The sequence below is a fragment of the Leptospira broomii serovar Hurstbridge str. 5399 genome (assembly GCF_000243715.2).
In the GTDB taxonomy this organism is placed as follows: domain Bacteria; phylum Spirochaetota; class Leptospiria; order Leptospirales; family Leptospiraceae; genus Leptospira_B; species Leptospira_B broomii.
The window spans coordinates 343,136-400,806 of record NZ_AHMO02000007.1 but is presented as its reverse complement, the minus strand read 5'-3'; the positions used below and the strand labels follow the sequence as shown (position 1 = coordinate 400,806).

The following is a 57,671-nucleotide window of genomic DNA, read 5'->3' as shown; positions in this document are numbered from 1 at the left end:
TCATGGATTACATAGGTTGCGTTCCCATAAAGAGACCGTTTCGAGACAATACGAGGGAGCTTTTGAAAAAAGGGGAACTTCGGGATATGGTAGAGCAGGAATGGAGCTATCTCTCCGAAAAAATCGCCCAAGGACGAACCTTGTTCCTGTTTCCCGAAGGTACATTTAATCATGACGGTTATATGAATCAAATCAAGAAGGGCGTTTATTTCCTTCGCTCCAAGTTCAAAGGATTACATTTCAATTCCTTCACGTTCACTTACGATTATTTCTCGTCCAAAAAAGCGGAACTTCACATCGGTTACGGACAACCTTTCCCGATTCCCGAGGAAGCCAGCGCGGACGAGGTGGCAGGTATAGTGAAGGAAAAATTAGGAAACGGTTATACGGTTACGGCCGGAAATTTAGCCTCCTACCTTCTTCTAAAATGCGAAGGAAAAGCTAGGGAAAGCAAAACCAAATTATTTTCGGCGCTAAAGGCTCTGGCGGAAACGATTCGGTCCAAGCATCCGGAAATTTATATTTCGCAGAAATTTTCGGGCGAGCATCTGATGAGCGCCTTCGAGTCTTTTTTAGGAAAAGCCAAGGAAAAAGGTTATTTAAAACTGGACGGCGAAGATATAGTTTTCGATGAAAAACTGTTTCAAGCGCCTAAAGATGCGCATAATTTAAGAAAGAAAAATTTAGTCTTATATCATAAAAACCAGCTAACCTCACATTTACCGAAATTGGAAGCAGCTTGGTCTAGTTTGCAAACCGCATAAGGAGAATCGTTTGGCGTTTCGAATTGTTTTTTTTCGATCGCGAAAGTCCAGAGTTTACGACTGGCTTACGCAACCCGGGCGACTCGAAGAGTCCTTTCGCCGAAGTTTGCATTTTTTATTCGATTCCAGCCTGGAAGAACTCTTACCGGAAAACATTCGGCTTTCTCCGTCATTAGTCGGTCTTGTACGACTACCCGAAGAAAAAATCCAGATTTTGTCGGAAGAGTTTCCGATTGAAAAAGCATTCCCTCACACTTCATTCGATGAATTTTTGTCGGAGGAAACTCGAGAAGCCCTAGTTGAGTTGATTGCAGGCACTCAGGCGGCGCCGTCCAAAAATCTGATCCTAGGAATCCTTAATCTACCGGAAGTTCAGGATATCCTTTCCCAAGGATTGGAGAAAGTCTTAACCGAGTTCCATAAAAAAATCAACCCGTTGCACGGAGTCTTTCAAGCCGCCGGTTTGGAAAAACAAGTTTCTCAATTCTTATCCTCATTATTGCCGGCCTTTACCGAACGCATCGCGGACTTTGTTTCCATCGGCTCCGGTGCTGCCGAAGTCCAATCCGCGCTTAGAAATACTCTGAGACTTCTTTTTAAAACCGGATTTGCCGAAATGGGAAGAGTAGACGGCGGGCAAATCGGACCTCGAGTGGATCGCCTTAGACGCGCCGTCGCTTCCGATCTGAAAGTTCAATCTGCATTAGAGAATTTGTATGCGACCGCCCGCGACACCTTGTTGAATCATTACAGAAAAGAAACGATCAGGGAATTTTTGGGTCTTTCCACTACCGAACTGGAACTTTGGATCGGTAAGGTTGCCGAGGACGCCGCGCATAACTTGAGAGAAGTAAATAAAAAGCGGAATCTTTCTCCTTTGATTTTAGAAATATTGAAGGATATACTAGGTTGAAAAAAGTCATATCCACAATTCAAAATGCTCTAGAATATCTAGATAAACTAGGTCCGCAGAAATCGTTTCAGTTATTTCGAAATTTGGGATACGAAGCGCTATTTTCCATTTCGGAAAAAGTGGATCACAAAAAGCTACTTTATTTAAGCCAGCATCTCGGCGAAAAGGAAATCGTATCACTCATCCAATCCATACCTGAAACGATTTTAGTTCCCTTGATTCGGGAATCCGATCCGGCAGACCTTGTTTTTTTCGTAAAACATTTGGGACTGCCGGATTTGACGATCTTAGCTCAGGCTCTACCGGCGGAAGATGTCCGAAAGATTAATCACGTCCTCGGTCCTAAGTCAATCGTTGAAATTTTACACGGATTGGGATCCGATAGATCTTTAGAATATCTGAAAGCTGTGGGTTTGGAATCGTTTTTAGAATTAGCTAAGTCGCTTCCGGTCAAAGACTTTGTTCCCCTAGCGAATGCGTTGACTCCGCAGGAATGCGCCGAATGGATACGGAAAAGAGGTGTCGCCGAAATTCCCCGACTCCTAAAGGGATTCGGAACGAAGAACGCCTTGGTTTTGCTAAAACAGGTCGGATTTGTGAAAATTCTGCACTTGCTGGAGCTTTTAGGATTAGAACCTTTATTTGCACTTACAGCTCTTCTTGCCGATATGAATTTACCGATCGCAAAAAAGACTGTTGGGAAAAAGAAGCTTATTACAAAAAAGAAAAAAGGGAAGCACAGGCGTTAGACGTAACCGTTAATTTTCATTACTTTTTTTTGAAGCAAGAACTTCTTCTCTGCTCTTTTCGATATTCTCGATTCTCTCTCTAACTATTTTTCCGTATTCGCCGTTTGGCGATCCATCGGACTTTGAAGATTTTTCAAAGTTCTCAATGCTGTACTTGAGAATTTCCAGCATATCGTCCGACCTTTTTAATTTTGTATCTAAAAAGAAATTCATATCCTCTTTGGAAACTTCTTTCCTATCCAGAAGATCGCTCTGAATACGATAATAATGATCCTCCTCTTCTTTGCGTTTGGCAGCTTCTTCCGAAGAGATTTTACGCGGTATTAACCGATTGTCCGGGAAACGATCCGCAAGAGGTTTGAACCTTTCATACATCTGCTCGTACAATTTTGCTCTATCTTCATCGCTCAACTTATCTAAGTAAGATTTTTTTTCGTCCGGAATCTTCGGTTCATTGGGATCCGTGGATCTTTCTTCCGTAGTTCCGGAGAAATCCACAAACCCCGAAGAGGAATCAAACAAGGAATGTTCCTGCCGGGAGACCGTTTCTTGAGAGAGTCCGCCCTGAAGAAGTTCCGACTTCCTTTTATTATCCGTTGGAGACCAAAAAGAAATCAGTAATCCCGATAAAAGTAGAACCGCAAAAATCGAATAAAAGAAAAGTCGGGGCTTCATGCGGTGAATAAGGGTAATACGACTCGAAAAATACTTCCACCTTTTTGGTTGGGTTCTACGAAGACTTCGCCACCCATTTTATTTACGAGAGTACGGCTGATCGATAAACCTAGGCCGGTTCCACCCACGGTGCGATTCCGTTGGTCCGGTACGCGAAAAAATCGTTCAAAAATCATTTCTTTATATTTAGGATCGATTCCGATACCCATGTCGATAACGCTTAGCTCTAATTTGGAAGGGGAAATTTTCTTTAAGGTAACGTCCACGGTTCCTCTTTCCGTATACTTAATTGCATTTACAAACAAGTTGGTTATGATTTGGGAAAACTCGAATCTTACTCCCTTAATCCGCAATCCTTTGGCAAGATTGGACACTACTTCCAATCCTTTCTCGACAGCCGGCGGAGAATTGATGTATAAGACTTCCTCGATAACTACCGCAGGGTCGAAAATTTCCTCCATTTCTTCGGAGTTTTGGGAATCCTTTTTTTCCAGCTGGAGAAGATTTTCTATAAGAAAATTCAGTCTTCTTACGTTCTTACGAATCACGTCCGCCATTTCCTTTTGCTCTTCGTTTAGCGTCAGGACTGGGTCGGATAAAAGTAGGTCGAAATATCCCTGAATGTTCGTCATCGGGGATCGTAATTCGTGAGAAATATTCGAGATAAATTCGTGTTTGATTCTTTCGGATTCCAGAACGAGCGCATTATCGCTGACTTGGATTTGATAAAATCGCTTCGTTTCGGCGCTAAACCCGGTAACGCTTAAGCCTACCGAAAAACGAGTCCCGTCCTTTAAAATCAAGGTCGCCTCGGGAAGAAATGCCATATTCTGATCCTTTCCTCCCGGAGATTTCAATTCGTTTTGGTCCAGGATATCCGGCAGAATTCTTGCTAATCTGATATTTTTAATTTCAGAGCCTTGGTATCCGGAAACTTCCCTGAAACGTCGGTTGGCGTCCACGATCATCCTCGTATCCGCGTTGACGATGATCATCGCGTCCGTGGCAAATTCGAACATATAGCGATAGCGTTCTTCGGTAGTTTGTCTCTTTAAATCGCTTATATCAAGGCGGGTCTCCAGGAGATAATTATCCTCCATGAGACGCTTGTTCTTTTCTTCTAAATCACGTATTTCTTGATTTAGATAATCTAATATACTATTGATTGTAGAGCGAATGAAAAGATACGGGCTTGTCGGGATCTGCTTATCTAAAGACACCTCGCGACGACCCGAAAATAGGCCCAGCGCAAGTTCTTTCATTTCGCTGACTAAGTTACGAAGAGGAGATTTAGTGAGTTCTTTTTTGTTCAGACTCCGATTCGGATGTAAGGTCGAATAATACTCCGCGTGTAATTTCGTTTTTTTGAAATCTAATGCACCCGGAAATTTCGGAAAAGGGTTATCCGCTACTCGTTGCGATGCCAAATCCAATAATTGAGCCGTTTGTCCGTCTCCAGGATATGTTTTTCTATACATATCCACGACAAATCGGACGTCTTCTAAAGACGGCATGCTTGAAAGGATTCTTCCCAATTCCGAAACGGGACGTCTGTAAAACCCGTCTAAGTCCATCGGCTTCCAAGGACAAGGACCTACCCAATCTGCAACGTACGAATCTCCTTCGTAAGCGACATGATTAGCAAGGTCCTCCATTGCCTTTTTCAAGGCCCTCGAAACCCGATTCGCTTCCTCCGGAAATTTAGACGCAAATCTTCCCGTAAACGCTAACATGTTTGTCGGGAGATAGTACGGCGGAATTTCATTGTCTACGGTGAGACAGTATCCCTTTTCTCCGAAAAAAGGATACTCCTGCAGCGATGCAGCGACGCCCATACATTCCGCTCTAATGAATTCGTGCACTAAGAGAGTCGGACGAGTAACTAAATAAGGCACCGGCTTTCTTCGATGATAGTTTTCCGATCTGAAAAATTCTTCCGCAACGAATCGATCCAGAGACAACGGATGAAGAATCGGTAAAAAGCTGTGATAGGAGTCCCGTATCGCCTCGGCTTCCATATACGAGGCGGAATAAAATCCCTGAACCAAACAGGAGAGAATAATGCCGCGGAATAGAGTCCAATTCGGAGAGGTCCTACGCAATTGTTGGTCCAGCCAAGCGGTAAACGGAACCTCTCCTGCTTCGGCCCTTCCTTCCCTCAAATGAGCAAAAACTGCTTCGTAACTCTTCAGGACGCGGACACGCACTTTTACGCCTTCTTCTTCGAAATATCCTCGGCTGAATGCCAGGAATACAGGGAAAGCGGTAAGCCTAGGTGTAGTGACTATCTCTATTTCAATCACCGGCCTATCCTTCAATATCCTGATCTTTTTTCAACCAACCCTTTTCCCAAACTGTGAAAAGACCCAAAAAACGCTTCAGAGGCCTTTAAAAATAGCCGAGAGACATAATAGGTCATTTTACACTAAACGGACTAGAATTCGACTCAAGGAACCGATGAAGCTGACGGATTTACCTGCCTTTCAAAGTATACTAAGCCGGATGGAAGAGATTCGAGGAATCCCCGATAAATTCATTCACAAGACGGATGAAAATCGTACGGACGTAGTTCCTCCTACAAGTACACAAGAATCCTTTTCCGATATCCTAAATTCAAAGTTATCCGACATCGAACCCGCTCGAAACGTAAGAGGGGATTTAGATACGTTAGGCCTTTCCGGTTTTATTCAGCAGGAATCGGCCCGAAACGGACTAGACCCGAATTTAGTAAAATCAGTAATTAAGGCGGAGTCGGATTTTAAACCCAACGCTATCTCCCGGAAAGGCGCAATCGGGTTGATGCAATTAATGCCAGGAACGGCAGAAATGTTGGGAGTCGAAGATCCATTCGATCCTGCAGAAAACATATCGGGCGGCACAAAGTTTTTGGGTGATCTAGTAAAAAGATTCGGCGATACCGACCTAGCTATCGCCGCCTATAATGCCGGGCCAGGTGCGGTAGAAAAGCATAAGGGAATTCCACCGTTTAAGGAGACCAAGGATTACGTTAAAAAAGTAAACCGATTCTGGAAGGGATAATTCTCCAGAATCGGTTCCCATACCAAAAAGTTATTTCTAATAGTACTTCTTCATTTCCTGAAATAGACAGGACGTTAAATGGGTGCAGGAAGACATCTTTTCAGGAATCAAGCAGACCTGCATTTTATCGAAATGTTTTCTGCAACCTCTCAAGCAAGAATTCTCCATCTTATACAATTGGTCTTCCGAAGCTTGAGGTATCGATTCTTTCGTACACTTAGTTAGGGAATCGCAATATTCGATGCAGATTTCCTTGCCTTCCCAATCTCCTTTGGTGATAGAACCCGGCAGTTTTGCATATTTTACGGCTACGAATCCCCCTACAGCAATTCCAAGCAGTAGAATGGGAAGATAGCGGAAGACTTTTACAAGCCAGGGAGAAGTCATCTTGCCTCCGAATTTTTTAATATATTAATAGGTTCATAATAAAAGATTAATTCTTGGCCGTGACTGTTTTCGAGAAATTCGGACCAAGTGAGATCCCTTTTACGAATCGACCAAGATTGAACGAGTTTATAATCGTCTCTCGGTTTCCAATGTGTAACGTAGTCGATTACGGCTCGATCGCCGTCGATACAGTTTCGTTCGGAACCGGGAACGGAATGAGCCACATCCGAGCCGACCAACGCATTTTTATACGAAAGCGCGGTCCAAGGATTCTCAGCAATTACGCAAACTTTCTTTGCCTGTAGGACAGGCCCCGACTCCGGAAAATCCGAAAGACTTAAAGCCGGAATTAAAGAGAATTGAACGTAAGCCATCAAGATACCTGCGACAACCACATTACAAATAGCGTATATAGATATATTATTCGCGAATTTAGGCGTAAGAATGAATACAATGAACGCGGAGATAGCAAGAATCGCGAATAATATATCCAGAATTACGGCAGTTCCGAGAATCCATTCGTAGCAGACTTTTCCGATCGTAAGCAGGGCTCCAAAACCGATTAAAAAACCCATATTATAGGAAAGAGGTTTCTTCAAGATTTCCGGATTCATCCGGGAAAAGAAGGCTCCGGCTCCGAGAAATGCCAGAGGCAATATCGGCAGAGCATAGTAAAAATCCTTACGATTCGGAGTAAGATGAATCATAAGAATCGCGAGAGAGGCCCATACGAACGTCTTCCCTAAAACTTGTGCGTAATTTTTCGCTTTCGCAGCGATTGCATAAATATTTGCAAAAAGTAGTAAGAACGAAAAAGGTAGACTATACAGTAACCAACCGGCAAGAAGAATCCATTCCCCCTGATTCGTAGTAGCGCTTGAAAATTTACCCAAATTTTCCGTTAGGAAAAAGAAAGCCAAGAATTCTCGTCCCGCTTCGGAATACGACAGCAAACTCAAAATCCATATTGTAGGCACAACAAGCGCCGAAAGATGAAATATTACGTTATCTTGAACTTCCTTTCCGATTCGTTTGGACCCGGTCCATTTTCCGGAAGAGTTCGTAATAAACACCCTTACACTTGAAAACGATACCAATACGATTCCGGCGTAAACCTGAAATAGCGGACCTTTTACTAAAAATGCCATCCCTGTAAGAATTCCGGCGGCTACCAGCCATCGACGTTCTCTTGAAACTTGGTATTTAAGAACTAAAACCGATACGGCAGCCATGAAAAAAGCAAGAAACGCTTCCATCATTACCAAACGGGAAAATTTAAAGGTTCCCAAGGTAAATAAGAAGGATGCTGAAAATGAAAAAGCGAAGAATGGCTGAGAACCTAGTATTCGCAGACCGGAATATATGCAAAGTGCAGTAGATAAAAAAAGAAGAAAGGACGGGAATCTTTCTGCGAAGACGCTGGTCCCAAAAATAGAATCCGCGGCAATACCTGACCAAAAGAGCGCTGGTGGTTTGTAAAGATTCATCACTCCTTCAAATTTAGGAAATAGAAAGGAGGAACTAGAAAGACTTTCACGAATCGTCGCAATGTGCATCTCTTCGTCGCCTTGGGTAAGAATTTGATAACTACCCAGGCCAGGCAATAATACGCCTAGTCCGAGTAATAAGAGAAGAGCTATATACATTGTGTCCCCTTTCCTAATCCAGGACGCCAAAAAAGCATTATTTTCGGCGTTCTGACGAGACGGTTTATTTTCTTTAGAATATTGAGCAGATTTCGTTTGTAATTCAAGCGTGTTCATTATCTACTATGTAATTACTTACTTACATTTTACATTCTTCCGAAGGATCGGAATGCCGAGCAAGCGCGAAAAGTTTAGCAAAACGAAAAATCCGCTTGGCTGATTAGTCAACGGTCGGGATACATTTCCTGTGGACGGTTAAATGACAAAACCTGTAAAAAAGAAGATCAAAAAAGATACTCGAAAATCCTCTTCTTCGTCCTTAGCAAAATCGTTCCCTAAGAAAAGGGACCGTATCGGAACGGAGAAAGCGTTGATGAAAGCTGCGATTCAGGTTTTCGCTCAAAAAGGGTACGATGCGGCCACGACGAAAGATATTGCCGGATTAGCAGGTGCAAATGAAGCCCTCATAATGCGTTACTTCGGCGGGAAGCAGGGTCTTTTAGAAGCGATTCTCACGAGAGCGGAAGAACTGGACGAAAATGGAGACGCTTTTCTCAAAAAGGCTCCCGCTGCCAAGGACTATACTCATTTAGAGGAAGCCTTGCTCGATTCGATTTTGGAGCGATGTTCCGAATTTAAAAATTATTCCGACTTCATGAAAGTGGCAGTAAGCAGAATCATCTTAGATGCCAACGTAAGTAAAATTATACAGACGAAGATTTATGAAAAAGCCATTCCTGAAATGGTTCGAGAATTAGAGAAATTTAAAAAAGCCGGCGAAATCGATTCTAAAGTGGATCTAAAGTCCGTTGCATTTGGGATTTCCTCACTTACGTTTGCTTTAGGCTTTATGGGGCAAATCGTGTACAAAGTTCCCGAACCCGAAATCAAAGCTACAATCCGAGAGATGGTTCGGTTATTGCATAAAGGATTAAAATCGGATTAGATTTTTTCGCGGCCCACCCTTCCTGGGTGGGGGATGGCGGCGGTTTTTCTGAACGAAAAATTTTTAGCACAGTTTATCCGAACTGTCAACTATACTTACTATTAAACTTAATGTAGGACCTCCTACATAGAATCACCAATAAAAAGTACTTTCCAAAAACAAGAAGAAGTGATATTCGCGAAATCGCAAGCCCTACGTGGGTACCACCGCACCGGCCCCCACCCAGTACGGGTGGGGCCTTCAAAAACTGACAGCAACCCTTAATCATTACTCCCTTCGGACTAAAGTCGCATATAGCAAACGGCCGGATTTGCCATTTACGTAATAATTTTATCGGAAAATATAAATTAGTGAAACGGAATATTTAAGATCGGTGTAGAATAAATCGTCTAAAAATTCGCTACTATAAAATGAGAGGTGATGTGTGAACACGAAAAGAGAATCCGAAGTAATCCTTTCCAATACCGAACAATCCGAGTTGTATCTTCCCAAAACGCAGGATCATCCATTCGTCTATTCTAATGAATCTTTTTACGATTCGGAATGCCTCGGAGAAATTTTAGAAAGTAACTTCGATAGTTCTTATTAGGAACCAGAATCGATAGATAAGATTCGCAGCGACTTTACCCGCTCACTCTACCAAAATTCAATAAATTTGAGACCTCTCGAGCGCAACGCTCAAACTCCCTTTACGAATTCTAATGTGACCGGCGTTAGAATCCTAATTAATCTTCCTTTTCCAAAAATAGCATTATAATATCAGTACGGTCGAAGCAAATTTCTCCGTCAAAACTCACAACTTCAGTTAAAAACTAGCTATATGCGACCGAAGTCCGCAATTAATAAGAGACCTTTTACCGAACCTTTGAACGGACCGAAGTCTCAATTAACACTTAAAAAATCGGAAAAAAGGAAACGCTTTATAGGCAAGATTATAAGTTCAAATAAACGGTTGAACGAATCTATCCGAATCTTGAATGACTACGAATTCAAAATGAGTGACGAAAACGGGAAAGCCGCTAACCTTCGTTTATGAATCGAATCTTACTAACTTCCCTGTTTCTCATTTCTTTTCCATCGTTCGTCTTTGCGGATAAAAAACCGACATTTGATGTTCGAAAAACTGCCGTGTTAATTATGGATTATCAAAATGCGATTATCAGCGGTGGATATCTGAAGACTTCAGAAGGGGTCCTACTGAAGGCCGACAAGGTCCTTTCCGAAGCCAGAAAATTCGGGCTCCCGGTTATTTATATCGTTGTCGGCTTTCGTTCCGGATTTCCCGAAATCAGTCCGAATAATCTGATGTTTAACTCCATCAAAAAATCCGGCGGATTTGGGCAGGATCCGAAATTGCTGGGAATTCATCCTTCGGTTTCGCCAAAACCTGAAGATATCGTAATTACGAAACACCGGGTGGGCGCTTTTTTAGGTACAGACTTGGATATGATCTTACGGGCAAACGAAATCAATACTATCGTTATGTTCGGCGTGGCTACTAGCGGAGTCGTTCTCTCCACGTTACGCCATGCTTCGGACGCGGATTATAAGAGTATCGTACTGAAAGACCTCTGTGCGGACAAAGATCCCGAGACTCACCAAGTGCTGATGGAAAAAGTTTTCCCCAGACAAGCCGAAATTATATCGTCTGACGATTTTCTGGAGGCTCTTACTAAATCGGCAAAGTAATTCGCGACGACGGGTCCAAAATTTTATTCGAGTAAAAATTTCTTGATGAGCTTTTGGACGATATCGCCTCCCCTTTGATTTAAGTGAATATTATCCGTTAAGAAGTGCAGATTACGCATATCCGAAATGGAATTCCAGTCCTGAAACATTGCATAATGCAGAAAAATGGCAACGTACATCGCTGGCAAATCCATCCTATATTCCGGAATATTACTTTGCCCCTTACTTCTTAAAACTGCATCCATTTCTTCGTGTAAAGGAAGATAGAGGATTCGTTCTGCTTCCGCAATTTTTCGAATTTCATCACTATATTCCGTGGAACGAAGATAAGGTTTACTCAGCAAAACTTCTCCCAACGGAGGAAGAGAGACCAAAGCTATCTTCGCATTCGTCTCGCTTCGTAATCTCATAATAAGCTTACGCAAGCTGTTAACGAAGAGTTTCTTAGAAGGCGATTCGGATAACCGCCAAAGCTTAATGTAGCGTTCGGATTCCTCTGCACTAAGCGAAGCCTTTACGTCGTTAGTGCCGATTAAGATCGTAATAAAATCCGGCTTAAGCGCGATAACTTCGTCGGCTTTCTGCAACAAATTATACGCAAGACGACTATTGATTCCGGCGTTAACGAATGAAAATTTTTCGAGATCCGTATCGGAAGCAAGTCCGTTTACATAATCGTAGCTAACTCTTCCATGCGTAATGCTATCACCCATGCATACGACGATTCGCTTCCCGGGATCTTTAGGGACTTCTAAGGTAGCCACCGGACTATTACCGGGAACCCCTGTTGCCTGTTTATAAACATAACCTACCTGACAGAGGAGTATCAGAAAAACTGCAAGGGTCGAAATCAGTATTTTCTTAATCATATCGATTTTTCGAGTTCCGTAGGCACAAGAATAGATAAAGAATCAGGTTTTAAAGAACTCGACATCACCTTTCAAGCTTGCGGCTTGATGCGCAAGCTTTTCCGCAAGATTGTCTATGTCGCTCACCACTCTATTTAGCAGTTCCGTTGTTTCGGATATCGACACGATGGTTTTGGAAAATTCCGCCGATGTCTGAGATTGCTCCTGCGTGTGATTTCTAATTTCTTCCGCAGATCGAGATAAATCGGTAAACGCCGATCTAACATTAGCGCTTGCCGAAAGTTGGGAATCCGATAAATCTGCCACTTCAGATATTCTATCTAAAGTGATTCCGACGGTTTGTCCTATCTTTTGAAAGACAGTTTGAGTCGATTCAATAACTCCACGACCGCTTTTTGTCGCAGTTAAAGCTTCTTGAATTGCGGCGCGAATTCTCTTTGCATTTTCTTGGGTCTGTTCTCCTAATTTAGAGATTTCTTGAGCGACGACAGCAAACCCTTTTCCTGCCTCGCCTGCCCTTGCCGCCTCGATCGCGGCGTTTAGAGAGAGTAATCCGATCCGATCGGTAATCTCGTGAATAACATTTACCGTAGCGCCCATTTTAGAAGTACTCTCTTCTATATCGGCCATGGCCTTTTTCGTTCCGAGCAACGCCTCTTCACCTTTCGCAGTCTCGAACTTCATTTTATCCGCATCACTTTTCGTTTCCGAAAGCGCCAAGTGAACTTGTCGAATCCTACCGTCCAACTCCGCCAATGAGTCCGTCGCTTTTTGCGCAATTGCAGCCTGCCCGTCCGCACGAGACGCTGTCGAACTTACGGACGCGGCAATCTCCTCGACTCCGGCGCTCATTTGCTCGGTGGCCGCGGCCTGTTCCTGCATCTTTCTCGATAGTTCCTTGGTATTCTCTTCTAAAACCTTCGAACTACCGGAAAGTTTTTCGGCTTCTCGAATTACGCTCTTAACGATGATTCGAAGTCGCTTTACAAAGTCGTTTAATGATTTACTGCTATTGCCCAGTTCGTCCGTTGAGAGCATGGGCAATTCTATCGTTAAGTCGCCCTTTGACATCTCTTCGAATGCTTTTACCATATTTCCGGAATTCTTCCGAATACTTACCGCGAGTAAATAGGAGGCAACCGCAACCGTGATCAGCATAAAAAATATGGTAAGAACAAGAGGAGTCGTCACATCCCCTAGCTTAATCCAACCTTTAGTTTCCTCGAAAAGTAAATATCCGAAGATCACGACTGGCAATAGCGAAATTGACACGATAGTCGCAAATATCCGGGAGAAAATCGAAACTTTCCGGACGGAAGAAGGTTGTGTCTGTATGCCGCTCAACGTGTCGGATTCAAGGACCGATGAAAGAATCGATTCGGTTAAAAAGAAATGGGACACACCTAGAATAGGATAAATGATAGCCGGAAGGAAGGCAAACGGTAAGGATTCGAAAAAGGTCGGCTGAAAGGAGAGATGCATAATCCGCCAAGCAGAGGTTATTCCGTAACTCCATTGAATTACGTAAAAAAGCGTATTCAAAAGCGGAAAGTTGAGGATTCGTGCTTTAGTCCGGGACTTACCAGCCGAGTTTAACTTACTCCATTGTTCAGGCTCAAGGACTCCGAGAATTCTGCCAAGATAGAAAAATCGAATCGCGGGCACGACAAAAGAAGTCAGGAGCGAAATACAGGAACTGATGATTAACGCGAGGGATTTATGAAAGTCGTAGCCGCCCGCCGCAATAATAAACAAGACTGCAAGAGGAACTGCTAAAATGGAAGTTAACACTTCCATACCTATCGTAATTTTCCAACGTAGTTTGCGGGATTCCCTCTGATTCATAGTCTAACTTTCCGTTTTTATATATGTAGAAACAATAAATTTCTTTAGTTTCAAGATATATGACGAAACCCCTAAAGTCTTGCACACAACTTTCTTAAGTATTGCGTTAAGACGCGAAACAATCCGCAACAATCAACCAAAAAGACGGAATTCCGACACATCTGCGCCTCTTTCGAATCACGACTTCTAATGTTTTCGAACGCAAGCTTGGCCGCCCCCTCCCTACGTTCGGGCCGGGCTCCTTCGGGTTCGTCGCATAGCGACTCATCCCTCGCAAAATAGATATATTAAAGCAAATATTCCCGACACCTTGCTCGGGACTATCGCCCTACGTATCCCTGGCGGTTCGAAACCTAAAATTCGGCCGGTTAACGAATGCTATCGGCAAAAGCGGTCTTTCAAGTTTTTCCACTCGAATCGAAAGTATCGTATAATAAATTTAGTATATAACAATCGGATAAAGATAGGTCGTCAATCTCTCTCGGAAAATTTTTTCTCCAATAAGGTCCTCATGGTATGAAGATCTTTCAAAACCCAGTCCTGATCCTCTTTAAATTTTTCCGGTGTCATATCTGCGAGACGAAACAAAGTTAAAATAAGCTCGCACCCGGATCCGTTCGAAATCAAACGCATCGGAATATATATTTCATTTCCCGATTCAAGAATCACATAATGATCGAGTACACCGTGAATATTTCTATCCGTAAATCGAGCCCGCAAATTCCCCTCGGGTGCTTCGATCAGCCATTCTCCCTCACCTCCCGGAGAAATAGACTTGCATAGGCCCGATGCCCATTCCGGGAAATTACGGGGCTCGGATAAGAAATCATACACGATTTGTTTGGGTAAATTTACGGAAATACTTAAATGCCGGACTTCGGAAATATCACTCATACTTAAAAATCCTTGGATTTTCGGTCTTTAGCATTCGATAAAACCGTAGGAGAATTCCCTTAATACCATCGACCGCTAAAACCGAGATTGAAAGGAATTTACGATCTTCTTTTTGAAATCAAGAGATCTGCCCGTCCAACACCAGTCTTACTCTTTCGAGTATTTCCACTGCTTTGTACGGTTTCTGTATTACTTCCTTTACGCCATCCTTGAGTAATTTCGACTTCTTATCAAATTCTATATACCCGCTCGCTAAAATAACCCGAACCGACGAATCGATTTTCTGTATCTCGTAAAACATTCGGTCTCCGGATATTTCAGGGATATCCCTATCGGACAGAATCAAGGATACATCGTTCTTCCGATCATTATACAATTCGATGGCTTCCTTTCCGTTTCCAGTAACAAGAACTGCATAACCTTTTCCCTCAAAGAGAATCTCGACCATTTCTCTTAACATTTTCTTATCTTCTATAACTAAAATCGTTTCTTTTCCATCGTGTGAGGGTCCCTTCCCGCAAGATCCTTGTGCTCTTCTTTCGGAGAATCGCCGCGCAATTGCGTCGGTAAATAAATTCTAAAGTTCGTACCTTTCCCCACCGAGGATTCCACGCTGATAAAACCACGATGCTGTCTGATAATTCCATAAGCGGTTGCAAGACCTAATCCCGTTCCCTTTCCGTCCTTTTTCGTCGTAAAGAAAGGCTCAAAGATACGAGCCCGAGTAGCTTCATCCATTCCAGAGCCGGTATCTGCTACGGTAATTTCAACATACTCATTTGCATCCGCGTTGGTAAAAGAAGTTCGAACGAAATCGCCGGTAACGGCACGGGCATGAATCGAAAGCGTACCTCCATCGGGCATTGCATCGCGACTATTTACGCAAAGATTTAGCAATACTTGATGGATTTGGTTATGATCCGCGATTACTGGAGGGATCTTCGAATCGATTTGAGTTTCCACTGAAACGAGTTTCGGGAATGTACCGTTCATCAACGTGAGAATCTCATTGGTGATCGAATCCACTTTAAGCGGAAGAAATGTCGGGTCGGATTTACGGGCAAACGTTAATAATTGACGGACTAACGCCGCCCCTCTATCGACCGCTTTAGTAATCGCCTCTATGCTTTGAATCCGCTTACCAGGATCTGCGGCGAACTTTGTCAGCAGCGAAAGATGTCCGAGCATGATGCTAAGAATATTATTAAAATCGTGAGCGATTCCTCCCGCTAAAGTTCCTAGACTTTCCATTTTCTGAGACTGAAGTAGTTGCTGCTCCAACTGCATACGCTTCGTAATATCCGTCGAAACACCGGCAACTCCGACGATCTTTTCGTTCCGAACCAAAGGACGAGTAGATACCAGCACCCAAAGATGGTTTCCCTTGGTCGCTTTGATTCTGACTTCTGACACTTCGCGATTGCCCAAAAGAGCCGACCGAAATAAGCGGTTTGCATATTCTTGATCTTCGGATACGACTAGTTCCGCGAAGTGACGTCCTATCAATTCTTCAGGACTGTATCCGGTAAAAAATCTGACTACGGGGCTGATATAAGTGAGAATACCTTCGGTATCGACCGAAAAAATGACGTCGTTAATATTCTCAACAAGCTCACGATACATTTGTCGGGACTCTCGTAACGCCTCCTCGGCAAGTTTGCGCTCGGTAATAACTATCCCCGACGGAATTAAATATGTGACGGCGCCAGTTTCATCCGGTAGAGGCTGGATCGAAAAATCTATGACAATGAATTTATTTTCCGCAGTTCGGACTTGAACATCCTTGCGATATGATTCTCCCCGCGCTGCTCGATCGATGGCCATTCGCAGTTCCCTTTTACTTTCCTCGGAATACGACCACCAATATGTTTCTTCAAAAAGTTTTCCGATTACATCTTCGGGTTTTAAAGCTGCGGCAGAAAGAGCGGTCATATTGGCTTCGATCACGGTTCCGTCCGGCCTCATCAATCCGACAAACATATAAGGACCAAGGCCGTCGATGATGTTTCGGAGACGTTGCTCGCTCTTTTGTATGAGCTCCTCGGATTGCTTCTGCAGAGTAATATCTCTAGCGACTCCTACAATTCTGTAAATTTGATTCGAGGCGTTTCTGACGGGTATTAGAAGAGTCTGGAAATATTTAGGACCGAATGCAAAGTCCAATTTTTCCTCATAGCCGATCAATTTGCCTCGTTCCACGCACATCTTATAATTCCTAATCACCTCTTCTGATAGATCGGGAGGAAGTATTTCCTCGACGAATTTTCCGGATACCTCTGCATTTTTTAAGCCTGTAGCCTGCTCTTCAGCGGCATTGAGCTCTATAATTTTAAAACGACCATCCGAAGTGACGTCCAACAAAAAAAGACAGTCGGATGTATTATCGAAAATCTCCCTATATCTACGCTCGCTTTCACGCAATGCGATATCTGTTTGTATGCGATCGGTAATATTCTGGGTCATAACCATCCCGAACAAAACTTTCCCCTGGTCGTCCTTGATCGGTACATGATAGACTTTGAATATATTATTTCGGAAAGGAATTTCGGCGACGGTAGATTCTCCGTTTAGAGTGGCCCTATAATGCGGCTCGATCTGATTACAAGTTTCCGGCGGAAATAATTCCCAAATCGTTTTACCTTCCATCTCTTCGGAAGACAGTCCTATATCCGCCAGTCCGGTTCCGTCGATCAATACATATCGAAGATCCCGGTCGAAGATGGCGACTACTCCGTTCGGGAAATTTTTTGCCATCGCTCGGTATAGAAATTCACTCTGCTTAATCGAATCCAAATTCGTAGGGAAATTTACTTTTTTCTCGGTCATATTTGTACCCCCTTCGGATTGATCCCTATCCATTTACTATCGAAAGAGTAAAACCTTACTGTTTCTTCGTGGTCGAGCCTAATTAAACGATATAAAACCTATCGATAATCGCCTAAACGTCTCCGAACTTTATCGATGAATATCCGCAATTAAGTTCGCCGTAACTATTATCATCCTGCTTCATTTTGCAATCTCTTACTAGTGTGAGACGGGCCATCGACGACTGGAATGATTTCAAAGCGTGTAAAAACGTATGAGAAGCCTAGCTTCTAAAAAAGGGAAGTGCGCCATCTTTCCTTCTTAAATCGGTTACAAAATGAGAGCAAAAAAATGTTTTCAATAGCACCGAGTCGAATATGGATCATAAATATCCTTGACTGAACAAATTCGCCTATCTTGCGGGTTCATGCCTTATTCTAGTCGAAACTATTCGACGTAATCCTTAAATGCGAGGAATTTCATAAAAAACGACTTTCCTTTCGGAAGCTTCCGTTCTTAGTTGAATCTTCCTGCAATTTTTAGCAGAAGCAAAGCAGTTCGAAACGAAATCCCCAGTAAGGAAATCGACGGGTAAGACGCGCATTACCCTATCACTATGAAAGCAATTACAAAATCTATTTGGGTTCTCTCGTTCATCAGTTTATTCACGGATATCGCCAGCGAAATGCTGTATCCGATACTGCCTTTATATTTAAAGAGCATAGGATTTTCAGTTTTATTGATCGGAATCTTAGAAGGTTTCGCCGAAGCGACGGCGGGATTGAGCAAGGGATATTTCGGAAATCTTTCGGATGCTAGCGGTAGAAGGGTCCCATTCGTACAATGGGGATATTTTTTAAGCGCGCTTTCCAAACCGATGATGGCGCTACTAACGTTCCCTGTATGGATCTTCTCCGCGAGAACATTGGATCGATTCGGAAAAGGATTACGGACCGGCGCTCGAGATGCTTTATTATCCGATGAGGCGACTCCCGAGACGAAAGGAACCGTTTTCGGATTTCATCGTTCTATGGATACTCTTGGCGCCGTGATAGGTCCTATCTGCGCCATTATCTATCTGCATTTTTTCCCTGAAGATTATTCATCGCTTTTCTACTGGGCGATTATTCCCGGTTTTATCGCCGTAATTATTTCCCGATTTCTAAAAGAAAAAAAGAAGGTCTCCACTTCCCCTACGATAAAGCCGACGGGGTTCTTCTCGTTTTTGAACTACTGGAAGGAGAGTCCAATCTCATACCGACGTTTGTCGATCGCGTTACTCATTTTCGCATTAGTGAATAGTTCCGACGTATTTTTACTGATGATGGTTAAGAGTAAAGGGTTTACGGATTTGGAAGTGATTGCGGTTTATATTTTCTATAATCTAATCTACGCGATCGCATCCTTTCCGATCGGAATACTTTCGGACAAAATAGGATTAAGACGGATTCTACTACTGGGTCTGGGTTTGTTCAGTATAGTCTATTTCGGAATGGCCTTTGCGGAGAAAAAGGAACTCTTCTATCTATTATTTTTCATCTACGGTATTTATGCCGCGTCTACGGAAGGAATCACGAAGGCATTGATTACGAACATCACTAGTTCTAACGACTCAGCTACCGCAATCGGAACGTTTGCCGGACTCAATAGTCTCGCAGCTCTACTTGCTAGTTCGTTTGCCGGATTCCTATGGTACGTCTTCGGCGCGCCTACGGTCTTCATAGTTTCGTCTTTAGTTACGATTCTTGTTCTACTTTACCTTACTTCGGTTAAAATCGAAGATATGAAACGGAAACCCCAGTAGCCTAATCGATTGTTCTAGAGCCGGAACCTTTTTTCTTTATTAAAATCGGTTTCGAATCGGAAAATATTTCTTTCCTCATGGAATTGAAATTTCAGATTACGGTTTAAAGGGCTTATTGAATCGTCCCTATCATTCAAAGTTGAGTAGGAACATAAAGCGAAGGAAAAGGAAAAAGGGAATCTTATGTTGCAGCCGGAGTCTTCTGGACTCTCTTTGCCGTAAAAACTCTCAATTATTAAGATATTCGTTTGACGGAACTAATATCTCTCCGATCCGTTTCCCGTTAAAATCAATTATCTTCCTTGATTAAACGATGAGCAAAAACGATCCGAATCCGCTTTAGAAAGTGGACCGACTTTTATATTAAATAATAATAATATACTTAATTTCAAGAATCAGGAGTCGGAGCCGATTCTACTCTTTATTTCGAAAGTTATTCCCCGTTCACTTCGAATCAACGAAATCGGGTCTGCGTTACCTTCCAACCAAGCGTCGAAGTCGTCCTTTGCAATCGTTCCAGGTTGGTGATCTCCTACCGGAGTCATTTCCAAAGACGCCGGAACGGTAATAATTGCAAATCCAGGTATTACTTTACCGTTTTCATGGTAATGCATGTGTATACCTGCAAACGCAAATAATTCCTCGGACTTATGAAAAATTTCAACGCTGACCTTCTCTTCCTCTGAAATGACTTTCCATTCGAAAAAGGAGCTAGCGGGAATAATGCATCGAGAATCCTTATCCTTGATCGCATCTTTCCATAGTGGAGAAGTCTTAATACTTTCAATTCGAGCGATCGTTTCATATTTTTGGCTCTTACTGTTCCAGATCCCCCATTTATAATTCCGGAGAATGCGATCTTCTCCTTTTGCAATTAAAACGGGAGCGATATCTCCGGGTCCAACGCTTCGATTCAATCTGTATTTTTCTCCGATCGTCTCTTGCTCGCTACTGATTTCAAATTCAGAAATGATTTCATCGGCCGATGTATTGATACTATACGAATCGCACATTGATTAATTTTTAATGAAGAAAGGAGGAAAATCAACCGATTTTCGGATAAGTTTGACTAAGCCAAAAGATGTAAAAATCATATATCTGTTGTTAGGTTTAATCTTCCGATTTCTATAATGCGATCCAATCGACCGAAATATTCGATAAGTCTTCGATAATCCCATAACGGAAGCTTAATCGGCTTTTTCGAAAAGTTCCAGCAATGCTTCGGGATTTAAAATCTCGATTTTACTTCCTGTCGAGGAAACCAAACCTGCTACCTTCAATGCCCGCAATTCACGTACTACGACCTCCCGCACCGTTCCTATGGAATCCGCCAAATCCTGCTGCGACATTTTTACCGATAAAAAGGGATGTTCCGATTGACTGACAGCTGTCAAAAGTAGCTGACGTGCCAATCGTTCTTTTACGCTCGTAAAGGCAAGCCCGTATAGCTCACGAAGCACAGAGTAGACTCTTGAAGCGCATTCTTCGGCAAATATCCAAGATAATTCGGGAGAGCGTCTTCCATATTCCCTAAGATCACGAAACGAAATCGCGAATACTTCGGAGTCGCTTAACGCTTGTACATAAGTATCATCCGATTCTTTTATGGTTCCTCGGTTGGCAAGCGCTCCGACTAAACCCATCACCTCTCCGGCTCTCGCATAGCGAACCGTTGTCTGCCTGCCGGAAGGAGACGAAAGATACAATCTAAAAAACCCCGAAAGAACCAACCCGGCATAAGTAGCTTCTTCGAATGCTTGATGTATGACTTCTCCGGCGGAAAATTTTACGATTCTGCCTTGTTTGAATAAAGGCTCGTACGACTCTCTTTTAATTCTGGAAAAAAAACTCAGCTGAATCGCTTTTAAAACTTTTTCAGAAAAATCCACGGAATTCCTTCCTCTTTTCTAAGAATAAGACGGAAACTGGAACAAAAGTTCCAGCACAATTGAATGCTTTCACTTATTCTTCGAATCAATGGATCGACTCCCGATACGGCGCCGATCCCGGAGGTAATGATGTTAGGTAAACGTATACGAGGAATAATGATAGGAATTCCGTTACTCTTTAGCGCTTTAATAGTAGGAGGATGTTTCCTAGGTCCTCCTTTACGTAAGGATTTTCAAGATTGGAAAAAGCCCGAGGAAAGAAATAATCGTTTTTCCGATTGGAAAGAAGTTTTTTCGAGTTCGACAAAATTGAATGTCACCGCAATCCATACCGGTTATGTTTTAACGGGACCGTCCATTCTAATCGACGCGGAGGACCCTAATACTCCCGTATCGGAAAAAAAAGAACAATGGGTTCCTTCGCTTAGTTATCTAGTTCAACATCCTAAGTTCGGTAAATTCCTCATGGATTCCGGAGTCCCTGCCGTAAACCAAGAAGGCAAATGCGATTTTAGCCTAATCGGATCATTCTATAACATTCCTTGCAAATCCGAAAAAGGATCGGACATAGGTAGCAGATTAACAAAGATGAATATTCCTAATGAGGATATTCTTTTCGTAATCGTCTCCCATTTGCACTGGGACCATATTGGAGGAATGGAATCGCTGCGAAAAAGAGGGCCGATTCGAATTCTCTTATCAAAGGAAGAGGCTGAGGACGCCGGCAAACCGTTCGCAATTTTTCACGGATATGCTCCTAAAGCTCTATCGATCGATTTTGAAGGCTCCGTTCTACCCGATCAAAACTATTATGAAATGCCGATTTTAGGGAAGGTTTTGGATTTATTCGGAGACGGCTCGGTTTGGATAATTCCCGCATTCGGACATACCAAGGGAGAGATAGCCGTACTTCTAAATACTCCAAATGAACCTTTGCTCTTCACATTCGACGCATCTCATCTAAAAGTAGGTTTCGAAAAAACGATTCCTCCCGGCGCGACGGTAGACCGTAAAGATAGCATCGCAGCGTTACGAAAATTGAATTCTTTTTCTAAAGCATTTCCGAAAATAAAAGTAATTTACGGGCATGAGCCGACGCAATGGGAAGGGAAGAATCCGATCTCTTTACTAGCCGGAGATTCGTCGCATAACGGTCGGCGTTAATATTTTTAAACGAGGAGATTGGATTCTCGAATCCGATTCATACGATCTCTTTCGTATGAAACTAGGGAAATCGAATCTCCTCGTTTATGTAATCGATGTCTAGTAATACTTTTTTGAGGCTGTAATGCCGACATCGGGAGTCGAATTTAATTCTTGTTGACCCGTATATACCGTCTAGCAGTCTTACTTCGCATCAAGGAGCCGGGACTAGAATATGTCGATTCGAAATGTTATATTAATTTTGTATTTTGCTCAACTGGCATTCACGATCCTTTTGAGATTTATTTCTTATATGGGCGACACTTCGCCGGAAATACATGAAAGTATTTTAAAATATTTTACGGAAGAAGATATTCAAAACGGGATCGAATATGAACGGAGAGGTTTCTTTGCTTCGCTCGCTTCCGATTTACTCGATTTTACATTGGCCGGTTTGATCGTATTCACGCCTCTCTCGGTCAAACTAGAAAACTATTTACTAAGAAAAACTAACGATAGATTTTATCTGTCGGTGGCGTTGTTTTTACTGATTTTGAGTTTTGCAAAGTTCTTAGTCGAATTGCCGTTTAATTTTTACTTTGGATACGTATTGGAGCACGAATTCGGATTTTCCGCAATGACGATTTCCGATTGGATTATCTTTACCGGCAAATCCCTCGCAATCGGAATCGTAATTATGACATTGATCGGCTTGGGCGCCGCGTATATTCTGAGAAAGTTCCAAAATGTCTGGAAATATCTCATACCGTTGGGCGCTCTCATTTTAGGACTATTATTCTCCGTTTTATTTCCGATTTTAATCACTCCTCTTTTTTACGAATATCATCCGATCGAAGAAGGAAATTTGAAGCATAAAATTGTCCAGCTATGCGACCGCGCAAAGATCGAAGTTTCGGAAGTTTATGTGATTAATGAAAGCAAGTACTCCGGACATACGAATGCTTACTTTACCGGCTGGGGGTCCAATCGCAAAATCTTCTTATACGATACCTTGATCAAGAATCATACCGAGGAGGAAGTGATCAGCGTATTAGGACATGAGATAGGACATTGGACTCATAATCATCAAATTAAGGATATCGCCATCAGCACTTTGGAAACGCTAGCGCTTTGCTTTATCGTCAGTTTTATATTTTTGAAAACGAAACGGGAAGGAAAAATTCCCTTGAAGGAGTTTTATTCGCCTTCCACCCTACCCTTTCTTTTTTTGATCTTATCCTTAATCGGTACGATTACCAAGCCTGCCTGGAGCACGTTTAGCAGGATGCAGGAAGCTGAGGCGGATATGGAAGCCTTGATTCTGACCAACGATAAGAAAGCCTTCATTGGCGCGGAACAAAAATTAGCAAAGGATAATAAATCAAGACTCAATCCGAATCGATGGGAAGTGATCTACAACCACTCTCATCCGACGACGCTGGAACGAATCGACATGGCCGAGAAATATTCAGCGCCTTAATATGTACATATCCGGAATAGAATTTTAGCAATTTCTAAAATTCTTCTTTTACCAGATATATGATGCCGAGTATTTCGATGACTTTTTTCAAATAGCACTTTACTGCGGAAAAAAATCCGCAGTACCTACCTCACTAGTTCTGAACAAGCGAAAAAATAGTCCGAAAATATTTTGTTTTCTTCATACATTAATTATTCTATATTGACTTACGACTAAGGTCCTTATAAGCAAGTTGTCCGGGGGAAAATCGATGAAACCTGCAAGTGTGAATTGGAAAGAGGATATCGCGGCGGATGAAGAAACGCGATTTACGGGATATGCGAAGCAGTTCCAATCTATTCAGCAGGAAAATTCGAAGCTGTTCGGGAAAGGGAGGACTTTACACCGCAACCAACTATTGGGAATGAAGGCCAAATTAGAAGTTCTTCCGGATTTGCCCGAGCATGCAAAGCAAGGACTTTTTGCTAAATTCGGAACCTATGAATCATTGATTCGTCTTTCCAGCGGAAGTATGAAAATCCAACCCGACTCTAAAGGGGATATTCGCGGTTTTGCGATTAAAGTGCTCGGTCTCAACTCACCCGGAGCATTAGGAAACGGAAATGTAACTGCCCAGGACTTTTTACTCATTAATTTGGAAACATTCTCATCGCCGAAGAGCGACGAATTTGTCGGCTTAGTAACGGCGGTGGCAAAGGGTGGCGGTGCACTTCTAAAATATCTTTTTACGACATACGGATTTTTAGGGGCGATTTCTAGAATCCGAAAGGCGGCGGCTACGTTTAACAAACCGTTTAGCGGATTCGCCACTGAACCATTCTATAGCGCCGCACCGATCTCATGGGGTCCGTATGCGGTGCGGGTTCGCCTTCTACCACCCGAAAATCAAATGCCCGCCAAGGATGCTTCAAATCATTGGGGCCTCGACATGAAGACACGCCTAACCCAAGAGCCCCTTGTTTATTCTTTTCAAGTCCAATTCTTCGCGGATGAAACAAGTACTCCGATTGAGGACGCGTCCAAGAATTGGGCGGAATCGGAAGCACCCTACGTAACCGTTGCTCGACTAACTATTCCTCAGCAAGAATTCGGCAGCCAGGAAGCGATTTCATTCCAAACAAAAGTGGAAGAAACCATTTTTGATCCGTGGGAAGCTCTGTTAGAACATCGCCCATTGGGAGACGTGATGCGTGCTCGAAAATATGTTTATTTAACAAGCCAAAAAGGAAGAGGAGCCGTTTAAGAAATGTTTTGCGGCAATGAACATTCGAGCATAAGCGACACTTTATAGAGATTAAGAGGACGAGTTTCGATAAATCTTCGAAGAGTTAGTCTTTTCGGTTGAACTAAAGGATTAATTCTGCTAAAATTGCGATACTTGATACCCTAGATTCCTTCTCCTCACGATGCGACGCATTTCGGAAGAAGGAATCTTTATTGAAAAGGAAACCTCATGCATTCTTACGAAACTATCTCCGACGCGATCACAGGCCTGAAAGCGGAAGGCTATTCCGAAGACTTTAATCTTTTATGGAATATGCATCGGAGAGACAGCGAGATTTATACTTCTCCTCAAAATTTCAAAGTGGATAAATTCTATCGATTTGAAGGCAGCACTGATCCGGCAGACGAGGCCATCGTGTATGCAATTTCGTCATCCAAATCTTCCCATAGAGGAATTCTTGTGGATGGTTACGGAATTTCGTCCGACGCAGCCACAGGTGAGTTGATCTCTCGACTAATGAACAAATTCGGAGAAAGATAATTTTAGCCTACCGGAATCCTCTGGCGATCATCGGACGATTTCATATTATTCGGACTCGATTAAAGAAAACTGCGCACCCGTTTTAAAGGAGAAGAAATGAACTCATTCTATAAAGATAAGGTAGTTTGGATTACGGGGGCGTCTTCCGGCATCGGGGAAGCCATCGTTCAGGAACTTTCCTCTCAAGGAGCAAAAATCGTCCTTTCAGCCCGGAGAGAAAAGGAACTTAAGAGAGTCAAGGCAGAAAATAAATTGAACGATTCGAATTGCCTAATCCTCCCCTTAGATTTAGAAAATTATAATACTTTAAATAACTTTCCGTCAAAAGTAATCAAGAAATTCGGCCAAATCGACGTCTTGATCAATAACGGAGGAATCAGCCAGCGGTCTTTTGCTCACGAAACTTCGGTCAAAACCTACGAGTCTCTTATGAACGTAAATTATTTCGGCAATATCGCACTGACTCTCGCGGTGCTCCCGTTTATGCGGGAACGTCGCACCGGTTGGATTTCTTCGATTTCAAGTGTAGCTGGATTATTCGGAGTTCCTTTGAGAACCGGCTACTCCGCCACGAAAGCCGCGTTGACCGGTTTTTTTGAAGCTTTGAGAGCGGAAAACGCAAACGAAAAAATCAAAATCACTTTAGTCTATCCCGGGTTCGTCAAAACGCAAATTTCAAATAATGCTTTGAAAGGAGACGGGAAAAAACAAGGTAAAATGGATCAGGTGATTTCAAACGGAATCGACCCGAACGAATGTGCAAGACGGATACTGAGTGCGATTGCAGGCGAAAAACTGGAAGTCATCATAGCAGGCCCACGGGAAAATTTCGGAGTTTGGTTGCACAAATTTTTTCCGACTCTTTTTGCCCGCTTTATTGCCAAAGCTAAAGTGACCTGACCCTGCTACTTATCGAAACGGTAAGAACTATAAATAACCTAAAGTACCCGATCAGTCTGATACGTACCGGGTACTTTCACAAGAATCAATCCGAGTCGACGCTTCCGATCCGAATCTGTCGTCACATGCGCGTCCAATCAGATTTTCAAGGAAACCGTTTCTATCCTCGTAAATTAAGCAATTTCTTAACGTCTTGCTCGATCATTCTTTCGAGTTTGTTGAGAACCCTTACCTGCTTTTAACTTATGTTTCGGCTTTTCTTCATCATCATTATCGCTCTCAACATCATAAGATGACGGATGAAGAACGAGTGAATTCGATTCAGGAGGTTGGTTCTTTTCTTCCCTTTTTTCCATGATTAGGATATACAAACTCGGCATGACGGTTAACACCAAAAGCAATGCAGAGGTCAATCCGCCCACCATTACCGTAGCCAGGGGTCTTTGAACATCGGAACCTACTCCGGTAGCCATCGTCGCTGGAATTAAACCGAGCAATGCCAATAACATAGTCATCAAACGAGGTCGAAGCTGGCTGACTGCAGAAGCGACCGAGGCTTCACGTACATTCATTTTTGGCGTACCGGGTATTTTACCTTGCAAGTAATGATTGGCCTTGGATACGAATAGAATTCCCGCCATCGTAGCGATTCCGAAAAGGGAAATAAAACCCACTCCCGCGGACACGTTGAAGTAATATCCTCTCGCTAATAACGCGTAGATTCCGCCGATAAGGGAGAGAGGAATACAGGAAAGTGCAACGAACACCGACCGAAGATCCCGATAGAGTAAATACAATAGTCCGAAAATAATCCCTATCGTTAAAGGAATTACGATTGCGAGTTGCTTCCCGACCCTTGCCAAGTTCTCGTACTGCCCACCGTATTTCACTTCGTAACCGTCAGGAAAATGAACTTCTTTCTTTACTCTTTTTTGAAGTTCGGAAACAAAACCGCCCTGATCGCGTCCTCTCACATTCAATCGAACCGTAATCGTTCGCTTACCGTCCTGACGGAAAATCATGGTTGGTGAATCTTCCTGAGTGATGTCTGCGAGTTCGGAAAGTGGAATTCTTTCCCCCCTTGGAGAAATGATGGGAATTCTCGCTATCTCCCTGGCCGATTCCCGATAATCCTTAGTGAATCGAACCACAATCCCGTACAGAGCTCTTTCTTTAGGCGGATCATCCATCGGACCTTCGTATAGATTACTGATAGGTTCCATCCCGACGGCGGCTTCTATCACTTGTTGAATATCGCTAACATTGATGCCGTATCGAGCAGCGACATCCCTTCGAATTCGAATCACTAGCTGCGGCGCGGGGCCTTCCTGCTCTATCCCGTATTCGCTTGCACCCTTCATTTCGGAAACTATCTTTAAAATCTGATCCGATAGATTCCGCATCACTTTCATATCCTGTCCCGAAACGAATACCGCCAAGTCGGCAATTGTCCCCATGATTGCCTCGGAAAGATTGTCCATGATCGGTTGCGAAAAGCTGACTCTTACTCCGGGTAGTCCCTCTTCAAGATCGTTTCGTAAACGGAGCAAGAGCTGCTCCTTGGTAATCTTCTCTTTCCAAGCTTTATAATCTTTTAATCCGATATAAACTTCCAATCGGTTCGGAGGTAGCGGATCCGTTCCATCGTCGTTCCTACCGTACTGAGATAAGATGGTGTCCACCATTTCATTTTTATAAATTATCTTTCGGACGTTCGGGATGAACTTCTTCGCTTCAGGCAATGAAATCCCTACGGGAAAATAAAGTCGAAGAGTGAAGCCGCCTTCGTCCAACGAGGGCAGAAACTCCGTTCCAAGAGAAATGAATCCGACGACCAGGAGTCCAGTGACGGCGGAAAATGCGATGGCGACAACTCGTCTAGATCTATCAACCAGATAATGAACGATTCTTTCATACTGAGTTTCAATCCAATGATAAATCGGATTATGCCATTCGATCGGGCCCGGATTCGAAGATTCGAAATACCTCCGATAGAAGAAGGACATTAAGACCGGAACAACGGTCATCGTAAAGAGTAATGCTCCGAAAATCGCAAAGGATAATGTGAAGGCCATCGGCTTAAAAAGGCGACCTTCGATTCGTTCGAACGAAAATATGGGAAGGTATGCTAGGATAATGATCAGAATCGCAAAAAGAATTTCAGTTCCGACTTCGGAGGCGCTTTCCAAAGTAAATCGAATGATTCCTTTTTGCTTTTCCTGCGGTGTGGCGTTCTTATAACGCCTCATGATATTCTCCACCATCACTACAGCACTATCCACAACGATGCCGAAATCAACGGCGCCCAAGGACAGAAGGCTAGCTGAGATTCCGGAAGAATTCATCATCGTAAACGAGAACAAAAGAGCGAACGGAATAGTGGCGACGACAACGACAGAGGCACGAATACTTCCTACAAAGAAGATAACGACCAGACTAACGACGGCAATCCCTTCCAATAACGTAGTACCTACCGTACGTAACGTGTATTGAACTAGATCTCCTCGATCGTAGGTCGTACGCAATCGCGTCCCGGCGGGCATGTACTTTTCGTTAATCTCCTTCACCTTCGTACGAACTCTATCGAGGAAAGCATTCGGCTCCACCCAACGACGCATTGCGACCAAACCTTGGACCGCCGAATCGACATCGATCAATCCTTCTTGATCGTTTTGAATGGTGTAACCAAGGACCCCGCTTGGAATAGGAGGAGCGATTTCCACAGTTCCGATATTCTTTACGAAAACCGGTACTCCGTTTAGATTTTTAACTACGATATCCTCGATTTGACTGATATCTCGAATGGCGCCCAAGGATCGAATCGGTAGCGACTGTTCCCCTTGCAGAAGAAAATTTCCGCCCGTATTCAAGTTATTACTTTGTACGGCCTCGATCACATCGGTAACGGTGGCTTGGTATCGAATCAAATTTTCCGGGTTCATCACGATATGAAATTGCTTCGGTAATCCTCCGAAAGTTACTACGTCGGCTATTCCGGAAACTTGGAGCATCTTAGGAATCACAATCCAGTCCTGAATGCTTCTAAGCTCCATCGGAGTGTGATTACCGCTCGTCGACTCCACGACGTATCGATAAACCTCACCTACAGGAGAACTCATCGGAGCCAATGTCGGAGTGACTTCGTCCGGAATCACTGCGTCCCGAACCTTTTCCATCAATCGCATCCTGGCAAAGTAATCGTCGGTTCCTTCTTCGAAAACGAACTGGAACACGACGAGTCCGTTAATCGTCCTCGAACGCCGAACGATTACGTTCGGGGTGGAATGCAATACTCTTTCGATAGGCATCGTGACCCTTTCTTCCACTTCCAACGTCGCCTTTCCCGGAAATTTTGCGACTACTCGAACTTGCGTATCGGCGATATCGGAATAAGCTTCCTTACGAATATCTATCCAAGACCAAATTCCGACTAATAAAGCAACGCTGCCGGCCACCAAGGTGAATATTCTATTCTTTAATGCCGTTTCTATAATACTATTGATAATTTTCATCCGAGATAAACCTCGCAATAAGCAGCCGAGAACTTTTCCGAACGGAATATGAACTGACCTATTTCCCTGAATAAACGGCATATCTGCGACATGCTCGTAATAAATAAAACTAATATATTAATTATATATATATAATTAATATATTTTGAATATTCTATCTCATATTCGAAATAGTCTAAATTCCCACGCATGCCGATTGGCATCTGCGACTTATCGCTACGGAGGTAAGAAACGGCAAGATCTTCGAAATATATTTCCAGCATCTTCAAAAACCGAAACTTAATCCTTTCAAGAGAATCGCTCCGTCGACGACGACTCGTTCCCCTTTTGCCAAGCCTTCGAGAACGCTCACAACGTCCTCGTTGGAAATTCCTAGGGCAACTTCCCGCCGGAAAAACTCTCCAGGCTTTCCCTCTAAGAATACGTAGGTTTTTCCTTCCACTGATACCGCGGCGATAGCAGGAAGTATGATTGTGCCCGAATTTAAACTTTCCGGAAACTTTACCGTTGCGTACATTCCGGGCTTGAGCTTTCGATCCGCATTGACGATTGTAATTCTCACCTTAACCGTTCTCGTAATCGGATCCACATTATCCCCCAATGCCTCCGCCTTCCCCCGCCAAACCTCATTCGGGAACGAGGAGAATTTCAGTTCGACATCGGTTCCGTTCTTTAAATTATGAAGTTGTGATTCAGGAACATCGCCGACAATCCAGGCAACATTCGATCTTGCTTCACTCAACATCGAAGGATTTAATCCTAAGGCCCTCAGCTTACCTTCAAACTCCGCGAGTTCAGCGGGAGCATTCTCTACGTCGCTTTCCGGTTCCATTAAATCCTTCTTGTCAGCGACTTTATGCTGAAACGTATCACGGATTCGTTTCGGATTCTTATTCGAATAATTCAAGACATTCTTGGAACGAAGGTATCGCCGATATAATTCTTGAATTTCGGGCGATTCGAATACCACGAGAGAATCGCTGCCCGACACAGAGGCAGCCGTTGAAGCTATCAGCCTTGCAGGAGAATGAACGTTTATGAAATTTCCGTTCCTATCAATCTCCACAATCTTGATCATTTCAAGACCGGGACTTCCCTCCTGGAATTCGATTTTTGATCCGCCCGCAGAAACGCTAGGCTTCTCAGGAAATGGATTCGGTGCGTTTTTTGTTTTCCTTGTTAAAAGTGTCGTGAAGGTTAGCAAAAACGCGAGTCCTGCTAAAAACACGATCAATCGCGCTCTAGTTCTAAAAAGCACGTTCATTCTATAATCAAAACTCCTCGCTACTTAGTTCGTTGAGAATAAGCGGCGGATAAAAATCGGCTTTTTATTCCGATCTCGAAATGGAGGCATCACGTTCAGATCCCTCGTGAATATGAAATTTTTTAATGCACTATACCGGCATGACGCGACTTGTCCGGTCATGAAATCGGATTCGAATCCGTTCTTATGAAAAGTCCTCCCCGAATGCAAGCATCCGAGTTTTCGCGCACCATAAGAGTAGACGAATTGCCCATACCGAGACGAAGCGCAGTCTTCGCCGCAGGAATAAAGCTACGCCGGCCGGATATTCAGCATTAAATCAACTAAAGTTAGGTGAGATTTGGAGGAGGGATACTGAGTAAGAGAACGGAAATAAGACGAGTATAGTAGTATGTCGTAAAAGATATTTCGTTCGAATGAAAGAAGACCTTGAATCTCTCGGATTCTGCAAAAACTTCATAGAAGTAATCCATGAAGTCATATCTACTTCTAAACGAAATGGCTAAATGCCTAGAATCTTCGTTGGAGATTACCTGAGCAGCATTTTTATGAGTGGGCGCCGCTATCCCGATAATATACGGAGATTCGGCGCGATCGAATCCGAGTGCAGATAAATCTATCAACCCATCCTGTTCCATCGGCAGCATGATAAGCGCGATAAGAACCGAAATAAGCGATCTCTTTAACCAGACGAATTTCACAATTTCTACTTTCTGAACGACCTTTAAGCAAGCAACCCTTTTTCAAAAGATGCTCTAATTCGGAAAAATTTTTGATTTCTTCTATTTAAAACTAAGCGGAAAGACATACTGCAAAAAGTTTCGAATCGATAGTAATTCACGTTAAAAACTTTTACTCTCATTATAAACCGAGTAACCTATCCAGTAGTTTCCAAATTTGGAATCTCTCCCAAAATGTGAATAGGTTACAAAAAGTTTTCGAATCGATTTAAATCGCGTTACTTGAATCGATCCTGAAGGAGGCGATCCATTGAAGCCGATCCACCACCCAAAATCACTAACGCAAACGCGATTCCGATAGCTAAGACATGGTATTCAAATCCTTCCCCAGCTTGATTTCCGAACCAATTCATGAAAAAACCGTTTTTCCTTTGGAAGAATGCAGCCCCTATCATCACAATACCAATGCCGAGTGCGGACAATCTTGTACACAATCCGAGTATCAATGCCAAAGCTCCGAACGATTCCACAACTATGATCAAAAAGCCGATGAGGGAAGGAATTCCTTCGGACGCAAAAAAATTGATGGTCGAAGTAAATCCGTAGCCGCCCATCCAACCGAACAGTTTTTGAAGACCGTGCGGCAACATTACTACTCCCAATATTATCCTAAGAACCGTTATAGCAAAATTCGCTTCGGTAGCTAAAAGTATCTCAAGCATTCTTATCTCCTAAATACGGCGATCAAAGATCCTCCGTCGAATATGAAGTATAGTATGCGAACCGACTGTGAAAGTAAATGGACGAAATACGAAAGTTATTGCACTTTTCGATTTTCTTCCCGATAACGTTCGGGAGAAACCCCCGCTTGCGCACGAAAGAAACGGCTTAAGTAAGCGTTGTCGGAGAAATTAACTTCCCTAGAAATCTCCGATATGCTATTGACGGAATGAACTAATAAACGTTTGATTTCCAATATAATCCTTTCGTTAATTACGGACTTTGCATTAATCCCGAGTCTATTCTTACAAGCTGAATTTAGAGCGGAGGCGGATACGCCAAGTCGCCTCGCATAAAATAAGGTCGATCTTTCCCGAATAAAATTCTGTTCCAGAATTTGTTCGAACTCTGAAATAAGTTCGAAGGTGGCATCGGAAGCTTCCCATCCAAATTCGTATTCCCGCTTAATCTCAAGCAAAATGAGTTGAGTCAGCGCGAACAGAATTCCTTCATCCGATCCGTTTTCCCGTTCCATGAGTAAGCGATCGAAATCTCGAGCTAACGTTCCGGATTCCCGAAATTGTATCTTCGAACGGGAAGTTCCGGATTTGAAAAAAGGGAAACTGAAAATTGCGGAACGCACCGCGGAATTTCTAGTAAAGAACTCGGGTGAGAATTTTAATGCATACCCGATAACCGGAGAATCAAACCTCCAAGAATGGACCTGCCCCGGCCGTATGAAGAAAAGCGAATTGTCCTCGATCTTATAATCCACAAAATCGATCCTATGATTGCCCATCCCTTTTAAAAAAAAGAACACTGCAAAATAATCGTGCCGATGACCGCTATAATATTCGACAAAATCAGAAGGTAAATTCTGGAGCCGATTAACCTGCAAGAATGGAATATTAGAATCCCGATAAATATCGGTCAATCGAATCGTTGATATCGAACTTCGATCGGCTTTCATCGGATTCCTCATCGATCGTCTCGAAGGTTAGGTTACATTTCTAGAAAAATCAAGTTGAACGGAAGTACCTTGGCCGCTGATATCCGTCTTTAAATTTCCCTTTAACTGGCGAACAAATAAATGAATCAAGGTATGTCCGATCCTATTGTGAATCTCCCAAGTTTCCTGATTTCTTATGCTTGAATCATAAATACGCAAATGATAGGAATGGTCCAGGTGCTCTAATTCGACTACGATAGTCGAATCTTGATGAGTCTGAATGAAATTTAATAGAATCTCGTTCAGAATTAAGGCAAGAGGAATCGCATCTTCCACCGATAAATTAATGTTTTGAATTTTCTCTTCGACGCGAGGAGGAGGTATATCCGAGGAAAATACGGATATAAGATTGGAAATGATCTCATGAAAGACCACTTTGCAGTCCACCTTAAGATAACTTCCCGATTTATACACGTAGTTATGCACTTTCGAAATTGCAAAAATTCTATTTTGGATTTCAGTAAAGTGATGCACTAATTCCGAATCCAATTCGGTTTTTTGAACCTCTATCAAACCGGAAAGTATTTGCAGGTTGTTTCTAACTCTATGATGAATTTCCTTAATTAGGATATCTTTTTCGTCGGAATATACCTTAATCACTCGAACGGTCAAAATCGAAATAAGGGCGAAGAGAGAATACATTACTATAGTGTCGGAAAAATATATGATACCGACTTTATCCGTGTTGCCCGACACCCAACCTTTAAAAATCAAAAGCCCCAGACAATATATCGAAACTAATATAGTATTTCTAATATTCGATAAATATAGAAATACTATGATTAAGGTGGATATGGAAAAGATAAAATTTCCGTCCTTAGCCCCGAAAAACCATCCCGCGGTTACGGAAAAAAGCCCGGCGATTAAATTCACGTTTACAGCCGAATTGAATCTCTTGGTAAAAATCAAAAATATCGAAACGATCGAAGATAAAATGATAATTATATAACCGGGGCGAACTCCCTTACTTATGTAAAGAATACTGGCAAACGTACTTAGAATCAAAGTGAAAGCGTTGAGTATAAATATATGCAACGCTTTTCGTTTTGTTAGATAGTCCTTATCCTCGTAAATAATCGCTATTTTTTTAAAGAGCATACGGCATACATATTTTATAAGTGGGGTCGCTGATAAGCGAAAAGTATTTTAATATAAAACGGACTAATTTGTAAATATATTTATAGAAAACTCTGGTTCGACTCGAAAATACTTCGACGCTCGGATAAAAAGTTTCTCCTTCAAACGACTAAATCAGGATTCGATCAGTTTTTTTCCGTCATTTTTCGTTTTCTAAAATCGGAGGGAGTAACTCCCATCATTTCTTTAAATGCGCGGTTGAAAGGTGCAAGCGATCCGTATCCCAGGTCCATAGCGATTCTTAGCACCTGTGCTTCCTTCTTTGAAGGATCGACTAGAATCTTTGCGGCTTCCCGAATTCTATAGTGGTTTAAGAATTCGTTGAAATTTCTGTAACCTAAACCTTTATTGATTAATCTTCTAACTTTCTTTTCATGTGCGTTCAACTTCCGAGAAAGATTCAAAATAGTCAGATTTTCCTGCAGAAAGATTCGTTCCCTATCCATTAAAAGAAGCAACTTTTCCAGAAGATTTTCGTCGATCCCCTCTTCGAGCGATTGGTTTTTAGGAATAAGAAAGATGTTCTCCCTAAAATCGAAGAGTTTATAAGAAAAAAAGAAAATGAGTATAGTGATAAAAAAGGAATTCACAAAGTCGCAAACCACCGAGTAGCTTAAGTTTTTGGTAACAACCTCCATGAGTATTACAAATATACAATATATTCCTGCGATCCAGACGAAGCTCACTCTGAATTCACGCCTGGATTCCATTAAATCTATATTTTTATCTTTTAAAACCTGTCCTAGCGCGAGTAGAACGATCCCGAGATAGAAAAGTTGAGGTAGGCTAAAAAGGATTTTGGAAATCGGAGAGGAATCGTTCCTAATATCGGAAACTATGAAAATATAAAAACAAAGCGAATTAATAAAAATAAAGAGCGCCCCGTGCCAAAGTTTTAAGCGAAAGGCATCCGAAAACATACTCGAAACGAACAAATAGAAAAAAGTCGTTACAGAAAAACAACCGATGTGAATCGCATAGAATAGTATCGGATTCAGTTTCTCATTATCCAAGAGAGGACAGATAAAATAAGCGATTAAACTAACGCAAAACAAGCTGCCTAAAACTCCCTGAAGAGACCCTTTAAGCCTAACCAGAAAATTCAGAATGAGAAAGGATAGCTGCGCAACAGACACGGTCTTCAAAAAAGCGATATCTGTCAATAAATCGGGCATTGTAACCGATTAAAATGTTATATCAGGATTTTCAACCAAAGAATTGCGGGACGATTTTGAAAATCCGAAAAATCTAAGACTCGAATTCGACGTAAAAAGATATCGATTACCTTTTTTGAATATGTTTTAACGCGATCGGCAATACTGCCCTTCTTCGTATAAACGGATTCGATCAACATTTCGGATTGTAATGCGAATACTTCCTCTTGTCTCTTTCTTTCAAATTGATCGCAAACTCACACCCAATGAATGACCCCCGTAACGACTCCTAAAATTCTGAGTCCGCTTAATTCTAAAGAAATGCAAGAAGGATTTTCGCCGGGTTCGTTTATAAAGATTTGATCTAGAATTTTTGATACGGCTCTAAGAAGATACTCCCCTTTGCTATATACTATGACAATGGACCCGTCTTTCGCTTCTTTATTCCGATCGATCAATAATCGGTCCTTATCTTGAATTCCGAAATCTACCCAAGCATCCCCCTTCACCGTTGCGAAGATTTTTCTTCCGATATCCGATTCGGAGAAACTCAATAAATCGAGTTTACTGCCTTGCTCCTCCGGACCGTCTGCAGGATATCCCGCATAAAGAGTCGTTTTTAGCACAGGGATCCAACAATTTCCTTCCGAATAAACTATATTGATCATAAGTAAACATATATATAGTTGTTTTTCCTCTTTTCAAGAGATTTTCGCGGAAATTTCGAAATAAATCAGGAAGGAGGTCCCCGAAATCTGTGCCGATATGTCGCTTATCATTGCATGATTAAAAACGCAATTCGCCGCATATAAATCGAATATTGTCGTAATGTTTTAATCCGCAGACTTAAAGAAACGGACAAATCCGTTTCGGATTGAAAGTCTTGTTTACGGTGAAGTATCGAAAGGTGACCGTAAATACTTTATTTATTCATTAAATAGATAAACTTCCCCTTAACCGGAATTGATTTGGATAAAAATAAGTGAAATTCTTTTCAAACCGCTAGTAGAAGTACGAATCTGAGGGAATCGAGCTACGTAGTTCTACGGATTGACAGTCTAATTTAACTCCGCTATATTAAGCGGCGTTTTAGGCTCCGTTTCCGATATTATGCGAGGACAAAAATGGCAATACATTATAAATCGGCAGATTTAAATACGGTGCTTCCCACGCAGTGGGCTGACATTCCGCAACTGACTCCGTTAGTTTTCAAAGGAGCGGAAGTATTCGAGGCGTTTAACGTTACGTTAACTCTTCCAATGATCAAACTTTTGGGACCGCCTCCTGTCGGCGGGTTAATCTCCATTCGGCTTGTCCAAGACGGGGGAACTGTTTTGAGCGAACTAGAATGGGTGGGTAATTCTCAGATTATGCTTTACCCTTTTCTATCCGCAACAGGCGATATCGTTTCCAGGGGAGGAAGAGTGAGTATTTCGGCACAGTGGCGTGTTACGAACACTTCTCTCCAGTTTAAAGCAATCGGATTAGGGTATTTGACGGTTATTGTGGATAGAAAAGCGGAATAGTTTTTGGAAAGACCTCTATCTTCGTAAAAGAATCCCTTAACGGAAATCGAATAAACATTCTACTCGGCCACCGGAGAGATAATCGGGGATCTCCCTTTTATGATTCTTGAAATTTCCGGTCGACAACTTCCGCATCCCGTCCCGGCTCCCGTGTTTACGCCGATTCCTTCCACCGTAAGAATTCCTTTCTGAATTTCGGTTTCTATATTTCCGCTACCAACGCCGTTACAAGAGCAGACAAGCGTACCTTCTATCGGTTTTAAAGGCCGGGAATCTCCCAAAAGCGATTCTCGTTTATCTCCGAGTTCCATTCCGGAAGCGATCATCGCCTTGAATTCAGAAAATCTATTCTTGTCACCGATTAGAATCGCTCCAACCAACTTATCTCCTTTGATAATGCATTTCTTATATTTTTTTCGTTTGCGATCGAGAAAAATAATTTCTTCGTATTCGGAGCCGTCATTTTCCATGATTACTTCCGGTAGTCTTAGAGAGATCAAGTCGAGTCCCGGGATTTTCAGGATATTCGTATGCAACGATCCGGAGTAAGAATTTACCTTATATCCGTAAATATGATTCGCAGCAATCTTAGCCTGCTCTTCGGTCGCAGCAACGGTTCCATACATTCCCGAGTCGTGTTCTGCGACTTCTCCGATCGCATAAATATCGGGATCGCTGGTTTGTAAATACTCGTTCACTCTCAATCCGGATCCTATTTTAAGATCGGTTCCTTGGATTACTTTCAAGTTGGGAGAAGTTCCTACGGCAAAGACGATACCATCCGGCTCCAAAGTCGATCCGTCGCTTAGTTTTACCTTGTCCACTCTAGGAACGCCCGTGATTCTAGAGATTTCTGCATTGAAAATAATTCGGATTCCTTTTGCCTCTATCTCTTCTTTTAGAATATCGCAGGCAACCTTATCTAATTGCTTGGACATCAATCGATCGGCTCTAACTAAAACAGTTACGTTGACGCCTACAGCACGAAGCGCCGCCGCCAACTCCAATCCGAGTAAACCTCCTCCGACGATTAAAGCGTGAGAATCTCGCACGAAAAAACCCTTGATTCTCTCCGCATCCTCCTTGGCTCTCAGACTAAAGACGCCTTCCAGATCAGGATTTACGAATTTCGGTATCGAAGGAGAGCTCCCAGTCGCGATGATAAGTTTATTATACGAATGAAGATTTCCTACCGAATCTTTTACTTTTTTTCCTTCCCGAGAAATCTCGAGAACGGAGGTCGAAGAGAACAAATTTATGTTCCAAGACTCGATTTCTTCGGGCTCTACGCCCATCAATTGGGTGAAATTTTTCTCCCCGCTGATTAAGTCAGGTAATAGAATCCTATTATAGAAAGGATGTTCCTCTTTGCAGATGACCGTAATTTCGTCGTCGGGGACCAAGGTTCGGTAATGCTTGAGAAAGGATAAGCTTCCGTTTCCTCCTCCGATAATTAGAATTTTCTCTTTTACTTTTTTATAAGGTCTTACTTCGACTGCGGATACCTTAAATCCGGGTTGTTTGGAAAAAGGATCATAATTGGAACTGGTAAGATTATTGGCTCTCGATTCGTCATTGCCGTTCATTCTTCCCCAGTGCATCGGCAAGAAGACGACGCCCTGCTTGATCGATTCGGTGACCGAAGCTTTTACCCGAACACTACCTCGAATATTTTTTATCTCTACGACTTGTCCGTCGGAGATATTTCTAGTTAACGCATCGTCAGGATGAATCTCTAAATTAGGTTCCTTTCGATGTTCCTTTAATTTACGCACCTTTCCGGTTTTAGTCATCGTATGCCATTGGTCCCTAATTCTCCCGGTGGTAAGTATTAACGGATAATCCGGTGTCGTTTTTTCGGACGGATCTTCGGCTTTTACATCCGATAATTTAGCCTTTCCGCCCGGTCTGTAAAATATATGATCCGTAAAAAGACGAGGGGTGCCTCCGTGATCTTTATGGGGATAGGGCCATTGAACGGAACGATTTTCCTTTAGTATGGAATAATCCAAACCCGATATATCGATCCTTGTTCCTTTCGTAAGTTGAGAATGCTCTAAAAAAACGTCCTCCTCCGATTCATAAGAAAAAGATGATGTATAACCCATTTCGCGCGCAAAATCGCGAATAATCCAAGTATCCGCGATTGCTTCGCCCGGCGGGTCCATAATTTTAGGCAGATATGTGATCCGACGATCCGAGTTAGTCATCGTGCCCTGTTTCTCAACCCAACCTGCCGCAGGTAAAACAAAATCCGCAAAGGGAATTGCGCCGGAATCTTTTGAAATATCTTGAACAATTACTAGCTCGGATGCGCGTAAGCCTGCTTCTACCGCTCTAGCGTCGGGCATGCTGACGGTCGGATTGGTGCAAACGATCCAAATCGCCTTCATTTTTCCGTTTCGAAGATTTTCGAACATTTCGGTGGCGCTAAATCCCGGCTTACTTTGAATATCAGGGACTCCCCAAAAATCCGCCACTTCCCGCCTATGTTCAGGATCGTTCAAATTTCGATGGGCGGGCAATAAATTGCAAAGACCTCCCACCTCTCTTCCACCCATGGCGTTCGGTTGCCCCGTTAATGAAAAGGGCCCCGATCCGGGTTTACCGATTTTGCCGGTTATTAGCGAAAGATTCAATAAAGCCAGATTCTTATTTACGCCGACCACGCTCTGATTCAATCCCATTGCCCAGAGGGAAAGGAACCCTTTGGATCGAGCGATCAATCCAGCTGCTTCTATAATTTGTTCCGACGGAATGCCGCAATCTTCCGCAGCCTCGTCCAAAGTCGACTCGAAGACTTTCGACTTCAGCTCTTCAAAACCCTCGGTATGCTTAAGAATAAACTGATAATCAATCCATTCGTTCTCGATTAGAACTCTAGCAATCGCATGGAACAAGGATATATCCGAACCCGGACGAATTTGAAGATGCAAATCGGCGTCTTCGGAGGTTTCCGTTTTTCTAGGGTCGACTACGATCGTCTTTACGGACGGATCCGCGTTTTTTCTGGCCTCTATTCTTCGAAATAAGATAGGATGGCACCAGGCAGGATTCGCTCCGGCTATCAGAAAGCAGTCGGCCAATTCGATATCGTCGTAACTTATCGGAACGCTATCTTCCCCTAATGCCATCTTATAGCCTACGACGGCCGAACTCATGCAAAGCCTAGAATTCGTATCGATATTATTTGTGCCTAAAAATCCTTTAGTTAATTTATTTATAATATAATATTCTTCGGTTAATAGCTGTCCTGATACGTAGAATCCGACGGAGTCCGGGCCGTGTTCCGCGATTATCTTGCGAAATCTAGCGGCAATGTTCGAGAGCGCCGAGTCCCAAGTGATTCGTTCTAGATTCGAATTTCTATCCTTTCTTACCATCGGATAGAGTAAACGATCCGAGCGATCCATCGCGGTATAATGCAAATTCAATCCTTTTGAGCAAAGCATTCCCTTATTTGCAGGATGCTCCGGATCGCCCTTTACGCTTATTTCATTCGGACCGCTCTTTTGAACGATTATTCCACAGCCTACTCCGCAATAGGAACATGTTGTTTGATAGGATTCATTTTCGGCCACAAACCCCTTATTGCAATTTCTATGCCTAGTATAAAGTTATTCGAATTTTATTTTCATTTTATTATCCTTTTCCCGGTTACTCTACCTATAGCGAATAATATGGCCTAAAACCTGTGAGGTGGTCGGCCCTGAAGCATAAATTATAGATTATTTAATATTCGTATTGTACGCATATTAAGCATTATCTAGCAATATGCGCTAAATTACCCTCTTCTTTTAAGGCCAGCGCTGAAATTTAGAAGGATCAGCGCCCCTCCTTACGTTTAAATCATCCACGAGAGGGCATAGAGTCCTCTAAAAAATAGTTTTTTACTCTTTATTTTTGATATTGGCACAATTTATGCTTAATTGCAGATAGGCACCGAATTTTTATAATACGAGAGGGTTCCACGATATGCAAAAATTACAACAGTTCCTACGAGCAGGACATTTTCCGACTTTGGTCAGTTCCTTTCTTTACTTCGATTTCAGCTTTATGATTTGGATGTTATTAGCGGCCTTAGGAATTTTTCTATCGGAAGAGTTCGGATTAGGACCCGCTCAAAAAGGTTTGATGGTTTCCATTCCTTTGTTAGGGGGAACACTCTTAAGAATTCCGATGGGTCTACTGTCCGATCGATTCGGTTCCAAAAAAGTAGCTCTTTCCGGGATGGCAGTTACGATGATCCCTCTCATTTGGGGATGGCAGTCTGCAACATCGATTCCCGAAGTCGTATGTATCGGTCTATTATTAGGAGTTGCCGGGGCGAGCTTTGCGGTTGCCCTCCCTCTTGCGAGCCGTTGGTACCCCGCTAAATATCAAGGTTTAGTAATGGGTATTGCAGGAGCCGGTAATAGCGGATCTGTTCTTGCAACCTTATTTGCCCCAAGTTTAGCCAAAGCGTACGGTTGGCATTCAGTATTCGGCTTGGCCATAATACCGATGAGTATCGTGTTCATATTCTTTCTTTTTACCGCAAAAGATTGCCCGGGAACTATTAATCGAAAAGGAATTTTAGAATATTTTACCCCTATTAAGTCAAGGGATGCCGTTACTTTCTGTTTATTATACAGTGTGACTTTCGGCGGCTTTGTAGGAATAGCGAGCTTCCTGCCGATCTTCTTTTACGACCAGTATGGTATCGAAAAAGTTACCACCGGCCTCTACACCTCCTACTGCATTATCGGCGCAAGTATGCTCCGTCCCGTGGGCGGTTACTTATCCGATAAATTCGGCGGGGTAAACGTTCTCAGCCTAGTTCTCCTCACTTTAAGCGTAATATTGATCGGTATTTCATACCTTTTTCCGATCAATATTACGCTTCCATTGTTTATCGGACTAATGGCTTGCCTAGGCTTGGGGAACGGCTCGGTCTTTCAACTCGTTCCTTTACGTTTTAAAAAAGATATCGGTGTAGTAACGGGTTTCGTAGGTGCATTCGGGGGCTTAGGCGGATTTTTAGTTCCGAACTTGCTCGGATCCTTAAAATCCATTTCCGGCAGTTTTGCGACCGGATTCGTAATCTTGGCCCTAATAACGATATCCTCGGCAGCCTTGGTATTTTTTACCAATCTACTGATTTGGAAAAAAGCGGATTCGAACCAAACAGAACTTGGACTGGAAGGAGTTTAAACTTTTATAAAGTAATGGTTTAATACTCTAAGGAAATATAATATGAATAAACGGAAGTTAGTAATCATTGGAAACGGGATGGTCGGCCATCGCTTTGCGGAAAAGCTGGTCGAATTCGGCGGAGCGGATAAATTCGAGATTACGATTCTCGGAGAAGAGCCGAGGCGCGCCTACGATCGCGTGCATCTTTCGGAATATTTTTCGAATCGATCGGTCGAAGACTTGTATTTATGCAAAGCCGATTGGTATCGGGCAAACGGAATACGGTTATTGCTTTCGGAACCGGCGATTTCCATTGATATCGTTCGTCGTTTAGTCACTACTTCTTCTGGAACTGAACTGCAATTCGACGAGCTCGTGTTCGCCACCGGATCCGCCCCATTTGTTCCCAACTTCGAAGGGATCGATAAGAAGGGTATTTTCGTTTATAGAACTATCGAAGACTTGGAAAGAATTCTCGAATACGGTAAGGGAATTAAAAGAGCCGCGGTTTTAGGCGGCGGATTACTCGGGTTAGAAGCGGCTAAAGCCCTGGTCGATATGGGAAAAGACACACATGTGGTCGAATTCGCAACCAGGCTAATGCCGCGACAATTGGATGAGGCTGCCTCCTCCATATTGAAGCAAAGAATCGAAGAACTCGGAGTTACGATCCATCTCGAAAAACAAACTGAAAAAGCGGCCGGCGAACCGGCGATTAAAGAATTGAAGTTTATAGACGGTAGCTCTCTTGAAATCGACATGCTAGTAGTTTCTGCCGGGATTCGCCCGAGAGACGAACTTGCTCGCAAGTCCGGAATCATTACAGGCGAACGAGGGGGTATCATCATCGACGATGAGTTGAGAGCGAACGTATACGGAGTTTATGCAATCGGTGAAGTGGCTTTACATCGGAATTTCATCTACGGATTAGTAGCTCCCGGATACGAAATGGCCGAAGCATTAGCGTATAATCTTTGCAGTCCTCACCATACTCCCAAATCTTATTCCGGTTCGGACCTTTCTACCAAGCTAAAATTGATCGGAGTGGATGTCGCTTCTTTCGGGGACGCCCTCGGTCAAGCGGAACATATTCCTATCGTTTTTAAAAACCCAAGAAGCGGTGTATATAAGAAACTTGTAATCTCTCTCGACGGGAAGCAGCTTCTGGGCGGAATCCTAGTCGGGGACGTAAAGGCTTACGGCAACCTTCTTTCTCTGTACTTAAACAGAATGGAATTACCCGAGGAACCCGAGACCTTAATCGTAGGCTCAGTATCCTCCGAGAATCTCTTCGGTGCGGATTCGCTTCCCGAAGAAGCGAAGATATGCTCCTGCAATAACGTTTCAAAAGGAGATATTTTACATGCGATTCGGGAGAAAAACTGCACCGATATAGCCTCCCTGAAAGAATGCTCGAAAGCCGGAACGGGCTGTGGAGGATGTATTCCTCAAGTCAATTCGATTCTTAAAACGGAACTAAAGGCGCAAGGTAAAGTCATTACGGAACATGTTTGCGAACATTTTAAATATTCTCGTCAGGAACTATTCCAAATCATTAAAGTAAAAGGCCTAAAATCATTTACGGACGTTATTAAGGAAGCAGGCAAAGGAAACGGTTGCGAAATATGTAAACCCGCAGTAGCCTCCATTCTTGCAAGTATATGGAATGAACCTATAATAAAGCATAGGGAAATCCAAGACACTAACGATAAGTATCTCGCGAATATCCAAAAGGGAGGAACCTACTCCATCGTCCCGAGAATTCCCGGTGGTGAAATCACGCCTGAAAAATTAATTCAAATAGGTGAAATCGCCAAGAAGTACGATCTCTATTGCAAAATAACCGGTGGACAAAGAATCGATTTACTCGGAGCCAAAATGGATCAACTTCCGGAGATCTGGAAGGACCTCGTCGAAAAAGGTTTTGAGAGCGGACATGCGTACGGCAAAGCAATGCGAACCGTAAAAAGTTGCGTCGGCTCAACTTGGTGCCGTTACGGCGTTCAGGACAGCACTGCGTTCGCCATAAGAATAGAAGAGCGATATCGAGGAATCCGCGCCCCGCATAAAATTAAGTCCGCCGTTTCAGGATGTATTCGTGAATGTGCGGAAGCTAGAGGCAAAGATTTCGGAGTCATAGCTACCGAGAAAGGTTGGAATCTATATGTGGGAGGAAACGGCGGAGTGAATCCGAAGCATGCAATTCTATTCGCCGAAGATTTAGACGAGGACACTTGCCTTCGTTACATCGATCGCTTTTTAATGTTTTATATCCGAACCGCGGATAAACTGATGCGAACTTCGACATGGCTTGAGCAGTTGGAAGGAGGAGTCGATTATTTAAAGGACGTCATTATCAACGATCGATTGGGGATAAATTCTCAACTCGAATCGGAGATGGACAGCCTAGTCGATACTTACGTCTGCGAATGGAAGGATGTGGTCGAGGATCAAGAAAAACAGAAAAAATTCAAACATTTTGTGAATAGCCAAAATTCGGATTCTTCCGTCAGGTTCGTCGAAGAGCGGGGACAAAAACGCCCGGTCAGTCATCGAAATTTGGATTTAACCGCGGTTAAGTAGGAGAGAACGATGAAAAGTACGATAGCGGAAAAGATTTGGTTTTTGGTAGCGCCAGCGTCGGAATTTCCCGAGGACGGTGGCACCTGTGCGAAGGTCGGCGATCAACAGATAGCTGTTTTCCATTTTAGTTCAAGGAACGAATGGTTTGCCTGCGATAACTCCTGCCCACATACGGGTGATATGGTACTGGCGAGAGGTTTGATCGGAGATTCGGCCGGAGAACCTAAAGTCGCATGTCCTTTACATAAACGTAATTTTTCTCTAAAAACAGGCGAGTGCTTAACCGGTGAAACTTACAAAGTAAGAACCTATCCGGTCATTATCGAGGAAGGATTAGTTTACATCGAAATCGATGCACGTATGACCGATGAACATAGAGCGGCGGATACATGAGCGCCCTTGGGTTCGAAACTCCTTTCGATGCCGGGAAAATCTTTCTCGTCGGTGCCGGCCCGGGGGATCCGGAACTTTTGACCGTTAAAGCGATTAAGATTCTTCGTAAGGCGCAGGTAGTTTTATACGATGATTTAGTATCACCGAAAGTCTTGCACGTTTGTAGGAAGAATACGGAATTAATCTATGTCGGTAAACGACTTGGGCTACATAGTTGCGTTCAAGATGAAATTAACGAAAAAATTGTCGAGGCAGCGCTACGTTATGATGTTGTGGTTCGCTTGAAAGGCGGAGATCCCTCCATATTCGGTCGAGTCGGAGAGGAGTATGCGTATCTGATTTCACGAGGATTTGAATGCGAAATCGTTGCAGGAATTACGACCGGGTCCGCTATCGCCGCACATCTAGGGTTTCCTTTAACTCATCGGGACTATGCGGGAGAGATCGTTTTTATGTCCGGACATAGAAAGGAAGGTCAAAACTCTACAGGGTTCCGTAATCTACTCTGCAAAGATAAAACTACAATCGTCTATATGGGATTAAACTCCCTCGGAACAATCGTGGATCAACTTTTAGACGCTGGAAATTCCAAATCGACGCCGGTCGCAATTATCGAAAATGCCACGCTACAATCGGAAAGGATTGTGACGGGAGACCTGGGCACTATTCTCGAAAAAGTGGAGAGCGAAGGAATACAATCCCCCGCTTTGATCGTCATAGGCGACGTGGTGCGCTTTTATCTTGAAATGAAGGAATTAAAGGAAAGAAATTTACTTAAGCCTATAATCGCCTAAAATAGAAGGCAAGTTAAATTAGTGTATAATTGAACTGAATAGATACGAACGGCGAGAAGTTTCCGTTACTCTAATACTCGTTATACCTTTTGTATAACACTTTTTAAAAGATTTGAGATTTCCGAACGGCAACTTCCACAACCGGTCCCTGCTCCGGTTCGCTTACCGATTCCGGATAAAGTGTGCTCACCGTCATAAATGGCTTCCAAGATATTTCCGTCTCCAACACCGTTGCAAGAGCAGACAACCTTTCCTAATAACGGTTTAGTAAATTCCCCTCCTAAGAAGAGTTTCTTCCTTTTTTCTCCCAGCTCAATATGCGAGGCAATCCATTCCTTAAATTTAAGGAATTCGGAAGTATCTCCTATCAAAATAGCGGCAACAAGACGGTCGTTTCTTATAATACATTTTTTATAGATTCGTTTCTTACGATCTATAAAGGTAATCTCTTCGAACTCGTCCTTATCCTCAGCCTTTATTTCGAAGGGAGTATTCGGCAGCCGCACCGAAACGAGTTCCAACCCCGACACTTTAAGCAGATAAGTATGTAGAGATCCTTCGTATTCATCGAAAGAATATCCGAAGATATGCTGTGCCGCTATTTTAGCCTGGTCCTCGACCGCCGATACGGTTCCGTAACTTTCATTTTCATGTTCGGCCATCTCACCGATCGAATAAATATCAAGATCGCTGGACCTTAGAAAAGAATCCACAACCACTCCGTTCCCGCAGGACAAACCGCTCTCTTTCGCGATTTCGGAATTCGGTTTAGTACCAATCGCATAAATTATTCCGTCAGGATTAAGAACTTTCCCATTAGTTAACTTTACTTTGGAAATCCTTTCGGTCCCTTCTAGTTTAGAAATTTCGGCGTCGAAAATAAGCTCTATTCCACGAGCCTCAATTTCTTCGCGTAAGAGTTCGCTTCCCATCAAATCCAATTTCTTCGACATCAATCTATTTGTTCTAACGACTAGCGTTACACGAATGCCTGCCGAAACTAGAACAGACGCTATTTCCAATCCAAGTAGACCGCCTCCTACGATCAGCGCCCAAGTTCCCGGTACGAAGTAATTGCGAATCCTATCCGCGTCGGACTTATTTCGAAGACTAAAAATGCCGGTCATCGTCGAGGGAACCAGCGACGATTTTATCGCAGAGCTACCTAGGGCTAATATTAGTTTATTATAAGAATGCAATTCACCGTTCGAATCCCGAACTTTCTTTCCTTCGATATAAATCTTAGTAACCGACGTGTTTGGAATCATATTCAGACCCCAGGAGAGAATTTCCTCCTGGTCGTTCGGGAGGAGTTCCTCGAATTCCTTTTCTCCCCCGATATAATCCGGCAATAGAACTCTATTATAAAACGGATCCGCCTCTCGACAAATTACGGTAATCTCATCCTGAGGAGCCATAGCTTTATAATGTTTTAAAAAGGCTAATGTAGCGCTCCCCCCTCCGACAATTAGGATCTTCTCCTTCGGTTTTTTATACGGAAGGACCTTAACGGCTGCAATTTTGAAACCGGGTTGCTTCGAATGCGGATCAAATGCCGGGCTAGTGAGATTATTGGATCGCGGTTGATCTGAGCCGCTTTTTTTGCCCCAATGCATGGGTAAAAATACGACACCGGGTTTGATAGACTTAGTCAGATTTGCTTTCGTTCTAACGGTTCCCCGGGAATTGATTACGTCGACTATCGTACCTTCCTTAATCCCGTACTTTAACGCATCGGAAGGATGTATTTCAAGGCTCGGTTCTCTTCTATGCTCGCGCAGTTTTCGTACTTTTCCGGTCCGGGTCATCGAATGCCACTGATCTCGGATTCTGCCCGTAGTCAAAATTAACGGATATTCAATATTCGGTTTTTCTGAATCATCTTCAAAACTAACCGCATGAATTTTCGCTTTTCCACCCGGTCTGTAGAAGATTTTATCCTCGAATAATCTAGGACTGCCTGAATATCCTTTCGTCGGATACGGCCATTGTGCGACCCGAAAGTTTCGAATTTCCTGGTAATCCAGTCCGGTAATATCGATCTTAGTTCCAGTTGTTAAACGACAATGCTCTAAAAAAATTTCCTCTTCGCTCTTGTAAGAAAAGAAAGACTCGAAACCCATCTTTTTAGCGAATTCGCGAATGATCCAGGAATCACCCATCGCCTCGCCGGGCGGTTCCATAAATTTGGGAAGATAGGAAATTCGACGATCAGAGCTAGTCATCGTACCTTCCTTTTCACCCCAGCCTGCTGCAGGCAACACTACATCAGCAAAAGGTACGGCTGCCGAATCCTTGGAAATATCTTGCACAACCACGAATTCGGCCGATCTGAGCGCGGACTCGACAGCCCTTGCATCAGGAAGACTTACCGTCGGATTTGTACAGACAATCCATACTGCCTTCATCTTTCCCGACTTTAAGCTATCGAACATTTCGACAGCGCTGAAACCCGGCTCCGCAGGAACGGAATCGACTCCCCAAAATTCCGCAACTTCCTTTCGATGGTCCGGATTGTTCAATTCGCGATGTGCCGGCAACAAATTGCATAATCCACCGACCTCTCTTCCTCCCATCGCGTTCGGTTGCCCCGTCAACGAAAACGGTCCCGATCCCGGTTTCCCTATCTTACCGGTAATTAAAGAAAGATTAATTAAAGCTAAATTTTTATTCACACCGACAACGCTTTGATTCAATCCCATTGCCCATAAGGATAAAAATCCTTTCGAGCGACCGATCGCCTCCGCAGTCTGGTATATAAGCTGAGGGGAGATTCCACAAATCTCCGAGACTTCCTCCAGACTTTTTTCAAAAACTTTATCTTTGAACTCGTCGAATCCTTCCGTATGATAAACGATAAATTCCAAATCGATCCAATTATTCTCTATTAAGATTCTTGCAATTGAATGAAACAAGTAGATATCAGTCCCCGGATGAATCTGCAAATGGATATCCGCGCTCTCGCAAGTTTCGGTTCTTCTAGGATCAATTACTATGACCTTTATGCTTGCATCGCTCTTCTTTCTGGCTTCGATTCTTCTAAAAACAACCGGATGGCACCAGGCCGGATTGGCTCCCGCAATTAAAAAACAATCGGCCGATTCTATATCTTCGTAACTAACCGGGACGCTATCCTCTCCGAACGCCATCTTATAACCGGAGACTGCGGAACTCATACACAATCTCGAGTTAGTATCGATATTATTCGTTCCTATAAACCCCTTTGTTAATTTATTTATAATATAATATTCTTCTGTGAGCAGTTGCCCGGATACATAAAAGCCCACCGAATCCGGGCCGAATTCCTTTATATATTTTTTGAACTCGGCGGCGACTTTGTTCAAGGCAGAGTTCCAAGTCGTTCTTTCTAAAGGAGAAAAGCGATCCGCACGAACCATCGGGAAAAGCAATCGATCCGTTCGATCCATCGCCGAATAATGCAGATTCATCCCTTTAGAACAAAGCTCGCCCCGATTCGTGGGATGATCCGGATCTCCTTGAACCGTAAAATCCATCGGACCGGATTTACGAACAAGTACTCCGCAACCAACCCCACAATACGAACAGGTGGTCTGGTATGAATCCTGAATTTGCATACATATACAATTATGCAAATATCACGCCAATCTATTTGAAAATGCTCGATTCTACTGAGAAACTAGGCCCGGATCAAAAATTTTTGATCCTCTATTGAAAGTACAACACCGATTTTTCCTACATATCAAACGATTTGTATAAATTTCATACAATCAAGTTATTCAAGAATTATATAATCTCGAATAAAATAAGCGAATGCCCAATTTCTCTCAAATCACTTGAGCTAATCTTGGGGATTTACGTTGATTTTTGGAACATTCTTCCTAATAAAAAAACTATAGTCATCATTAATTTTTTTCAGACGAATTGGCACTAATCCTGCTTCCAAATTCACAGAAATCTTTTTTTGTCGAAAAAGACCTTTATCGGATCCAGGCATTTCTAAAATTCAGACAGGTTCCGATCACAGTCGCTTTTCAATATCGGTCGACGGAGTTTTAGATTGCAATATGTCGATTTAAGTATAGAGCTGGAGGTTGCATTTTCCTTTCTAAACGGAATGAATAAGCGAAATTCCTCGTTTGAAAAAAACAAAACATGAAAGAAAAAAGCGACTATGAGATTCTGTACTACTTTTATCTCCACTCCGATTTGATCGAAGAGGCATGGACGGAGTATAAGTCGAATCCAAGTCCGCTGAGAGCGTTAAATTTAAATAGCTGGATATTAACTTCATTCAATATCTACGATGATATATCAAGGATGCTGCCGGCAGTTTTAAGTAGATCGAAACCGCAAAATCCCTCCTCCGAAGAGAACGAATCCGCCTACGAACTGAAACGAATTAAATTATCAATTCAGATGAATCCCTTACTTTTATCGATACGCAACAGGAGTTTTTATAGCAAGCAAGGCAACAAAAAGGCTGGCGGTCAAAACGGCCGTTACTTTTGGGAACTGCAAAAAGAATTAACCGCAAACGGTAAAGGAACTTCCATAAACTTGTTAGAGGAATCTGCGAAAGAGGTAATTCGATTCAATAACGAACTTGAGCTGGATTTGATAGAATATTACGGATTCAATTATAGAAAGAAATTGAACATCGACGCAATCTTAAAATGATCCGACCTAATGTGAATCCATGTCGCTTATCATTCTACCATTTCCCTCCAAAGAGTAAAAGCCTTGTTAAAGTAAATCCGACTTAGACAGACGCTACGCAACCGAGTCATGATGACTAGCCTGGATTAGATAATGAAGCATTTCTTTTCTCAATTCGTTGTAGGACGGGTCCTCTAATATCGACTCCCTATCCCTTTTTCGAGGGAAGCGGACGTCCAAAATTCTATCGATCGTCGCCTTAGGCCCGTTAGACATTAAAATAATTCTATCCGACAGATAAAGCGCCTCATCGATATCGTGAGTAATCATAATCACGGTCTTGCGGAATTGTTCCCAAACCGAACTTAGCTCGTCCTGCATTTTTCCTCTAGTCAACGCATCCAGAGCTCCGAACGGTTCATCCAATAAAAGGACCTTGGGATTTGTAGCAAAAGCTCTAGCAATCCCGACCCTTTGCTTCATACCGCCGGAAATTTCCGACGGCTTCTTCTTAGAGTGCGCGGATAGATTGACCATTTCAACGAATTTCAGAGTCTCAGCTTTTCTGAATCCCTTATCACGCTCCGGATATACGCTATCCACCGCTACTCTCACATTCTCTTCGACGGTTAACCAAGGAAGTAAAGAGTGCGATTGGAAGACCACTGCTCGATCTAAGCCAGGTTTCGTAACGGTAACCCCGTCAACGGCTACCTTCCCTGAAGTCGGAGTTATCAAACCGGCGACTAAATTCAATAGAGTGGATTTACCGCATCCCGAATGGCCTATTATGCTTACGAATTCCCCTTGCCCGATATTCAGATCTATCCCGGCTAACGCATAATAACGATCCTTTCCCGATCCGAAAATTTGATGTACGTTATTAATCTGAACAAAATTTGTACTTTCCGATTTTTCCATAAAAATACCCTCTTAGAATTTTTGCCGAATTATCAAACTTCGGACTTACTTCCGAAAAATTTTCCCACGAACCCCATCCCTCGATCCAAAAGCAACCCTACGAGTCCTACAAAAACGAGAGCCACAAGCAAGTCGCTTAATCTTGAGCTGTTCCAAGAATCCCATATAAAGAACCCGATTCCTACTCCTCCGGTCAGCATTTCTGCCGCAACGATCGCAAGCCAAGCCATACCGATCGAAATTCGCAATCCCGTAAAAATATACGGGGCCGCCGCAGGAAGTAAAATTTTATAAAAATATCGCATTCCATTAATTTGATATACTTTCGAGATATTCTCATAATCCTTCGGAATACGCATAATCCCTACCGAAGTATTGATTATAATCGGCCAAAGTGAAGTGATAAAGATAACGAAAATCGCGGAGGGCCCGGCCTTATTGAAGGCCGCCAAGGAAATCGGAAGCCAGCCCAAAGGCGGAATCGTTCTTAAGACTTGAAAAATCGGATCTACCGCCTTAAAGGCTAAATTAGATTTACCTATTAGGATACCCAGAATTACTCCGACGAAAGACGCACATGAATAACCGATACCTACCCTTTGCAACGAAGAAAGTAATTGCCAGCCGATCCCTTTATCGTTTGCCCCGTTATCGAACCAAGGATGAAGTATAAGATCTTTGGACTCTACTATTGTTTGAATCGGACCGGGAAGCGTAACACCCTGCATCCCGGAATAAAACTGCCAGAGAATCCCGAAAATCAATAAAGCAAAGCCAGGCAAGAGAATCGACAGAATCGCATTCTTTCTCGAAGCTATGCGTTCCGGATCGACCGCGGATCCGAATTCAAGGTTCGGATTTATCTTAACCGTAGTTTCTAAAACAGATGAAGCTACCGGAACGGATTTCATTTCGATCGTATTCATTTCCTTTTCCTTCCTTTGAGCGCCGTTTCTATGACGAAATCCAGACGCCTCATTTCTTACCGTGGGATGTTTTCTTCCCGTCTATATTCTTAATTGTTAATTTACTTAAATAGCCTTCCGGATCATTAGGATCGAATTTAACGCCGTCAAAGAAAGTTTCGATTCCTCGCGAATCGCTTTTAGGAATCGCCTTTTTCTGTCCGATTGCTAAGGCGCATTCTTTCCAGATATCGGCGCGATTTACTTGGTTTACGACTTTGTCATAATCAACCCCGTTGGGCAGAAATCCCCATCGCCTTGTTTCCGCTAAGAACCATTTGTCGTGGCTTTTATAAGGAAAACCGGCATTACTGCTCCAATATTTCATCTTGGGAATTTTATTGCTCATGTCCCGGCCGTCCCCGTAAATAAACTCTCCTTTCAACCTCGGAAGAATGTCGCTCTCCGGAACATTGATCCAATTTTTCTGAGAAAGGATTTTGGCCATCTCCTTAACATTCTCGTTCTTTTCCGCCCACATTTGAGCTTCCATAATGGCCTTTAAGATCGCCTTCGCCGAATTCGGATTTTTATCCACCCAATCCTTGCGCATCGAAAAAGATTTCTCAGGATGATCTTTCCAGATTTCTTGAGTCATGAGCGCCGTGTATCCTATCTTCTGATTGAGAAGCTGTTGGTTCCAGGGTTCACCCACACAAAAAGCATCCATGGTTTCAACTTTCATATTTGCTACCATCTGCGGTGGAGGAACGACGATCGTAGTTACGTCTAAGTCCGGATCAATTCCGCCAGCGGCAAGCCAGTAGCGTAGCCAATAATTATGGGTCCCCGTTGGAAATGTCATTGCAACGGTCAACGGCTTCCCGTCCGTTTTCGCCCTTAATGCTATAGCTTTGAGCGGGGAACTGTCTATCGACAGACCGATATCTTTGTATTTCATAGCTGCGGAAATCCCTTGGTTATTCAAATTCAGGCGAGCTAAAATGTACATCGGAACCGGTTTATTTCCTTTCGTGTTAATTCCTAACGTCAATGCATAAGGCATCGGAGTAAGTATATGGGCGCCATCAATGCCGCCATTTTCGGAACCAAGCTCAAGATTATCGCGGGTCGTTCCCCAAGAAGCTTGCTTAACAACCTCTACATCGTTCATTCCATATTTCTTGAAAAATCCTTTTTCGGCCGCTATAACTAACGGAGCGGAATCCATTAAGGCGATATAGCCTATCTTTGCTTTCGTAGTTTCTAACTTTCCTTCCGCAAATACTCCGGAAATGTCGAGGGAATACGCAAGTATTCCGATCAAGAGTGCTACATATTCGATTCTTCTTCGCATTGTTGTTCAATACTCCTTTAATTTCTGAGACATTCCGCCGCGAGTTTACAATCTCCGGTGCGAAAGGATATAATTATAATTTAATAATATACTTTAATCCCCGTAGAGTCGTCCGGGCCATCTCATCTCCTTATAAGCAATTTTTATACCAATATTATTTTAATATTAAAATTTTAGCGATTTATACGAATATTTTTAAAAAATAACAAGCGATTGAGTCATTAAACAGCACAAATAGCTTTATATGCCTGTATTCTATGCAAAATATATCCTTTGATATGAGCGAAATGAAGACCGTATAGAAAATGACTGCTTATTTAGCGTACTTAATATCCAATATATAGACAAATTCTAGAATGGAAGAAGTCGGAGCAATAGCCCCAAAAAGCTAATTCTTTTCCCAGAGGCCAATTCGATAATTATTATTCTATTGGCATGATTATTGCTTGAATGGGGATTAAGCAATAAGGAACGCCGAATGAAACAATTTATAGCACCTAGTCGGAGCTTTAACATCGCGAGAAGCTCCAAGATACAAGCATATATGAAAGGCCGAAAAGAAGTAACTCGCAAGCTTAGCAGCCTTAAGGGGTTTATTTCCAGTTTTAACATCTCTGAGTTAATTATGATTTTATTAATTAGTTTAATTAGCTCGAGGCTGAATGCACAAACTTTAGAGAGTCCCGCTCCAAAAAACGACCCAGTTGTTCCGCAATCTCAAGGACAACCGGAACCTCCTAAATCCGACCCGCCAAAAACGGAAGCTCCGGATCCTAAAAAAAAGCCCGAGGAGGTCAAATATGCAACCCCCTTGAAGGGAGACATTCCTCTCGAGTACTTAAGAACTCTCCTAATTACACCGGAGCAAATGAAAGACACCCAGAAATCCAATTTGTTTTGGCTAGACAATCTTAAAATGGGATTTTCAGCCAGGCCAAGATACGAATCTAGGGAAAACTCGACTTTTAATAAACGAATGGACGACTATACTTCGTTCGTGGGCCAGAATACGCAGATTTGGTTTTTACTCGACCCTTCTCCGTATTTCTCGGTAAAAATTACGATGCAGGACACGAGACTCTGGGGAGGAAGCCAAGGTGCACAAAACGCAGGAAACTGGTCTTACGCGCTTACGACCGGATCCGGAGCGACTTTGACTCCCGGAACTACGGCAAGTACTAATGTCCGCAGCAATACGGATATTAGAGAGGCCTTTATCGTTTTAAAGAAATCCGAGAAACTACCTATTTCAATTTTTATCGGACGACAAGTCTTCGCATTCGGAGATCTTAAAATCGTCGGCCCGTTAAACTGGTTGAACACCGGGTTTTCCTTCGACGGCGTGCGTTTTGTTCATGATTCGAAATGGTTTCGTTCCCATGTTTTCGGAACTATCTTATCCGATCAATACAATGCTCCCTACGGATTAACCACGAGTAACGGGCAGGCGAAAGGAACCATCGATGAGGCGTATTTCACTGGAATGTATAATACTATCAAAGGCGGCGACATAGCGCATCTCGATTTATACGCATTAGAAGTCTCTAAAAAATGGATCTCTAATCCTAGTCCTACGGACTTCGATAGCAGATTGAAACAACGAGACAACTTGCTGACTACGGGGTTTCGATTAACCAATAGAACGAATATGAATAACTTACCGGCCGGTAAAATATGGGATTGGACGATTGAATCGGCCTGGCAATCCGGATACACAGGTGACCGGGTCAAAGCGGATTGGGACATTTTAAATCTCCAAACCGCCTCGGGTAAGAATATATACACACAACGAGTCCAGTACGATACCCATTTTCTATCGCTCGATACCGGTTGGAAAGTGTTAGATAATGTTCGACTTGGCGCGGGTTATATCTTCGGATCCGGGGATCCGAATCGGTCCGATGCGAAAGTGGGAACGTGGCAAACTCTATTTCCTCAAGTTGCCGGCTCTTTCCCGAATTGGAATACCATGAACGGGCAATCGCTTTTGGCAGGATTTCAGAATACAAAATCGTATTCAGCCAGGATGAATATCAAAACGGAATCTTATGGAACGTTTATTTTCGCATTTTACGATACGTTAAAAGCTACGCCGCAAGACGCGTGGTATAATGTGGCGGGAGTTCCGAACACTGGAAACAGCACGGAAAACTTTTCGAACAACAAATTCACGATTGATAACGCTAGACTCGGAAAACATTTATTCTATCAATACGATTTTACTTGGATTTACAATTATTCAGAATATATCTCGATTTGGTCCGGATTTTCATTAGTAAGAGCCCAAGATGCAATAAGAAATGCGAGAGACAATCCTTACGCCCCTAATCCTCTGGATCGTACTACATTCGAACCCAATTCCAAATTCTTTTATCTGATGGTCTCGGTTTCGTTGTAAATAAGGAATTTTATAAAAATATTACAATTTTATAAAATATATGATCAAGATCCCCTTTCAAATCCTTCTTTAAACTCTTTAAAGAAGGATAAAGATTTTTTAGCCAAAGCAAGTTCCGTTTTCAAATTGGCGGATTCCCATTTTAAGGAATTTGCCTCCTCCTTCAACAAAGTGGTTTCTCCGAGTTGTTCCATTATTTGCGATCTCAGCCAGCTGATCCGATTCTTTTGAAGTTTTACTTTCGCCAGTAGCCTTAATATAAAAATGCTATTCTTTAATGCTCTAGATGTCTTTCTTAGTTTAGTGGAAGCGAGAGTTTTGTCGCGAAGCGTTAATACTCTTTTCAAAGATTGAACCTGAGAAACGTTACCTAAATTCTCTTCAAAATACTCAATACTGTACCACTTTGAAAAATACATAATCTTAATATATCGGACCAATCTCCGTAACCCTCACATTTCAAAACGTTCGAAATATCCCAAATTTTTACTTTATAAAACTTAAATCCTTTATCGAAAGACCTTCAATTCTCTCAAAGAACCTCTCTTTTAAGGTTGATCTTAAATCCATCACCCACTAATATCCAAAGTGAGATATATTGCTTCGCGTAAACCTTAATAACATTTTAACAATATTCAAGTAACTATTTTATCAAAATGTCAAAAAAATTGAAAAAGACAAACACTATAGGAAATCGGTTACAAATAGCTTTTAAAGAACTCGAAATTTCCAGAGAAGAAGGCGCTGAAACTATCGGCACCTCTTTGGCGACCATAAATAGATATTTATGTGACCAAGAGACAATTCCGGAATTCAGAATGGATCTACTCTTAATTAAGAAAGGTGTTTCAAAAGTATTCGTATTTAAGAATAAGGGAATACCGAAAGCAACCTGGGAAGAAAGGCTCAATTTTATGGAAAAAGAAAAGGCCTTAATTAACGAAATTCGGCATAATGCCACCTTAAAGGAGTTAATTTCGAAATTATCAAAACTTTCCGACGAGAACTTGAAATTCGTTAGCGTATTATTATCCAAATTGAAATCCTAGGAGAAATCGCTTTTAGCTTATAAAAAGATCCGTTACTTTTTGCGAGTACTGCTTAACATGATTGGATATAGCCCCTTCTTTTGAATACGCGGACTCCAACAACATTTCTGCTTGTAAAGCGTATACCTCTTCCCTTCTCTCAGTCTCAAACTGATCGCAAATTTCCGCAAAGGTTTTCGGATCGATTTTTTTCAATAAGAATCGATTCAAGGAGACGATTACGGAAGAGAATCTAGGGTTTCGCAAACCGTTTT

At 42.7% G+C, this 57,671-nt stretch carries 47 protein-coding genes (2 of these 47 running past the window's edge); 21 read left to right on the top strand and 26 right to left on the bottom strand.

Features of this window, described 5'->3' with window-relative positions:
- The 3 genes in view from LEP1GSC050_RS05195 to LEP1GSC050_RS05185 are tightly spaced (at most 10 nt apart) and all read left to right on the top strand, a layout consistent with a single transcriptional unit that may run on beyond the window.
- On the top strand, positions 1-764 hold the 3' portion of the coding sequence (locus tag LEP1GSC050_RS05195; protein WP_010568263.1) for a lysophospholipid acyltransferase family protein. Its footprint begins 382 nt before the window's first position; only the last 764 of its 1,146 coding nucleotides appear in the window; its start codon lies beyond the left edge, outside the window; the stop codon is at positions 762-764.
- Positions 765-774: 10 nt separating this feature from the next.
- On the top strand, positions 775-1,677 hold the full coding sequence (locus LEP1GSC050_RS05190) for a hypothetical protein (RefSeq protein ID WP_020987091.1): 903 nt from the start codon (positions 775-777) through the stop codon (positions 1,675-1,677).
- Positions 1,674-2,426: a hypothetical protein gene (locus LEP1GSC050_RS05185; protein ID WP_010568265.1), complete on the top strand. Its 753-nt coding sequence runs from the start codon at positions 1,674-1,676 to the stop codon at positions 2,424-2,426. The genes LEP1GSC050_RS05190 and LEP1GSC050_RS05185 overlap by 4 nt, the downstream gene beginning before the upstream one ends.
- 9 nt (positions 2,427-2,435) lie before the next feature.
- Here the strand turns inward: LEP1GSC050_RS05185 and LEP1GSC050_RS05180 are convergent, their stop codons facing one another.
- Positions 2,436-3,101 (bottom strand): LIC_20245 family lipoprotein, encoded by a 666-nt coding sequence (locus tag LEP1GSC050_RS05180; RefSeq protein WP_010568266.1) that lies wholly within the window; start codon positions 3,099-3,101, stop codon positions 2,436-2,438.
- Complete coding sequence (locus LEP1GSC050_RS05175; RefSeq protein ID WP_010568267.1) at positions 3,098-5,404, bottom strand: sensor histidine kinase; 2,307 nt, start codon at positions 5,402-5,404, stop codon at positions 3,098-3,100. Before LEP1GSC050_RS05175 ends, LEP1GSC050_RS05180 begins: the two co-directional genes overlap by 4 nt.
- A gap of 154 nt (positions 5,405-5,558) precedes the next feature.
- On the opposite strand from LEP1GSC050_RS05175, the gene LEP1GSC050_RS05170 reads away from it, so the two are divergent.
- A complete protein-coding gene (locus tag LEP1GSC050_RS05170; protein ID WP_010568268.1) occupies positions 5,559-6,140 on the top strand; it encodes a lytic transglycosylase domain-containing protein in 582 nt (193 codons plus the stop codon).
- 36 nt (positions 6,141-6,176) lie between these two features.
- On the opposite strand, the gene LEP1GSC050_RS05165 is transcribed toward LEP1GSC050_RS05170, so the two are convergent.
- Complete coding sequence (locus LEP1GSC050_RS05165; protein ID WP_010568269.1) at positions 6,177-6,527, bottom strand: Cys-rich protein; 351 nt, start codon at positions 6,525-6,527, stop codon at positions 6,177-6,179.
- The gene (locus LEP1GSC050_RS05160) at positions 6,524-8,290 is read right to left on the bottom strand and encodes an ArnT family glycosyltransferase (protein ID WP_010568270.1); all 1,767 of its coding nucleotides are present in this window, start codon (positions 8,288-8,290) and stop codon (positions 6,524-6,526) included. The genes LEP1GSC050_RS05165 and LEP1GSC050_RS05160 overlap by 4 nt, the downstream gene beginning before the upstream one ends.
- Before the next feature lie 142 nt (positions 8,291-8,432).
- Between LEP1GSC050_RS05160 and LEP1GSC050_RS05155 the strand changes: the two genes are divergently transcribed.
- The 3 genes from LEP1GSC050_RS05155 to LEP1GSC050_RS05145 all read left to right on the top strand — a co-directional run bounded on the left by LEP1GSC050_RS05155 (position 8,433) and on the right by LEP1GSC050_RS05145 (position 10,808).
- The gene (locus LEP1GSC050_RS05155; RefSeq protein ID WP_010568271.1) at positions 8,433-9,119 is read left to right on the top strand and encodes a TetR/AcrR family transcriptional regulator; all 687 of its coding nucleotides are present in this window, start codon (positions 8,433-8,435) and stop codon (positions 9,117-9,119) included.
- A 424-nt stretch (positions 9,120-9,543) separates the two neighbouring features.
- The gene (locus tag LEP1GSC050_RS20820) at positions 9,544-9,708 is read left to right on the top strand and encodes a hypothetical protein (protein ID WP_020987123.1); all 165 of its coding nucleotides are present in this window, start codon (positions 9,544-9,546) and stop codon (positions 9,706-9,708) included.
- A gap of 443 nt (positions 9,709-10,151) precedes the next feature.
- Positions 10,152-10,808, top strand: a complete 657-nt coding sequence (locus LEP1GSC050_RS05145; RefSeq protein ID WP_010568273.1) for a cysteine hydrolase family protein — start codon at positions 10,152-10,154, stop codon at positions 10,806-10,808.
- A gap of 23 nt (positions 10,809-10,831) precedes the next feature.
- On the opposite strand, the gene LEP1GSC050_RS05140 is transcribed toward LEP1GSC050_RS05145, so the two are convergent.
- The 5 genes from LEP1GSC050_RS05140 to LEP1GSC050_RS20345 all read right to left on the bottom strand — a co-directional run bounded on the left by LEP1GSC050_RS05140 (position 10,832) and on the right by LEP1GSC050_RS20345 (position 17,242).
- The gene (locus LEP1GSC050_RS05140) at positions 10,832-11,677 is read right to left on the bottom strand and encodes an SGNH/GDSL hydrolase family protein (protein WP_010568274.1); all 846 of its coding nucleotides are present in this window, start codon (positions 11,675-11,677) and stop codon (positions 10,832-10,834) included.
- 42 nt (positions 11,678-11,719) lie between these two features.
- Positions 11,720-13,522: a methyl-accepting chemotaxis protein gene (locus LEP1GSC050_RS05135; RefSeq protein WP_010568275.1), complete on the bottom strand. Its 1,803-nt coding sequence runs from the start codon at positions 13,520-13,522 to the stop codon at positions 11,720-11,722.
- A 471-nt stretch (positions 13,523-13,993) separates the two neighbouring features.
- Entirely contained in the window at positions 13,994-14,416 is a 423-nt protein-coding gene (locus LEP1GSC050_RS05130) for an SRPBCC family protein (protein WP_010568276.1), read from the bottom strand.
- Positions 14,417-14,534: 118 nt separating this feature from the next.
- A complete protein-coding gene (locus tag LEP1GSC050_RS20350) occupies positions 14,535-14,876 on the bottom strand; it encodes a response regulator (RefSeq protein WP_010568277.1) in 342 nt (113 codons plus the stop codon).
- Positions 14,877-14,893: 17 nt separating this feature from the next.
- The gene (locus tag LEP1GSC050_RS20345; protein WP_020987136.1) at positions 14,894-17,242 is read right to left on the bottom strand and encodes a PAS domain-containing sensor histidine kinase; all 2,349 of its coding nucleotides are present in this window, start codon (positions 17,240-17,242) and stop codon (positions 14,894-14,896) included.
- A gap of 595 nt (positions 17,243-17,837) precedes the next feature.
- Here LEP1GSC050_RS20345 and LEP1GSC050_RS05120 point away from each other — a divergent pair.
- Positions 17,838-19,025, top strand: coding sequence for an MFS transporter (locus LEP1GSC050_RS05120; protein ID WP_010568279.1), 1,188 nt, complete (start codon positions 17,838-17,840; stop codon positions 19,023-19,025).
- A 395-nt stretch (positions 19,026-19,420) separates the two neighbouring features.
- Here LEP1GSC050_RS05120 and LEP1GSC050_RS05115 read toward each other — a convergent pair whose 3' ends face one another.
- The gene (locus tag LEP1GSC050_RS05115) at positions 19,421-20,038 is read right to left on the bottom strand and encodes an SOS response-associated peptidase (RefSeq protein WP_010568280.1); all 618 of its coding nucleotides are present in this window, start codon (positions 20,036-20,038) and stop codon (positions 19,421-19,423) included.
- A 174-nt stretch (positions 20,039-20,212) separates the two neighbouring features.
- Entirely contained in the window at positions 20,213-20,914 is a 702-nt protein-coding gene (locus tag LEP1GSC050_RS05110) for a Crp/Fnr family transcriptional regulator (protein ID WP_010568281.1), read from the bottom strand.
- Between the two features lie 63 nt (positions 20,915-20,977).
- On the opposite strand from LEP1GSC050_RS05110, the gene LEP1GSC050_RS05105 reads away from it, so the two are divergent.
- The 5 genes from LEP1GSC050_RS05105 to LEP1GSC050_RS05085 all read left to right on the top strand — a co-directional run bounded on the left by LEP1GSC050_RS05105 (position 20,978) and on the right by LEP1GSC050_RS05085 (position 26,202).
- The gene (locus tag LEP1GSC050_RS05105; RefSeq protein WP_010568282.1) at positions 20,978-22,078 is read left to right on the top strand and encodes an MBL fold metallo-hydrolase; all 1,101 of its coding nucleotides are present in this window, start codon (positions 20,978-20,980) and stop codon (positions 22,076-22,078) included.
- Positions 22,079-22,292: 214 nt separating this feature from the next.
- Positions 22,293-23,537: a M48 family metallopeptidase gene (locus LEP1GSC050_RS05100; RefSeq protein ID WP_020987099.1), complete on the top strand. Its 1,245-nt coding sequence runs from the start codon at positions 22,293-22,295 to the stop codon at positions 23,535-23,537.
- A gap of 250 nt (positions 23,538-23,787) precedes the next feature.
- Positions 23,788-24,780 carry a catalase family protein gene (locus tag LEP1GSC050_RS05095; protein WP_010568285.1) on the top strand — a complete coding sequence of 331 codons (993 nt, stop codon included), beginning with the start codon at positions 23,788-23,790 and terminating at the stop codon, positions 24,778-24,780.
- A 210-nt stretch (positions 24,781-24,990) separates the two neighbouring features.
- Positions 24,991-25,302: a hypothetical protein gene (locus LEP1GSC050_RS05090; RefSeq protein WP_010568286.1), complete on the top strand. Its 312-nt coding sequence runs from the start codon at positions 24,991-24,993 to the stop codon at positions 25,300-25,302.
- 96 nt (positions 25,303-25,398) lie between these two features.
- Positions 25,399-26,202 (top strand): SDR family oxidoreductase, encoded by an 804-nt coding sequence (locus LEP1GSC050_RS05085; RefSeq protein WP_010568287.1) that lies wholly within the window; start codon positions 25,399-25,401, stop codon positions 26,200-26,202.
- A 185-nt stretch (positions 26,203-26,387) separates the two neighbouring features.
- Here LEP1GSC050_RS05085 and LEP1GSC050_RS05080 read toward each other — a convergent pair whose 3' ends face one another.
- The 8 genes from LEP1GSC050_RS05080 to LEP1GSC050_RS05040 all read right to left on the bottom strand — a co-directional run bounded on the left by LEP1GSC050_RS05080 (position 26,388) and on the right by LEP1GSC050_RS05040 (position 36,304).
- Positions 26,388-29,714 carry an efflux RND transporter permease subunit gene (locus tag LEP1GSC050_RS05080; RefSeq protein ID WP_010568288.1) on the bottom strand — a complete coding sequence of 1,109 codons (3,327 nt, stop codon included), beginning with the start codon at positions 29,712-29,714 and terminating at the stop codon, positions 26,388-26,390.
- Between the two features lie 265 nt (positions 29,715-29,979).
- A complete protein-coding gene (locus tag LEP1GSC050_RS05070) occupies positions 29,980-30,978 on the bottom strand; it encodes an efflux RND transporter periplasmic adaptor subunit (RefSeq protein WP_010568290.1) in 999 nt (332 codons plus the stop codon).
- A gap of 329 nt (positions 30,979-31,307) precedes the next feature.
- Positions 31,308-31,679 (bottom strand): hypothetical protein, encoded by a 372-nt coding sequence (locus tag LEP1GSC050_RS05065; protein WP_010568291.1) that lies wholly within the window; start codon positions 31,677-31,679, stop codon positions 31,308-31,310.
- A 257-nt stretch (positions 31,680-31,936) separates the two neighbouring features.
- Positions 31,937-32,380, bottom strand: a complete 444-nt coding sequence (locus LEP1GSC050_RS05060; RefSeq protein WP_010568292.1) for a DoxX family protein — start codon at positions 32,378-32,380, stop codon at positions 31,937-31,939.
- A gap of 95 nt (positions 32,381-32,475) precedes the next feature.
- Complete coding sequence (locus LEP1GSC050_RS05055; protein ID WP_020987087.1) at positions 32,476-33,348, bottom strand: helix-turn-helix domain-containing protein; 873 nt, start codon at positions 33,346-33,348, stop codon at positions 32,476-32,478.
- A gap of 27 nt (positions 33,349-33,375) precedes the next feature.
- Positions 33,376-34,485 (bottom strand): sensor histidine kinase, encoded by a 1,110-nt coding sequence (locus LEP1GSC050_RS05050; protein WP_010568294.1) that lies wholly within the window; start codon positions 34,483-34,485, stop codon positions 33,376-33,378.
- 164 nt (positions 34,486-34,649) lie between these two features.
- A complete protein-coding gene (locus LEP1GSC050_RS05045) occupies positions 34,650-35,699 on the bottom strand; it encodes a helix-turn-helix domain-containing protein (RefSeq protein WP_010568295.1) in 1,050 nt (349 codons plus the stop codon).
- Positions 35,700-35,935: 236 nt separating this feature from the next.
- A complete protein-coding gene (locus tag LEP1GSC050_RS05040) occupies positions 35,936-36,304 on the bottom strand; it encodes a LexA family protein (protein ID WP_232225656.1) in 369 nt (122 codons plus the stop codon).
- 498 nt (positions 36,305-36,802) lie between these two features.
- Between LEP1GSC050_RS05040 and LEP1GSC050_RS05035 the strand changes: the two genes are divergently transcribed.
- The gene (locus LEP1GSC050_RS05035; RefSeq protein ID WP_010409373.1) at positions 36,803-37,204 is read left to right on the top strand and encodes a hypothetical protein; all 402 of its coding nucleotides are present in this window, start codon (positions 36,803-36,805) and stop codon (positions 37,202-37,204) included.
- Positions 37,205-37,263: 59 nt separating this feature from the next.
- On the opposite strand, the gene LEP1GSC050_RS05030 is transcribed toward LEP1GSC050_RS05035, so the two are convergent.
- Positions 37,264-40,785 carry a molybdopterin-dependent oxidoreductase gene (locus tag LEP1GSC050_RS05030; protein ID WP_010568297.1) on the bottom strand — a complete coding sequence of 1,174 codons (3,522 nt, stop codon included), beginning with the start codon at positions 40,783-40,785 and terminating at the stop codon, positions 37,264-37,266.
- 394 nt (positions 40,786-41,179) lie between these two features.
- Between LEP1GSC050_RS05030 and LEP1GSC050_RS05025 the strand changes: the two genes are divergently transcribed.
- The 4 genes from LEP1GSC050_RS05025 to cobA are packed head-to-tail and all read left to right on the top strand — an operon-like array spanning position 41,180 to position 46,149.
- Entirely contained in the window at positions 41,180-42,397 is a 1,218-nt protein-coding gene (locus tag LEP1GSC050_RS05025; RefSeq protein ID WP_010568298.1) for a nitrate/nitrite transporter, read from the top strand.
- 42 nt (positions 42,398-42,439) lie between these two features.
- Positions 42,440-44,962 (top strand): nitrite reductase large subunit NirB, encoded by a 2,523-nt coding sequence (gene nirB, locus LEP1GSC050_RS05020; RefSeq protein ID WP_010568299.1) that lies wholly within the window; start codon positions 42,440-42,442, stop codon positions 44,960-44,962.
- Between the two features lie 9 nt (positions 44,963-44,971).
- The gene (gene nirD / locus LEP1GSC050_RS05015) at positions 44,972-45,355 is read left to right on the top strand and encodes a nitrite reductase small subunit NirD (protein WP_010568300.1); all 384 of its coding nucleotides are present in this window, start codon (positions 44,972-44,974) and stop codon (positions 45,353-45,355) included.
- Positions 45,352-46,149 carry a uroporphyrinogen-III C-methyltransferase gene (cobA, locus tag LEP1GSC050_RS05010; RefSeq protein WP_010568301.1) on the top strand — a complete coding sequence of 266 codons (798 nt, stop codon included), beginning with the start codon at positions 45,352-45,354 and terminating at the stop codon, positions 46,147-46,149. The genes nirD and cobA overlap by 4 nt, the downstream gene beginning before the upstream one ends.
- 80 nt (positions 46,150-46,229) lie before the next feature.
- Here the strand turns inward: cobA and LEP1GSC050_RS05005 are convergent, their stop codons facing one another.
- Complete coding sequence (locus LEP1GSC050_RS05005; protein ID WP_040911049.1) at positions 46,230-49,745, bottom strand: nitrate reductase; 3,516 nt, start codon at positions 49,743-49,745, stop codon at positions 46,230-46,232.
- 538 nt (positions 49,746-50,283) lie between these two features.
- Between LEP1GSC050_RS05005 and LEP1GSC050_RS05000 the strand changes: the two genes are divergently transcribed.
- Positions 50,284-50,808, top strand: a complete 525-nt coding sequence (locus LEP1GSC050_RS05000; protein ID WP_010568303.1) for a hypothetical protein — start codon at positions 50,284-50,286, stop codon at positions 50,806-50,808.
- A gap of 93 nt (positions 50,809-50,901) precedes the next feature.
- On the opposite strand, the gene LEP1GSC050_RS04995 is transcribed toward LEP1GSC050_RS05000, so the two are convergent.
- From LEP1GSC050_RS04995 to LEP1GSC050_RS04985, 3 genes are read right to left on the bottom strand one after another with little or no spacing between them, the layout of a single operon-like run.
- A complete protein-coding gene (locus LEP1GSC050_RS04995) occupies positions 50,902-51,708 on the bottom strand; it encodes an ABC transporter ATP-binding protein (RefSeq protein ID WP_010568304.1) in 807 nt (268 codons plus the stop codon).
- A 32-nt stretch (positions 51,709-51,740) separates the two neighbouring features.
- Positions 51,741-52,634 (bottom strand): nitrate ABC transporter permease, encoded by an 894-nt coding sequence (ntrB, locus tag LEP1GSC050_RS04990; protein ID WP_010568305.1) that lies wholly within the window; start codon positions 52,632-52,634, stop codon positions 51,741-51,743.
- Positions 52,635-52,683: 49 nt separating this feature from the next.
- Positions 52,684-53,970: a CmpA/NrtA family ABC transporter substrate-binding protein gene (locus LEP1GSC050_RS04985; RefSeq protein ID WP_010568306.1), complete on the bottom strand. Its 1,287-nt coding sequence runs from the start codon at positions 53,968-53,970 to the stop codon at positions 52,684-52,686.
- A gap of 478 nt (positions 53,971-54,448) precedes the next feature.
- On the opposite strand from LEP1GSC050_RS04985, the gene LEP1GSC050_RS04975 reads away from it, so the two are divergent.
- A complete protein-coding gene (locus tag LEP1GSC050_RS04975) occupies positions 54,449-56,368 on the top strand; it encodes an alginate export family protein (protein WP_156895938.1) in 1,920 nt (639 codons plus the stop codon).
- 44 nt (positions 56,369-56,412) lie between these two features.
- Here LEP1GSC050_RS04975 and LEP1GSC050_RS04970 read toward each other — a convergent pair whose 3' ends face one another.
- Positions 56,413-56,787 (bottom strand): hypothetical protein, encoded by a 375-nt coding sequence (locus LEP1GSC050_RS04970; RefSeq protein WP_010568308.1) that lies wholly within the window; start codon positions 56,785-56,787, stop codon positions 56,413-56,415.
- A 399-nt stretch (positions 56,788-57,186) separates the two neighbouring features.
- Between LEP1GSC050_RS04970 and LEP1GSC050_RS21085 the strand changes: the two genes are divergently transcribed.
- Entirely contained in the window at positions 57,187-57,417 is a 231-nt protein-coding gene (locus LEP1GSC050_RS21085; RefSeq protein WP_020987070.1) for a hypothetical protein, read from the top strand.
- Positions 57,418-57,429: 12 nt separating this feature from the next.
- Here the strand turns inward: LEP1GSC050_RS21085 and LEP1GSC050_RS04960 are convergent, their stop codons facing one another.
- On the bottom strand, positions 57,430-57,671 hold the end of the coding sequence (locus LEP1GSC050_RS04960; RefSeq protein ID WP_269571998.1) for a histidine kinase N-terminal 7TM domain-containing protein. 730 nt of this gene lie beyond the right edge of the window; only the last 242 of its 972 coding nucleotides appear in the window; its start codon lies off the right edge, out of view — the gene reads right to left on this strand; the stop codon is at positions 57,430-57,432.

Coding starts and splice junctions, on each gene's coding strand:
- LEP1GSC050_RS05045 (WP_010568295.1), bottom strand. CDS start 35,699: ATGCCCGATTTATTGACAGATATCGCTTTTTTGAAGACCGTGTCTGTT.
- LEP1GSC050_RS05165 (WP_010568269.1), bottom strand. CDS start 6,527: ATGACTTCTCCCTGGCTTGTAAAAGTCTTCCGCTATCTTCCCATTCTA.
- LEP1GSC050_RS05050 (WP_010568294.1), bottom strand. CDS start 34,485: ATGCTCTTTAAAAAAATAGCGATTATTTACGAGGATAAGGACTATCTA.
- LEP1GSC050_RS05035 (WP_010409373.1), top strand. CDS start 36,803: ATGGCAATACATTATAAATCGGCAGATTTAAATACGGTGCTTCCCACG.
- LEP1GSC050_RS05105 (WP_010568282.1), top strand. CDS start 20,978: ATGCTTTCACTTATTCTTCGAATCAATGGATCGACTCCCGATACGGCG.
- LEP1GSC050_RS05160 (WP_010568270.1), bottom strand. CDS start 8,290: ATGAACACGCTTGAATTACAAACGAAATCTGCTCAATATTCTAAAGAA.
- nirB (WP_010568299.1), top strand. CDS start 42,440: ATGAATAAACGGAAGTTAGTAATCATTGGAAACGGGATGGTCGGCCAT.
- LEP1GSC050_RS05140 (WP_010568274.1), bottom strand. CDS start 11,677: ATGATTAAGAAAATACTGATTTCGACCCTTGCAGTTTTTCTGATACTC.
- LEP1GSC050_RS05130 (WP_010568276.1), bottom strand. CDS start 14,416: ATGAGTGATATTTCCGAAGTCCGGCATTTAAGTATTTCCGTAAATTTA.
- nirD (WP_010568300.1), top strand. CDS start 44,972: ATGAAAAGTACGATAGCGGAAAAGATTTGGTTTTTGGTAGCGCCAGCG.
- LEP1GSC050_RS04995 (WP_010568304.1), bottom strand. CDS start 51,708: ATGGAAAAATCGGAAAGTACAAATTTTGTTCAGATTAATAACGTACAT.
- ntrB (WP_010568305.1), bottom strand. CDS start 52,634: ATGAATACGATCGAAATGAAATCCGTTCCGGTAGCTTCATCTGTTTTA.
- LEP1GSC050_RS05005 (WP_040911049.1), bottom strand. CDS start 49,745: ATGCAAATTCAGGATTCATACCAGACCACCTGTTCGTATTGTGGGGTT.
- LEP1GSC050_RS05155 (WP_010568271.1), top strand. CDS start 8,433: ATGACAAAACCTGTAAAAAAGAAGATCAAAAAAGATACTCGAAAATCC.
- LEP1GSC050_RS04970 (WP_010568308.1), bottom strand. CDS start 56,787: ATGTATTTTTCAAAGTGGTACAGTATTGAGTATTTTGAAGAGAATTTA.
- LEP1GSC050_RS20350 (WP_010568277.1), bottom strand. CDS start 14,876: ATGTTAAGAGAAATGGTCGAGATTCTCTTTGAGGGAAAAGGTTATGCA.
- LEP1GSC050_RS05080 (WP_010568288.1), bottom strand. CDS start 29,714: ATGAAAATTATCAATAGTATTATAGAAACGGCATTAAAGAATAGAATA.
- LEP1GSC050_RS05145 (WP_010568273.1), top strand. CDS start 10,152: ATGAATCGAATCTTACTAACTTCCCTGTTTCTCATTTCTTTTCCATCG.
- LEP1GSC050_RS05000 (WP_010568303.1), top strand. CDS start 50,284: ATGAAAGAAAAAAGCGACTATGAGATTCTGTACTACTTTTATCTCCAC.
- LEP1GSC050_RS04985 (WP_010568306.1), bottom strand. CDS start 53,970: ATGCGAAGAAGAATCGAATATGTAGCACTCTTGATCGGAATACTTGCG.
- LEP1GSC050_RS05070 (WP_010568290.1), bottom strand. CDS start 30,978: ATGAACGTGCTTTTTAGAACTAGAGCGCGATTGATCGTGTTTTTAGCA.
- LEP1GSC050_RS05120 (WP_010568279.1), top strand. CDS start 17,838: ATGAAAGCAATTACAAAATCTATTTGGGTTCTCTCGTTCATCAGTTTA.
- LEP1GSC050_RS21085 (WP_020987070.1), top strand. CDS start 57,187: ATGGATCTACTCTTAATTAAGAAAGGTGTTTCAAAAGTATTCGTATTT.
- LEP1GSC050_RS05055 (WP_020987087.1), bottom strand. CDS start 33,348: ATGAAAGCCGATCGAAGTTCGATATCAACGATTCGATTGACCGATATT.
- LEP1GSC050_RS05060 (WP_010568292.1), bottom strand. CDS start 32,380: ATGCTTGAGATACTTTTAGCTACCGAAGCGAATTTTGCTATAACGGTT.
- LEP1GSC050_RS20345 (WP_020987136.1), bottom strand. CDS start 17,242: ATGACCGAGAAAAAAGTAAATTTCCCTACGAATTTGGATTCGATTAAG.
- LEP1GSC050_RS05115 (WP_010568280.1), bottom strand. CDS start 20,038: ATGTGCGATTCGTATAGTATCAATACATCGGCCGATGAAATCATTTCT.
- LEP1GSC050_RS05180 (WP_010568266.1), bottom strand. CDS start 3,101: ATGAAGCCCCGACTTTTCTTTTATTCGATTTTTGCGGTTCTACTTTTA.
- LEP1GSC050_RS04975 (WP_156895938.1), top strand. CDS start 54,449: ATGAAACAATTTATAGCACCTAGTCGGAGCTTTAACATCGCGAGAAGC.
- LEP1GSC050_RS05085 (WP_010568287.1), top strand. CDS start 25,399: ATGAACTCATTCTATAAAGATAAGGTAGTTTGGATTACGGGGGCGTCT.
- LEP1GSC050_RS05100 (WP_020987099.1), top strand. CDS start 22,293: ATGTCGATTCGAAATGTTATATTAATTTTGTATTTTGCTCAACTGGCA.
- LEP1GSC050_RS05170 (WP_010568268.1), top strand. CDS start 5,559: ATGAAGCTGACGGATTTACCTGCCTTTCAAAGTATACTAAGCCGGATG.
- LEP1GSC050_RS05135 (WP_010568275.1), bottom strand. CDS start 13,522: ATGAATCAGAGGGAATCCCGCAAACTACGTTGGAAAATTACGATAGGT.
- LEP1GSC050_RS05090 (WP_010568286.1), top strand. CDS start 24,991: ATGCATTCTTACGAAACTATCTCCGACGCGATCACAGGCCTGAAAGCG.
- cobA (WP_010568301.1), top strand. CDS start 45,352: ATGAGCGCCCTTGGGTTCGAAACTCCTTTCGATGCCGGGAAAATCTTT.
- LEP1GSC050_RS05025 (WP_010568298.1), top strand. CDS start 41,180: ATGCAAAAATTACAACAGTTCCTACGAGCAGGACATTTTCCGACTTTG.
- LEP1GSC050_RS05095 (WP_010568285.1), top strand. CDS start 23,788: ATGAAACCTGCAAGTGTGAATTGGAAAGAGGATATCGCGGCGGATGAA.